Source organism: Vreelandella sp. 162(4c), from assembly GCF_058152265.1.
Genome location: NZ_CM176981.1, coordinates 3,151,644 through 3,209,314 on the forward strand (window position 1 = coordinate 3,151,644; position 57,671 = coordinate 3,209,314).

General features: G+C 54.7%; 50 protein-coding genes (2 of these 50 cut by a window edge). 31 read left to right on the forward strand and 19 right to left on the reverse strand.

Annotated features, from left to right (window positions below):
* From AC4EYZ_RS14545 to AC4EYZ_RS14560, 4 genes are all read left to right on the forward strand, one after another.
* Positions 1–1,979 carry the 3' portion of a sarcosine oxidase subunit alpha family protein gene (locus AC4EYZ_RS14545; protein WP_490203846.1) on the forward strand. It extends 1,072 nt beyond the left edge of the window, so the window shows 1,979 of its 3,051 coding nt (coding positions 1,073–3,051); its start codon lies beyond the left edge, outside the window; it ends in the stop codon at positions 1,977–1,979.
* A complete protein-coding gene (locus tag AC4EYZ_RS14550; RefSeq protein ID WP_474192996.1) occupies positions 1,972–2,604 on the forward strand; it encodes a sarcosine oxidase subunit gamma in 633 nt (210 codons plus the stop codon). The genes AC4EYZ_RS14545 and AC4EYZ_RS14550 overlap by 8 nt, the downstream gene beginning before the upstream one ends.
* A gap of 75 nt (positions 2,605–2,679) precedes the next feature.
* Positions 2,680–3,546 carry a formyltetrahydrofolate deformylase gene (gene purU, locus AC4EYZ_RS14555; protein WP_022521486.1) on the forward strand — a complete coding sequence of 289 codons (867 nt, stop codon included), beginning with the start codon at positions 2,680–2,682 and terminating at the stop codon, positions 3,544–3,546.
* A gap of 295 nt (positions 3,547–3,841) precedes the next feature.
* Positions 3,842–5,224, forward strand: a complete 1,383-nt coding sequence (locus AC4EYZ_RS14560) for an L-serine ammonia-lyase (protein WP_474191217.1) — start codon at positions 3,842–3,844, stop codon at positions 5,222–5,224.
* A 91-nt stretch (positions 5,225–5,315) separates the two neighbouring features.
* On the opposite strand, the gene AC4EYZ_RS14565 is transcribed toward AC4EYZ_RS14560, so the two are convergent.
* The 4 genes from AC4EYZ_RS14565 to mapR all read right to left on the reverse strand — a co-directional run bounded on the left by AC4EYZ_RS14565 (position 5,316) and on the right by mapR (position 9,490).
* A complete protein-coding gene (locus AC4EYZ_RS14565; protein ID WP_082116842.1) occupies positions 5,316–5,438 on the reverse strand; it encodes a DUF2474 family protein in 123 nt (40 codons plus the stop codon).
* 33 nt (positions 5,439–5,471) lie between these two features.
* A complete protein-coding gene (cydB, locus tag AC4EYZ_RS14570) occupies positions 5,472–6,479 on the reverse strand; it encodes a cytochrome d ubiquinol oxidase subunit II (RefSeq protein ID WP_474191218.1) in 1,008 nt (335 codons plus the stop codon).
* Positions 6,480–6,509: 30 nt separating this feature from the next.
* Complete coding sequence (locus AC4EYZ_RS14575) at positions 6,510–7,916, reverse strand: cytochrome ubiquinol oxidase subunit I (RefSeq protein ID WP_474191219.1); 1,407 nt, start codon at positions 7,914–7,916, stop codon at positions 6,510–6,512.
* A 164-nt stretch (positions 7,917–8,080) separates the two neighbouring features.
* Entirely contained in the window at positions 8,081–9,490 is a 1,410-nt protein-coding gene (mapR, locus tag AC4EYZ_RS14580; protein ID WP_474191236.1) for a GntR family transcriptional regulator MpaR, read from the reverse strand.
* 345 nt (positions 9,491–9,835) lie between these two features.
* On the opposite strand from mapR, the gene ccoG reads away from it, so the two are divergent.
* Complete coding sequence (ccoG, locus tag AC4EYZ_RS14585) at positions 9,836–11,284, forward strand: cytochrome c oxidase accessory protein CcoG (RefSeq protein WP_159177555.1); 1,449 nt, start codon at positions 9,836–9,838, stop codon at positions 11,282–11,284.
* Between the two features lie 104 nt (positions 11,285–11,388).
* On the opposite strand, the gene AC4EYZ_RS14590 is transcribed toward ccoG, so the two are convergent.
* Genes AC4EYZ_RS14590 through AC4EYZ_RS14620 form a run of 7 tightly spaced genes read right to left on the reverse strand, consistent with a single transcriptional unit; the run spans position 11,389 to position 17,217 of the window.
* Positions 11,389–12,672, reverse strand: a complete 1,284-nt coding sequence (locus tag AC4EYZ_RS14590) for an MSMEG_0569 family flavin-dependent oxidoreductase (RefSeq protein ID WP_138801203.1) — start codon at positions 12,670–12,672, stop codon at positions 11,389–11,391.
* 41 nt (positions 12,673–12,713) lie between these two features.
* Entirely contained in the window at positions 12,714–12,998 is a 285-nt protein-coding gene (locus AC4EYZ_RS14595; protein WP_474191220.1) for an MSMEG_0570 family nitrogen starvation response protein, read from the reverse strand.
* A gap of 2 nt (positions 12,999–13,000) precedes the next feature.
* On the reverse strand, positions 13,001–14,002 hold the full coding sequence (locus AC4EYZ_RS14600; protein ID WP_474191221.1) for a sll0787 family AIR synthase-like protein: 1,002 nt from the start codon (positions 14,000–14,002) through the stop codon (positions 13,001–13,003).
* Positions 13,999–14,607 (reverse strand): MSMEG_0567/Sll0786 family nitrogen starvation N-acetyltransferase, encoded by a 609-nt coding sequence (locus AC4EYZ_RS14605; RefSeq protein ID WP_022521495.1) that lies wholly within the window; start codon positions 14,605–14,607, stop codon positions 13,999–14,001. The genes AC4EYZ_RS14600 and AC4EYZ_RS14605 overlap by 4 nt, the downstream gene beginning before the upstream one ends.
* A gap of 33 nt (positions 14,608–14,640) precedes the next feature.
* Positions 14,641–15,735, reverse strand: coding sequence for an MSMEG_0568 family radical SAM protein (locus AC4EYZ_RS14610; protein ID WP_035581372.1), 1,095 nt, complete (start codon positions 15,733–15,735; stop codon positions 14,641–14,643).
* Positions 15,728–16,720, reverse strand: coding sequence for a Nit6803 family nitrilase (locus tag AC4EYZ_RS14615; protein WP_474191222.1), 993 nt, complete (start codon positions 16,718–16,720; stop codon positions 15,728–15,730). Before AC4EYZ_RS14615 ends, AC4EYZ_RS14610 begins: the two co-directional genes overlap by 8 nt.
* A 14-nt stretch (positions 16,721–16,734) precedes the next feature.
* Positions 16,735–17,217: an MSMEG_0572/Sll0783 family nitrogen starvation response protein gene (locus AC4EYZ_RS14620; RefSeq protein ID WP_022521498.1), complete on the reverse strand. Its 483-nt coding sequence runs from the start codon at positions 17,215–17,217 to the stop codon at positions 16,735–16,737.
* 359 nt (positions 17,218–17,576) lie between these two features.
* On the opposite strand from AC4EYZ_RS14620, the gene AC4EYZ_RS14625 reads away from it, so the two are divergent.
* Together AC4EYZ_RS14625 and AC4EYZ_RS14630 are read left to right on the forward strand one after the other, a co-directional pair.
* Positions 17,577–18,974 (forward strand): aminotransferase-like domain-containing protein, encoded by a 1,398-nt coding sequence (locus AC4EYZ_RS14625; RefSeq protein WP_474191223.1) that lies wholly within the window; start codon positions 17,577–17,579, stop codon positions 18,972–18,974.
* Between the two features lie 303 nt (positions 18,975–19,277).
* Positions 19,278–19,922 (forward strand): hypothetical protein, encoded by a 645-nt coding sequence (locus tag AC4EYZ_RS14630; protein ID WP_041159030.1) that lies wholly within the window; start codon positions 19,278–19,280, stop codon positions 19,920–19,922.
* Here AC4EYZ_RS14630 and AC4EYZ_RS14635 read toward each other — a convergent pair.
* Positions 19,919–20,920, reverse strand: coding sequence for a zinc ABC transporter substrate-binding protein (locus AC4EYZ_RS14635; protein WP_490203847.1), 1,002 nt, complete (start codon positions 20,918–20,920; stop codon positions 19,919–19,921). The two genes, AC4EYZ_RS14630 and AC4EYZ_RS14635, sit on opposite strands and share 4 nt — an antisense overlap.
* Before the next feature lie 118 nt (positions 20,921–21,038).
* On the opposite strand from AC4EYZ_RS14635, the gene AC4EYZ_RS14640 reads away from it, so the two are divergent.
* From AC4EYZ_RS14640 to folE2, 3 genes are all read left to right on the forward strand, one after another.
* Positions 21,039–21,785 (forward strand): metal ABC transporter ATP-binding protein, encoded by a 747-nt coding sequence (locus tag AC4EYZ_RS14640; protein WP_022521502.1) that lies wholly within the window; start codon positions 21,039–21,041, stop codon positions 21,783–21,785.
* On the forward strand, positions 21,775–22,608 hold the full coding sequence (locus tag AC4EYZ_RS14645) for a metal ABC transporter permease (RefSeq protein WP_474191225.1): 834 nt from the start codon (positions 21,775–21,777) through the stop codon (positions 22,606–22,608). Before AC4EYZ_RS14640 ends, AC4EYZ_RS14645 begins: the two co-directional genes overlap by 11 nt.
* 61 nt (positions 22,609–22,669) lie before the next feature.
* A complete protein-coding gene (folE2, locus tag AC4EYZ_RS14650) occupies positions 22,670–23,572 on the forward strand; it encodes a GTP cyclohydrolase FolE2 (RefSeq protein WP_474191226.1) in 903 nt (300 codons plus the stop codon).
* Between the two features lie 26 nt (positions 23,573–23,598).
* Here folE2 and AC4EYZ_RS14655 read toward each other — a convergent pair whose 3' ends face one another.
* Positions 23,599–24,486: a LysR substrate-binding domain-containing protein gene (locus AC4EYZ_RS14655; protein ID WP_474191227.1), complete on the reverse strand. Its 888-nt coding sequence runs from the start codon at positions 24,484–24,486 to the stop codon at positions 23,599–23,601.
* A 176-nt stretch (positions 24,487–24,662) separates the two neighbouring features.
* Between AC4EYZ_RS14655 and AC4EYZ_RS14660 the strand changes: the two genes are divergently transcribed.
* From AC4EYZ_RS14660 to AC4EYZ_RS14695, 8 genes are all read left to right on the forward strand, one after another.
* Positions 24,663–25,463, forward strand: coding sequence for a citryl-CoA lyase (locus AC4EYZ_RS14660; RefSeq protein ID WP_141440512.1), 801 nt, complete (start codon positions 24,663–24,665; stop codon positions 25,461–25,463).
* 23 nt (positions 25,464–25,486) lie between these two features.
* Positions 25,487–26,629 (forward strand): CaiB/BaiF CoA transferase family protein, encoded by a 1,143-nt coding sequence (locus AC4EYZ_RS14665; RefSeq protein ID WP_474191228.1) that lies wholly within the window; start codon positions 25,487–25,489, stop codon positions 26,627–26,629.
* Positions 26,630–26,722: 93 nt separating this feature from the next.
* A complete protein-coding gene (locus tag AC4EYZ_RS14670; protein WP_474191229.1) occupies positions 26,723–27,664 on the forward strand; it encodes a dioxygenase family protein in 942 nt (313 codons plus the stop codon).
* An 80-nt stretch (positions 27,665–27,744) separates the two neighbouring features.
* Complete coding sequence (locus AC4EYZ_RS14675) at positions 27,745–28,854, forward strand: C4-dicarboxylate TRAP transporter substrate-binding protein (RefSeq protein WP_474191230.1); 1,110 nt, start codon at positions 27,745–27,747, stop codon at positions 28,852–28,854.
* A 97-nt stretch (positions 28,855–28,951) separates the two neighbouring features.
* The gene (locus AC4EYZ_RS14680) at positions 28,952–29,533 is read left to right on the forward strand and encodes a TRAP transporter small permease subunit (RefSeq protein WP_141440516.1); all 582 of its coding nucleotides are present in this window, start codon (positions 28,952–28,954) and stop codon (positions 29,531–29,533) included.
* Complete coding sequence (locus tag AC4EYZ_RS14685) at positions 29,530–30,858, forward strand: TRAP transporter large permease (protein ID WP_474191231.1); 1,329 nt, start codon at positions 29,530–29,532, stop codon at positions 30,856–30,858. The genes AC4EYZ_RS14680 and AC4EYZ_RS14685 overlap by 4 nt, the downstream gene beginning before the upstream one ends.
* 18 nt (positions 30,859–30,876) lie before the next feature.
* On the forward strand, positions 30,877–31,488 hold the full coding sequence (locus AC4EYZ_RS14690; RefSeq protein WP_474191232.1) for a malonic semialdehyde reductase: 612 nt from the start codon (positions 30,877–30,879) through the stop codon (positions 31,486–31,488).
* Positions 31,489–31,740: 252 nt separating this feature from the next.
* Complete coding sequence (locus AC4EYZ_RS14695; RefSeq protein WP_474191233.1) at positions 31,741–33,015, forward strand: O-acetylhomoserine aminocarboxypropyltransferase/cysteine synthase family protein; 1,275 nt, start codon at positions 31,741–31,743, stop codon at positions 33,013–33,015.
* Positions 33,016–33,072: 57 nt separating this feature from the next.
* Here the strand turns inward: AC4EYZ_RS14695 and speB are convergent, their stop codons facing one another.
* Positions 33,073–33,990 (reverse strand): agmatinase, encoded by a 918-nt coding sequence (gene speB, locus AC4EYZ_RS14700; protein WP_474191237.1) that lies wholly within the window; start codon positions 33,988–33,990, stop codon positions 33,073–33,075.
* A gap of 173 nt (positions 33,991–34,163) precedes the next feature.
* Between speB and AC4EYZ_RS14705 the strand changes: the two genes are divergently transcribed.
* The 3 genes from AC4EYZ_RS14705 to AC4EYZ_RS14715 all read left to right on the forward strand — a co-directional run bounded on the left by AC4EYZ_RS14705 (position 34,164) and on the right by AC4EYZ_RS14715 (position 38,308).
* A complete protein-coding gene (locus AC4EYZ_RS14705; RefSeq protein ID WP_474191234.1) occupies positions 34,164–35,087 on the forward strand; it encodes a LysR family transcriptional regulator in 924 nt (307 codons plus the stop codon).
* Positions 35,088–35,277: 190 nt separating this feature from the next.
* Positions 35,278–36,849 carry a Re/Si-specific NAD(P)(+) transhydrogenase subunit alpha gene (locus tag AC4EYZ_RS14710; protein ID WP_022521513.1) on the forward strand — a complete coding sequence of 524 codons (1,572 nt, stop codon included), beginning with the start codon at positions 35,278–35,280 and terminating at the stop codon, positions 36,847–36,849.
* 16 nt (positions 36,850–36,865) lie between these two features.
* Entirely contained in the window at positions 36,866–38,308 is a 1,443-nt protein-coding gene (locus tag AC4EYZ_RS14715) for an NAD(P)(+) transhydrogenase (Re/Si-specific) subunit beta (protein WP_027958301.1), read from the forward strand.
* Between the two features lie 214 nt (positions 38,309–38,522).
* On the opposite strand, the gene AC4EYZ_RS14720 is transcribed toward AC4EYZ_RS14715, so the two are convergent.
* Both AC4EYZ_RS14720 and AC4EYZ_RS14725 read right to left on the reverse strand, forming a co-directional pair.
* The gene (locus AC4EYZ_RS14720) at positions 38,523–40,034 is read right to left on the reverse strand and encodes a sensor histidine kinase (RefSeq protein WP_474191543.1); all 1,512 of its coding nucleotides are present in this window, start codon (positions 40,032–40,034) and stop codon (positions 38,523–38,525) included.
* A complete protein-coding gene (locus AC4EYZ_RS14725; RefSeq protein WP_051051791.1) occupies positions 40,031–40,747 on the reverse strand; it encodes a response regulator transcription factor in 717 nt (238 codons plus the stop codon). The genes AC4EYZ_RS14720 and AC4EYZ_RS14725 overlap by 4 nt, the downstream gene beginning before the upstream one ends.
* A 175-nt stretch (positions 40,748–40,922) precedes the next feature.
* Between AC4EYZ_RS14725 and AC4EYZ_RS14730 the strand changes: the two genes are divergently transcribed.
* From AC4EYZ_RS14730 to katG, 6 genes are all read left to right on the forward strand, one after another.
* A complete protein-coding gene (locus AC4EYZ_RS14730; protein ID WP_474191544.1) occupies positions 40,923–41,189 on the forward strand; it encodes a pentapeptide MXKDX repeat protein in 267 nt (88 codons plus the stop codon).
* A gap of 65 nt (positions 41,190–41,254) precedes the next feature.
* The gene (locus tag AC4EYZ_RS14735; protein ID WP_474191545.1) at positions 41,255–42,136 is read left to right on the forward strand and encodes a cytochrome b/b6 domain-containing protein; all 882 of its coding nucleotides are present in this window, start codon (positions 41,255–41,257) and stop codon (positions 42,134–42,136) included.
* The gene (locus tag AC4EYZ_RS14740) at positions 42,129–42,929 is read left to right on the forward strand and encodes a molybdopterin-binding protein (protein WP_474191546.1); all 801 of its coding nucleotides are present in this window, start codon (positions 42,129–42,131) and stop codon (positions 42,927–42,929) included. The genes AC4EYZ_RS14735 and AC4EYZ_RS14740 overlap by 8 nt, the downstream gene beginning before the upstream one ends.
* A gap of 180 nt (positions 42,930–43,109) precedes the next feature.
* Positions 43,110–44,876, forward strand: a complete 1,767-nt coding sequence (locus tag AC4EYZ_RS14745; RefSeq protein ID WP_041159011.1) for an ABC transporter transmembrane domain-containing protein — start codon at positions 43,110–43,112, stop codon at positions 44,874–44,876.
* Positions 44,877–44,904: 28 nt separating this feature from the next.
* Positions 44,905–45,909: an aldo/keto reductase gene (locus AC4EYZ_RS14750; protein ID WP_041159010.1), complete on the forward strand. Its 1,005-nt coding sequence runs from the start codon at positions 44,905–44,907 to the stop codon at positions 45,907–45,909.
* A 273-nt stretch (positions 45,910–46,182) separates the two neighbouring features.
* Entirely contained in the window at positions 46,183–48,336 is a 2,154-nt protein-coding gene (gene katG / locus AC4EYZ_RS14755; protein ID WP_041159009.1) for a catalase/peroxidase HPI, read from the forward strand.
* A 427-nt stretch (positions 48,337–48,763) separates the two neighbouring features.
* Here the strand turns inward: katG and AC4EYZ_RS14760 are convergent, their stop codons facing one another.
* Positions 48,764–51,214 carry a DUF3604 domain-containing protein gene (locus AC4EYZ_RS14760; RefSeq protein ID WP_474191547.1) on the reverse strand — a complete coding sequence of 817 codons (2,451 nt, stop codon included), beginning with the start codon at positions 51,212–51,214 and terminating at the stop codon, positions 48,764–48,766.
* 119 nt (positions 51,215–51,333) lie between these two features.
* Here AC4EYZ_RS14760 and AC4EYZ_RS14765 point away from each other — a divergent pair, with 119 nt between their 5' ends.
* From AC4EYZ_RS14765 to AC4EYZ_RS14780, 4 genes are read left to right on the forward strand one after another with little or no spacing between them, the layout of a single operon-like run.
* Entirely contained in the window at positions 51,334–52,260 is a 927-nt protein-coding gene (locus AC4EYZ_RS14765; protein WP_041159008.1) for a tripartite tricarboxylate transporter substrate binding protein, read from the forward strand.
* Positions 52,257–52,733 (forward strand): tripartite tricarboxylate transporter TctB family protein, encoded by a 477-nt coding sequence (locus AC4EYZ_RS14770; RefSeq protein WP_039857435.1) that lies wholly within the window; start codon positions 52,257–52,259, stop codon positions 52,731–52,733. The genes AC4EYZ_RS14765 and AC4EYZ_RS14770 overlap by 4 nt, the downstream gene beginning before the upstream one ends.
* An 8-nt stretch (positions 52,734–52,741) precedes the next feature.
* Positions 52,742–54,247 (forward strand): tripartite tricarboxylate transporter permease, encoded by a 1,506-nt coding sequence (locus tag AC4EYZ_RS14775; protein ID WP_035537878.1) that lies wholly within the window; start codon positions 52,742–52,744, stop codon positions 54,245–54,247.
* Complete coding sequence (locus AC4EYZ_RS14780) at positions 54,244–55,011, forward strand: GntR family transcriptional regulator (protein WP_009286024.1); 768 nt, start codon at positions 54,244–54,246, stop codon at positions 55,009–55,011. The genes AC4EYZ_RS14775 and AC4EYZ_RS14780 overlap by 4 nt, the downstream gene beginning before the upstream one ends.
* 319 nt (positions 55,012–55,330) lie before the next feature.
* Here AC4EYZ_RS14780 and htc1 read toward each other — a convergent pair whose 3' ends face one another.
* Complete coding sequence (gene htc1, locus AC4EYZ_RS14785; protein WP_490203848.1) at positions 55,331–57,316, reverse strand: methyl-accepting chemotaxis protein Htc1; 1,986 nt, start codon at positions 57,314–57,316, stop codon at positions 55,331–55,333.
* A 181-nt stretch (positions 57,317–57,497) separates the two neighbouring features.
* A protein-coding gene (locus AC4EYZ_RS14790; RefSeq protein WP_159177545.1) for a nucleotidyltransferase family protein crosses the window boundary here: on the reverse strand, positions 57,498–57,671 show its end. It continues 492 nt past the right edge of the window; only the last 174 of its 666 coding nucleotides appear in the window; the start codon falls outside the window, past its right edge — the gene reads right to left on this strand; it ends in the stop codon at positions 57,498–57,500.

A 57,671-nucleotide genomic window follows, 5' to 3' on the forward strand; every position in this document is an offset into this window, starting at 1 on the left:
AGGTCGTCGCTATCGTGGACGCCCGCGAGGCGCCGGTGGGCGATTGGGTCGATACCGCTCGCGCCCAGGGCATCAAGATTATTACGGGCAGCGCCGTTATCGAGGCGAAGGGCAGCAATAGGGTTACTGCAGCGCGGGTCGCCAAGATTGATATTGACGCTTTCAAAGTGACCGGCCCGGTTCAGGAGTTGGCCTGCGACACCATCGCCAGCTCCGGCGGCTACAGCCCGGTGATTCACTTGGCATCCCACACTGGCGCGCGGCCTACCTGGCGCGACGATATTCTCGGCTTCGTGCCGGGGCTGGTGAAGGGCGTTCAGGCGTGTGGCGGTGCCAACGGCTGCTATGCGCTGGGAGACGTGCTGGCGGAAGGTGTCGAGGCGGGCATCAAGGCAGCGGCCGCCATGGGCCATGCCGTTCAGACGGTCACTCTGCCAAGCGCCGAGCGCCTTCAGCAGGGGCCAGCAGTGGCGCTCTTCCAGGTGCCTCACGAGAAGCCCACGCTGCGCGGCCCCAAGCAGTTCGTCGACCTGCAGAACGACGTTACCGCGGCGGGTATCGAGCTGGCAACCCGGGAAGGCTTCGAGTCCATCGAGCACATCAAGCGCTATACCGCGATGGGCTTCGGTACGGATCAGGGCAAGCTTGGCAACATCAACGGCATGGCAATTGCTGCTCGCTGCCTGGGTCGCTCCATTCCTGAGGTGGGTACCACGGTGTTCCGTCCCAACTATACTCCGGTTACCTTCGGCGCCATCGTTGGTCGCCACTGCCGTGACCTGTTTGACCCCGAACGCTACACCGCGCTGCACCAGTGGCACGTAGAGCGTGGCGCCGAGTTCGAGGATGTAGGTCAGTGGAAGCGTCCCTGGTACTACCCTCAGAAGGTGAATGGCAAGACCGAGACGATGCACGAGGCAGTGGCTCGTGAGTGTCTGGCCGTGCGCGAGAAGGTCGGTATCCTCGATGCCTCGACGCTTGGCAAGATCGATATCCAGGGGCCGGATGCGCGTGAATTCCTGGCGCGGGTCTACACCAACAAGTGGGAGAAGCTGGCGGTTGGTAAATGCCGTTACGGCCTGATGTGTAAAGACGATGGCATGGTCACCGACGATGGTGTGACCAGTTGCCTAGCTGAAAACCACTTTCTGATGACCACCACTACCGGTGGCGCTGCAGCGATTCTGGAGTGGCTGGAGCTATGGCATCAGACTGAGTGGCCGGAACTGGATGTCTACTTCTCTTCGGTGACTGACCACTGGGCCACCATGACCATCACTGGCCCAGAAGCGCGCAAGCTGCTCGCTGAGATCAGTGATATCGATCTTGACCGCGAAAGCTTCAAGTTTATGGATTGGCGATCCGGGAAAGTGGCGGGAGTGCCTGCAAGGGTCTTTCGCATCTCCTTTACCGGCGAGCTGACCTTCGAGATCAACGTGCAAGCCAACTACGCCATGCACGTGTGGCAAACCCTGTTCAAGCATGGCGAGAAGTACGGCTTGACGCCCTATGGCACCGAAACCATGCACGTCCTGCGGGCTGAAAAGGGCTTTATTATCGTGGGCCAGGAAACCGACGGCTCCGTGACACCGGAAGACTTAGGGATGCAGTGGTGCGTAGGCTACGACAAGCCTTACTCGTGGATAGGCAAGCGGGCCCTGACACGCAGCGACACCAAACGTGAAAACCGCAAGCAGTTGGTGGGGCTCAGGCCCAAGGACCCGAAGGTGATCCTCGAAGAGGGCGCTCAGATCGTGCTTGATCCCAAGCATGCGATTCCGATGCCCATGGTGGGACATGTTACCTCCAGCTACTACAGCCCGACTCTGGATTCAGGGTTTGCCTTAGCAGTGGTGAAAGGCGGGCACAATAAAATGGGCGAAACGGTTTACCTGCCTATGGCCGACGGCCAGACCCATGAAGCTGAAATCGTCAGCACTGTTTTCTACGACCCCAAGGGAGAGCGCCAGCATGTCTAACGCGGCTACTTTCGACACCCGTACTGATACCGCGATCCCGGTAGAGTCCCCGCTGGCCTACAGCTACCGTCACAGTGGCGCGCCTCGGGGCAGTGGTTACCGGCTTAAACTACGCGAGCGGGCAATGCAGGGGCATCTGATTCTGCGCGGCGGCGCCATCGTGCTCGACGAGGCGGTGCGCGACGTGCTGGGAATCAGCTTGCCTGGGCAACCCCAGACGTTGGTACAAGATGCCAGCGGTGAACGTTCTATCCAGTGGCTCTCCCCGGACGAGTGGCTGGTCATCGTGCCAGGTGGCGAAGAGTTTCCACTGGAGACCAAGCTGCGCGAGCAATTGGGCAGTGCCCACTTCGCGATTAGCGACGTCAGCGGCGGCCAGACGCTATTAGAGCTTTCCGGCGAAGCAGCCCGAGAGCTATTGATGAAAACGGTGATCTACGATGTTCACCCCAGCAATTTCCCGGTGGGGAAAGGTGTCACTACCGTCTTCGCTAAGGCGACCACTATTCTTCGTCGTCCCAGTGACGAGCGTTGGGAGTTAGTGGTGCGGCGCAGCTTTGCCGACTACTGCTACCGCTGGTTGCTGGATGCCGGGGCAGAATTCGGCATTAACGTACAACAATAAGCGGGCAGGCCGGAGCGCTGTTCCGGCCGCTATGATCTTCCGCAACGGTCTGCCGCTAACTGAGAAGCATGCACTATGAGCCGAATGAGCGATACCTGGATACTTGCCGCCCAATGCCCTAGTCGCTTGGGAACGGTGGACGTCGTCACCCGCTTTCTAAAAGAGCAGCAGTGCTATATCACTGAACTCAACTCTTTCGATGATCGGCTCGGCGGGCGCTTTTTCATTCGCGCCGAGTTTCGCCCAGAGCAAGATGAGTTTCATGAAGAGCGCTTTCACACCGATTTTTCAGCGCGGGCAAGCGAATTCGATATGCAGTTCGAATTGACGGCCCCTGGCAAACGCACCGGCACTGTGATTATGGTCTCCAAGGCCGATCACTGCTTGAATGATCTGCTCTACCGTTATCGGACAGGGCAGCTTCCTCTGGATATCAAAGCGGTGATTTCCAATCATCCTGATCTGGAGCCATTGGCAGCATGGCACGATTTGCCCTACCACTACCTGCCGATCACGCCCGAGACGAAATTGCAGCAGGAAGCCCAGGTACGCGAAATCATCGCGGATACCGACGCTGAATTGGTGGTGCTAGCAAGGTATATGCAGGTGCTTTCCCCCTCTATGTGTGAACTATTAGCCGGACGGGCGATCAATATTCACCACTCGCTGCTGCCCGGTTTTAAAGGCGCCAAGCCTTATCACCAGGCATATGAGAAAGGGGTTAAGCTGGTCGGCGCAACGGCGCACTACATTAATAATGACCTTGATGAAGGGCCGATTATTGCCCAAGGTGTCGAGCCTGTGGATCACACCCATTATCCTGAGGATCTGGTTGCCAAGGGGCGTGATATCGAGTGCCTCACCCTGGCTAGAGCGATTAGCTATCACTTGGAACGCCGCGTGTTCTTTTATTCAGGGCGCACAGTCGTTTTTGGCAACTAGTTTTTTGGTAACCAATGCTTTTGCCTAATGCTGTTGTTAATAAACGCAAACAGTTTGAGCGCGCTTTTATAACTGGGGTGCTGTCGTTGCTAAGCTTTTGCCAGATCGATACGTAACCCCTTGTTATGTTTGAGAAGTTATTTGTGATAAATCGTGCCTAAAAGTATCATTTTATAAATATAAAAATATCATCAATAAAAGATAGATTAGTTTTATTTATCATCACATCAATAACTTATTGAAATTGTCAGGCACCGCCTGATTTTCCCCTGTTTATACGTCAAGAGGTGCTCCAATGCCTATCAGTGTTTTCGACCTTTTTAAGATTGGAGTAGGCCCCTCCAGTTCCCATACCGTCGGGCCCATGCAGGCGGCTTTTAAGTATGTCACAACCCTGCGCGAAAACAGCCAGCTCGATGAGGTAGGACATCTTGAAGTCCATCTTTATGGCTCGTTATCCGCCACGGGTATCGGGCATGCCACCGATAACGCAATTATTATGGGATTGATGGGTGAACGCCCTAGCACAATAGATCCCTCGATTATTGAGCCAGCCATCGAGGCGCTTAAAGAGAGCCAATCATTACAGCTTGGTCGACAAAAAGAAGTTAAATTTGTTTGGGATAGAGACCTCTATTTTCATGAAGAGAGCTTGCCACATCACCCTAATGCCATGAAGCTGGCGGCTTTTACGCATCAGGGCGACTTGGTGTATGAAAATACCTATTACTCGGTGGGCGGCGGCTTCGTGGTTGAACAGGCCCAGGTGGATATGCCACTGGACGATTTGGGTGGCGTTACCATTCCTTACAACTTCGATACGGCAGACGAGCTCTTGGCGCTATGTAAAAAAGAGCAGCTAAGTGTCAGCCGGCTGATGCTGGAAAATGAGAAAGTCTGGCGGACGGAGGAGGAGGTCAGAAACGAACTGTGGCGTATCTGGAAAGTGATGTGTGAATGCATCGACAATGGATTAACCCACGAAGGGGTATTGCCGGGGGGGTTAAACGTTAAGCGCAGGGCTAAGCTGCTTCACCAGCATCTTCAAGCGGCAGAGCAGAACGATTGCCTGATCGCCTCAACGTTCTCAGCGATGGAGTGGGTGAACATTTTTGCCCTCGCCGTTAACGAAGAGAATGCCGCAGGGGGGCGCATGGTCACGGCGCCCACCAATGGCGCTGCGGGCATCATCCCCGCCGTCTTACACTACTATATGAAGTTTCAGCCCAATGCCTGTGAGAAAAACGTGGTGGATTTTTTGCTGGCGGCAGGCGCCATTGGCATTCTGTGTAAGAAAAATGCTTCGATCTCCGGAGCCGAAGTGGGCTGCCAGGGGGAGGTTGGATCAGCTTGTGCCATGGCAGCCGCTGGCTTGGCTGATGTGATGGGGGGCACTCCCGAACAAGTAGAGCATGCGGCCGAAATCGGCTTGGAGCACAATTTAGGATTAACCTGTGACCCCGTTGGAGGGTTGGTTCAAGTCCCTTGTATTGAGCGCAACGCTATCGCCACGGTAAAGGCGATCAATGCCGCTCAGATGGCACTGCGTGGCGATGGCACTCACTTTATATCGCTAGATAAAGTGATTCGTACCATGCGCGATACCGGCAGGGACATGCTGGATAAGTACAAAGAGACATCCAAAGGTGGATTAGCGGTAAATGCCATTGAGTGCTAAACAGCGTCGGCTGAAGTAGATGTAAATGCTGGATCCTTGCTGAGAAAGGGTTCAGCATTCTCTTTTTGAGCTATAGGTGCAAAAGAGGTCGTTAGCTGGTCAATCCCGCCATTCCCATCACAAACTTAAGTCCCAATGAAATCAGCAAGAGAACACCCACACTCGAAAGCCAGATGGTGACTAACCAGCCCAGGCGCTTGGCGAGAGGCTTCATTGTCTTACTCCTCAATACACAGGGGATAGGGGGTTAATGATAAGCATCGCCAGGATTCACCTTGCCGCGAAAGACGTAGTAACTCCAGGCGGTGTACATCAAGATAATCGGCAGAATAAACAGCGTGCCTACTAAGGCAAAGCCTTGGCTTTGGGCGGGGGCGGCGACCTGCCAGATAGACGCATCGGGCGGTATAATCGTTGGCCACAGGCTAATGCCCAGACCGCTGTAGCCTAAAAATACCAGTGCCAAGACCAACACAAAGGGCAGGGCGGTGTCTTGAAAGGCGATAGCACGCCATAGCCACCAACCTACCAGCATGACTAACAGCGGTACCGGTAAAAACCACAGCAGGTTGGGTAGCGAAAACCAGCGGGCGGCAATATTCGGGTAAGCCAGCGGTGTCCATACACTGACCAGGGCGATCATCACCAGCAGCCCGAGCATCAACGGTTTGGTGATCCGGTACATCCGCTGTTGCAGGGCGCCTTCGGTTTTCATTATCAGCCAGGTGCTGCCCAGCAGCGCATAGGCAAATAGTAGACCAACGCCGCAAAGCAGCGAAAAAGGCGTGAGCCAGTCCAGCGACCCACCGCTAAAACGAACGCCATCAAAAGCGATACCCTGAATATAGCCGCCCAAGGCAACGCCCTGTGCAGCAGTCGCCATCAGCGAGCCGCCAATAAAGGCTTTGTCCCACACATGGCGCCGCTCGGGGGATGCTTTGAAGCGAAACTCAAAGGCGACGCCACGAAAAATCAGCCCCAACAGCATCACGATTAGCGGAATGGCCAGCGCTTCCAGCACCACTGCGTAAGCGAGGGGAAAGGCGGCGAATAACCCCGCACCGCCAAGCACCAGCCAGGTTTCGTTGCCGTCCCACACCGGGGCAACAGTATTCATCATAATGTCGCGCTCCTGCTCGTCATGCACGCGCAGAAAAAGCAGGCCAATACCTAAGTCAAAACCATCCATGACTACATACATCATCAAACCAAACAGGATGATAACGGCCCAGGTGAGCGATAGATCGATTCCCATAATGCACCCCTCATAACTATTAGCGAATTGTTAGTGAGCCGTCAGCGTCTCGTTAGCCGCCGAGAGAGGCCGGGCGGGTGTGCGGTGATGGCCTGGGCCACCTAAGGCGGGCGCAGAGGGATCGCCTGGGCCTTTGTTCACCAGGTGCATCATGTAGATAACGCCGGTACCGAAGACCGCCAGATAAACCACCACAAAGGCGGTTAAGCTAATGCTGAGGTGGAGGGCGCTGTGTGCTGAAGCGGCATCGGCGGTTCTTAATAACCCATAAACCACCCAGGGCTGGCGGCCCACTTCGGTGGTAAACCAGCCCGCCAGCAGTGCCACTAGCCCTGCTGGCCCCATGCATAACGTGAAGAGTAGAAAGCGGCGAGACTCAAATAGCCGCCTTTTGACGCGCAGAGTATTGCCCACGATGGCAAGCACAATCATCAACACCCCCAGCCCCACCATCAGCCGGAAGCTCCAGAACACGATGGTCGAGTTGGGGCGATCTTCTGGGGCGAACTCCTTAAGCGCGGGAATTTGTTCGGTCAGGCTGTGCTGTAATAGCAAGCTGCCCAGCACGGGGATTTCCAACTTGAAACGGGTCTCTTCACCCGCCATATCGGGCCAGCCGAATAGAATGAGCGGAGTAGGTTCACCGCTGCTGTTATCCCAATGCCCTTCGATAGCGGCGATCTTGGCAGGCTGGTGCTCCAGGGTGTTAAGGCCGTGCAAGTCACCCACTACGGCCTGCAGTGGAGCAGTGATCGCTAGCATGAGCAATGCCATGGAGAGCATGGTGCGCACTTCAGGCGACGGTCTGCCTCTTAGCAACAGCCAGGCAGCAGAGGCCGCGACAAACAGCGCCGTGCTTAAAAAGGCCGCTAGCGCCATATGGGCCAGGCGATAGGGGAAAGACGGATTGAAGACAATCTTCATCCAATCAACGGGGATCACCACACCGTTGACGATGTCGTGGCCTTGCGGGGTTTGCATCCAGCTATTGGAAGAGAGAATCCAAAACATCGACACGAGGGTGCCGAGTGCGACCATGCAGGTCGCAAAAAAGTGCAGGCCTCGGCCGACCCGCTCCCAGCCAAAGAGCATGACGCCCAGAAAACCGGCTTCCAAAAAGAAGGCCGTGAGCACTTCGTAGGTGAGCAGAGGCCCCGTGACGCTGCCCGCAAAGGCGGAAAAGCCGCTCCAGTGAGTACCGAACTGGTACGCCATCACAATGCCCGAGACCACGCCCATGGCAAAATTGACGGCAAATATTTTTGACCAGAAGTGGTAAAGGTGACGATAGGTATCCCGCTGGGTCTTTAACCATAGCCCTTCCAACACGGCCAGGTAGCTGGCTAAACCGATGGTGATGGCGGGAAAAATAATATGAAAGGAGATGGTAAAGGCAAACTGCACCCTGGCCAGATCAATGGCCGCGATTCCGAACATGGCGCTTCCTCCGCTGACAGCCACTGTCTTAACTAAATAGTGGGCCGGTATAGCCGCTGTGTGGCTTCATCGGAACAGTCTATCTTTCGCTGTGTTTCATAACAGACTCAGTTTTTCACTAAAAAACCGGATCAGTCGAAAGGAGATGGCGTTTGGAGTACCCGCTAAAAGAGGCTTAATAACCTGCCTAGTGTTTCCATGCCGCGCTCACTGCTAGGTGTCCAGGGGTGGCCGTAACTCAGGCGCACGCAGTGGCGAAACTGCTGGGTCGCGGAAAAGATCGGGCCCGGCGCTAAGCTAACGCCATGGTCGAGCGCCGTATTGAATAGCCGCAACGAATCTACCTGCTCGGGAAACTCCACCCATAAAAAGTAGCCGCCCGCCGGACGGGTGATGCGAGTATTGGCAGGAAAGTAGCGATCTGCTGCTGCCAGCATGCTGCCTTGTTGGGCTTCCAGGGCATGGCGGAGCTTGCGCAAATGGCGGTCATAACCGCCATGCTGCAAGTAGTCAGCGATGGCTGCCTGAGCGGGCACGGAAGGCGAAATCGTCGTCATTAGCTTTAGCCGCGAGATGGCCTGAGCATAGCGACCGCCCGCTACCCAGCCTACCCGGTAGCCCGGCGCTAAGCACTTTGAGAAAGAGCTGCAGTGGATGACCAAACCCTCATCATCGAAGGCTTTGACTGGCGCGGGTGGCGTGCTGCCAAAGTACAGCTCGGCATACACATCATCCTCTAGCATCGGAACTTGGTGCTGTTTTAACAGCTGATAAAGCGCTTGTTTGCGCTCTTTACTCAGGCTGGCGCCGATTGGGTTTTGCAGATGGCTCATAAACCAGCAGGCTTTGATGGGCAGCGTCTCCAGTCGCTCTGCCAGTACCTCCAGGTCGATGCCCTCCCGTGGGTGAACGGGTATCTCCACCGCGCGCAGTTTCAAGCGCTCCAACACTTGCAGGCTGGCATAAAACGCTGGGGACTCGATCGCCACCAGGTCGCCCGGCTGGGTAACGCACTGCAGGGCTAGATTAAGACCCTCCATCGCGCCGTTGGTAATTACCAGCTCTTCCATCGGCAGTTGAATGCCGCCCAGCATGTAGCGCAGGGCAATTTGCCGACACAGATCGGTATGCCCGGTGGTCATGTCAGCCACCACCTGCTGGGGCGAAAGCGCCCGCAGCCCCCGGGTCATACTGATACTCAAGCGCGAAAGCGGAAACAGCTCAGGACTAGGAAAGGCCGATCCAAAGGGCACCGTTCGGTCATCCTGAAGCGAGCCAAGCACCGAGAACACCAACTCGCTGACTTCTACTTCTGCTGGGTCGGTGGGCTGCAGCGTTACACGCGGTTCGTCCAGCAGACGCCGGGCGTGTTCACGCACAAAATACCCCGAGCGTGCCCTTGCGGTGATAAGCCCACGGTTCTCAAGTAAATAGTAAGCCTGGAACACCGTAGAAGGGCTAATGCCGTGATGGCGGCTAGCCTGGCGCACCGAGGGAATTCGTTCCCCTGGGCCAAGCACACCTTGGCGAATCAGCGTCGCTATCTCATCGGCAAACTGTTCGTAGCGTTTCATGGGATAAACCGTCGGTGCATTGAGTAAAACGCCCGAATGCTCCATCACAGTGTTAGCTGGCACAGCGCGCCTCTCTGCTGATAGAAAGCACCACTGTGCCGCATGTGCGAAGCGTAAAACAGGCTCAAATATAGTAATAAACAGCATATCAGAAAGCAGCTGTATGAGAGGCTAGTGCTAACTGATACGCCTTATTTCTCTAAAACTGCATCTGTTTGTGCCATCCCTGTATGAGCATAGTAGCGGCTAACTTAAAAGTCGCGCCTTCTAACAAATGCTTAATCATCTACCTCGCGACGCCCCTCGACCGCATAAACCTCCATTCTCTCTTTTTTGGATATCGGTATGACGCAACGCATTCCACTGCAAGACCTGACTACCGAGGCGGCGGTTGAACACCATACGCCTCCGTCTAAGTCGCCCAACTCTCGTCCTCCCAGTAGCAAGCCACCGAAGCTCGGGCATATTTATGTGCGAGAAATAAGCGGCTTTTTTCAGCGTATCCGGCGCTTTTCTAACTGGCTGTTGATGGCGCTCTATTTCGGCTTACCGTGGATCAATTGGGGTGATCGGCCGCTAGTGTGGTTTGACCTCTCAGCCCAGGAATTTCACCTGTTTGCGGCGACGTTTTACCCACAGGACTTTATCTTGCTCACCTGGATTCTGGTGCTGTGCGCCTTTGGTCTGTTTTTGATCACGGTGGTGGCTGGGCGAGTGTGGTGTGGCTACAGCTGCCCGCAAAGCGTGTGGACGTTTCTGTTTATCTGGTTCGAGCATCGCCTGGAGGGGCCACGGCACCGGCGCATTCGGCTTGATAAAGCACCGCGTAGTTTGGATACGCTATGGCGAAAAACCGCCAAACATGCGGCTTGGCTGCTGATTGCGTTGGCAACGGGAATAGCCTTCGTTGGTTACTTCACGCCGATAAGAGCGTTAGTGGTGGATATGTTTACCCTGGACATGCACCCTTTAGAGCTGTTCTGGATCGGTTTCTTTACCCTGTTTACCTACTTGAATGCCGGTTGGCTCCGCCATCAGGTATGCCTGCATATGTGTCCCTATGCGCGCTTTCAGTCAGCGATGTTCGATGCTAATACGCTGATTGTTTCCTACGACGCTGCCCGTGGTGAGCCGCGCCGTCACCATTCTCAAAAGGGTGTTGAGGCAACTCGAATCGGTGACTGTATCGACTGTGAACTCTGCGTTCAGGTATGCCCCACCGGTATCGATATTCGTGACGGGCTGCAATACGAGTGTATTGGCTGTGCGGCGTGTATCGATGCCTGCGACAGCGTTATGGCGCGGATTGATAAACCGCTGGGCCTGATTCGTTACACCACCGAGCGTGTTCTGGAAGGTAAAGCGACCCGTTTTTGGCGCCCCCAGCTGTTGGCTTATACGGCGGCGTTATTCTCCATGGTGGTACTGTTAGTCGGTTTCTTGAACGCCCGGGTGCCCATTGATGTAGAGATTGCCCGCGACCGTCAGGCATTGTTTGAAAGCACGGTAGAGGGTCGCATTATCAATTACTACAACGTGACGCTGCGCAATCAAGATGGCCAAACCCATCATTACGCGGTATCAGCCTCGGGGTTGCCAGGGCTTCGTCTGCAGGGAGTGGATACCTTAGAGGTGGCGGCGTTTGAAACACGCAGCCTGCGTCTAGCACTCACCGCCGATGCGGACAATCTTTCACAACCTAGCCATCCCATCGAACTGCGCTTTATCGCATTAGATAACCCTTCCATCACGAAGGTCAGTGAAACACGTTTCCTGGGGCCTTCAGGGGAGTAGTGGGTACGGGTAGCCACGATCTAAAAAGCGAAAAAACCTGCGATCAAAGCGAGTAACGATGCAGTAACACTCTGATAGCAGCCCAATGGCTAGTGTGAACCGCGTCAGGCTGACGCTTGCTCCGAGAGCGGTTGTAACGCCGCATCCTGTTGTCGCTGATAAGCTTTGATGCGTTCAACCAAGTATTCAGCGTCAGCCGCCACCCCAGAGAACCTCCCAGAGCCCCAGGTATGCAGCCATGGCAGGCCAATAAAGTAGAGGCCGGGCTGTTGGGTGACACCGCGTTTGTGTATGGGATGGCCCTGACCATTGAATACCGAAGCATCAAGCCAGTGAAAGTCAGGGCGAAAGCCGATGCACCAGATAACGGCGCTAATCCCTGCGTCGACCAGATTTAGCTCGGAACGCTCTTGGTTCGGTTCCCAGCATGGCGTGTACTCGGACGCTGGTGGGGCCTCGATACCCTGGGAGGCGATATAGGCATCAATTCGCTGGTTTATGTTGCAGTAAACACTGTCGGCATGATCGAGGTTGGCTTGCAAATTATCGCGAAAGATAAAGTCCCCATTGCGGTACTCTTCTAATAGCCCGAATAGCTCCATACCTTCGAGAGCGAACTTGCGCAGGTCGATCTCCCGGCCCCCGTCACGTCCTGTGACATAGTGGTTGGTGTTATCTCTTACTCCCTCACGTAATGGGTGCTGATCGACCGACATCTCGTAGTAGCCCATTTCATCAAGCCATTCGACAACATCTTTGCCGCGATATTGACGCGCCACGCGCGGGGCATCACCAGTGGCGAGGAAGACTTTTCGCCCAGCAATGTGCAGGTCTTCGGCAATCTGGGCGCCAGATTGGCCGGAGCCCACCACCAACACCGCCCCCTCGGGTAACTGTTCAGGGCTTCGGTATTCCGCGGAATGTAGCTGGAACAACCGATCGGGCAATCGCTCTGCCATACGTGGAATGATAGGGAGATGATAACCGCCGGAGGCCACCACGATCTGATCCGCGCTAAACTCACCCGCGGAACTCTTCACTGCGTACTTCCCGTTGCTATTCAGACTGACGCGATTAACGGCAACGCCTTCGAGGGCGGGAGGCTGAACCTTGGTGGCAAAGCGGTCAAGGTAAGCGACGACGTCGTCTCGTTTCATAAAGCCTTTAGGATCATCCCCGTCGTAGGGATGATCGGGTAGCTGGCACTGCCAATTCGGCGTCACTAAGGTGAATGAATCCCAACGCGCTGTCTGCCAGCTATGCATTAAGCTGTGTTTCTCTATAACGAGATGGCCGATTGCCTGTTGTTGAAGGTAGTGGCTGACGGATAGCCCCGCCTGACCGCCACCGATGATAATGGCAGAATAGTGCTTACGTAGGTCTTTCATATCGCTCTCTCTTTGCAACGATTGATGAGATGTTTGATGGGCTAGTCGATGCGGATAATTTCGACCATGTCCTGCGGATTATTGCCAAACTGCTGGGCTTTGGCCTTGATGACCGTCGACTGATCAATGGCACTGGAGCAGAAGAAGCCGAATTTTTGTTCGATGCGCTGGCTGGCCGCCTCTAAGGCTGTGTCGGCGCGCTCCACAAAAGCATCGACGCTGAGACGCTCGCCGACCTGGAAGTACTCCTTTACGACGGTAGAGGGTGAGTAACACTGGTCTTCGCTGCCATCTGGCCAGCGAACGTGGAAGTGTATGGCTGGCATGCTCAAAGCTCCTGTTGGGGAATGGGCATTTGGGGGCGACTCAGTCCGGTTAATGGAGTCGTTGCAAGGTCATGGAACAACTGGCGATCATTGTCGGTTTCTACCCAGAGCTGAGGTGAGGAAACGATCTCGCCGATCTGCGCGGCGGCGATGCCACGGGCACGGAAGCGCTCTAGCAGCATGGGAAGGTGCTCATTATCCGTGGTGAGCAGGTAACCGAAGCTAGGGAAGGTGCATAACCAGTCTTCCCAAGTGACTTTCTCGGGTTTCGGGATGGCGTCAAGGTTAATGCTCACACCTACATCAGCGCTCTCCATGAGCATTAAGGTGGTACCGAGGAGACCGGCCTGGCTGATATCTTTGGCTGCGATAGCCAAGCCCGCTTCAGCAATACAGGGAAGCAGTTCGATGTCGTCACGCAAACGCTCAGCGGGCGCCGTTGTGGCCGCGTTCCAATTCAGATAGGGCGCTTGATAGGCGCCGCGCAGGTCGATAGCCGCCACTAATAGCTGCCCAGGCCGCGCCGCAAAACTGCTCAGCAGGCATTGGGCTCGACCCAGGATGCCGACCGCCAATTGCGGCTGATTGGAGCGAAGGTTGGTGTGGCCACCGACGATGGGAATGCGGAAGGTGTCGGCGGCCTCACGCATGCCTTTGGCAATTAGTTCAGCGCTTTCTGGGTCATGGCTCCATAGAGCATTGACGATTGCCTGGGGCCGCCCGCCCATTGCGGCGATATCACTGACGTTAACCATCACCGAACACCAGCCAGCAAACCAAGGATCCTCGGCGACGAAGGCGGTAAGTAGCCCTTCCATCGCCAACAGTGTGTAGCCTTCGCCGCTGGGAATGGCCGCGGTATCGTCGCCGTTGGGATGCCAGCCATCGGGCAGTGCTGTCAGGTTGGGAGCGATCCGCGCGATATCGGCCTTATGGGCAAGACCACTATAATCGTGCACTTTCTGGAGCAGTTCTGTTAGGTCGAATCGTTGCTTTTGGCTCATGATGCTTGTCTCAGTGCGGGGGCTGAAAGGATCTTAAGCAGCCCAGGCGCCAGCTCAGCGAGAGGTTGGCGTTGACGCCCAGGCACAACAAAGCCGCTAAGAGGAGAGTGGCAAGGGGGGTAGTGGGTAAGGTCGGCCTCCATGACGACATGAGGTCGATCAAGGATTAACTCCTCTCCAATGCTTCGCCAGTGCAACTGTTGGAAAAGAGCCTCATTCTGGGCCTGTACCCGGGCCAAAAAGCGTTGGCAGCCCAATGCATGAGCGCTGGAGACGGCCAGCCGAATCAGCGTGGAGCCTAGGCGGCCTTGGGCGCGGAAGGCTGGGTCAACAGCAAGACGCGAACCATGCCAGAGTCCAGGTTCTGATTCGTGAATACGCACTGTCCCCACCACTTGCTCATACCATCCTCCTGTGCACCCTAAAGCGACGAGTAGGTGGGCTGATTCATCGATGGCATCTCGGTCGTCCTGATCAAATATTGCCTGCTCATCGCAGAAAACGCGCCGCCGCAATGCCATTGCTTCATCGGTTTCCCAAGGCAGGCTTGCCCACTTGATCCGGTAGTTGGAATAGGCCGAATAGGCGTCGGATGTTGACATCATCGGGCACTCCTCTATTAAGCGTTTCGCGTGCTGTTAGCGCTCGTACTCAGACAACGTTGAACAGGCACCGCAACGCCCGCAGCCCGCTTTGATATCGCTAGAGCGCAACGCTGCGAGCTTGAGACGTCTGCCCAACGGCGCCAGGATCGACTCCATAAAGTCGGCGCTGGGCGGCTTATGATCTTCTAATGGCGTGCCGTTAATCGGCACGAACGGCACTACAAAGGGATAAACGCCGATTTCGATTAGGTGTTGGCAGGTTTCCAGAATGGCCTCGCGGGTATCCCCGAGCCCGGCAAGAATATAAGTGCTGACTTGCCCGCGGCCAAAGACGTCAACAGCATCGCGAAACGCCTGCATATACTCTTCGATGCCAACCTCTGCCTTGCCTGGCATTAGCGTTTTTCTTAGCGAAGGTGTGACCACTTCGAGATGCATGCCCAGGCTGTCAATGCCAGCTTCCTTCATGCGGGCATACCAAACGGGATCCTTCGGTGGTTCGCACTGCCCTTGCAGCGGAAGATCCACGGCCGCTTTGATGGCCCTGGCACTTTCGCAAAGGACGCTGGCTCCTCGGTCAGACGTGGCTGGCGTTCCGGTAGTCATGACCATATGTTTGACACCGTCGAGCTCGACAGCGGCCTTAGCCACCTCGGCCAGTTGGTCTGGGGACTTATGCGCAATGGTGCGCCCGGCTTGGAGTGATTGACCAATCGAGCAGAATTTGCAGGCTTTGCGCCTGCTCTCATAGCGGATGCATGTTTGCAGTACCGTCGTGGCCAGTACATCGCGGCTATGCAAGGTGGCGATATGCGTGTAGGGGACGCCGTCAGCGGTTTGCAGGTCGTAGAAGTGGGGCGTATCTGCAAAGGTAATATCGGCCATAGGAATCGTGTTTTCAGTCAGCCTATGCCCTTCATCACCTGACACTACGCTAAACGGTGAACGCCATGCCGACTGGGTATAGACGGGCACCATCATAGTGATTCCATCGATAGTTATTGCCTGATGGTCAGAAGGGCCAGCGCCGCCCCGTCGGCTGACATGCTCTTGTGATGCATCCTGCAGGCGTACGCCATGGGTTTGAAGTTCGGTGAACAAGCGTGAGCGATCGGCGAGCTTACTCATCTTCATCTCCTTGGGCATTATGGCCCTGAGCGGAAGTGGCCAGTGGCTGGCAGCAGTGGGCGGGCATATCGTTAATGGCTAAGCTCAACAGTTCAGGGCGCGCATAGTGGCCCACCGAATCCATCATTCGCTTACGCTTGGTAATCAGGGCGAAATCCAGGTCGGCAATAACGATGCCTTCTCCTTTGCGCAGCGGCTCGGCCAAGTGCTTACCTTCTGGCGAGATAATGGCGGTGTTACAGCCATCACGCAGAGCACGTTGTAGCGTGGTGTCGGGGGTAATGGATTCGATTTGGGAGTCGGTTAGCCAGCCGGTGGCGTTAACCACGAAACAGCCCGCTTCAAGGGCGTGATGACGGATGGTTACTTCAATTTGATCCGCAAAGACTGGGCCGACCAGCGAGCCAGGAAACTGGCTGCAGTGGATCTGCTCGTGCTGGGTCATCAGGGCATAACGTGCCAACGGATTGTAGTGCTCCCAGCAGGCCAGGGCGCCAACACGGCCCACGGCGCTATCCACCACCTTCAAGCCCGAGGCATCGCCCTGGCCCCAAATCATGCGTTCGTGGTAGGTCGGCGTGAGCTTTCGGCGTTTCAGCAACAGACGCCCGTCGCTATCAAAGATCAGTTGAGTATTGTAGAGGGTGCCATGATCACGCTCATTAACGCCAAGCACGACGACGATGCTCAGGGTGCGAGCGCGCTCAGCGACAGCATCAGTGATCGGGCCTGGTACCACCACGGCCTGTTCATACAGCCGGAAGTGCTCGGCGCCACAGGCCACGGCGGGGTAGACAAATGAAAAGTACGGATAGTAGGGAACGAAGGTTTCGGGGAACACGATCAGCTCAGCCCCCTTGCTGGCCGCTTCGTCGATTGCATCCAGTACCTTGACCAGCGTGCCGCCAACACTCTCAAGATCGGGAGAAAGCTGAGCGGCAGCGGCCCGCACTATGGTCGTTCCTGTCATGTTTGCTTGTGCCATGACCGCTGCTCCCCTTAGACCGTCCAGGTATCGATGATCAGTGCATCGTCGCGCACGTGAAGCAGCTTGAGGTCAAGCACATCCAGTGGATTGATCGCGCGGATGCCCTCAATGAGTGACGGTTCGCCATGACCATAGAGTGCTTGAAGAGCAAAGCGGCAGGCGTAGACCTTGCCTCCCTCGGCCATAAACTTGGTCAACTGATTGTTGAAATTCATGTGGCCGGGAAACGCTTCATCGCCCAGGGTCGGGAAGCCACGCTGGACACCCAAAGTGACGCCAGGGCCATACAGTAAGATGGAGGTTTCAAAGCCTTTACGCAGCAAACGCGTTGCCTGCAGCATATTCACGAAGCCGATCGACCCCTCAAAGGCAACCGTATGAAAAGTTACCAGGGCTTTTTCGCCTGGTTTCGCTTTTACGTCTTCAAAAACCTTCTCTTCGTAGTCGACCAGAAAATCGCCTTTCTTGTTGAGTGGTTGCGTCACTGTAGGCATGTCTAAGCTCCGTTTATTGCGAGTGGGAGAGTCGTTAACCGCCGTGCTTACACAAGCGGTACGATCAATACGGAGCAATCGACGTGCCAATTGATATGCTTATTGATCCAATCAATTGTCGATCATGTAGGTCGCTCTAAGCCTAAAAATTGACCAAATTTTTAGGCTAAAAAAATAATAAAAGGCTAATGTTTCAAAAAAACTGTGTTTTTCACCTTATTTGTGCAATAAAAGTGTGTTTTGCACCATTAAGTACATATGCAATCAATTTTTTATTTGTGCAATCTTTAGCCCATCAGTGATAAGTTTTGGTCGATAAGAAGAGTAGGTAACAATGTTTATTTAACGACGGGGAAGATATGCATACATCTGAGCTGGAACGCTGGCGAAAACGTTTAGACAAGGAGGTCAGCCAGCCAGCTTATCGTCTGGTCGCTGAATTGATTGCTGAAGATATCGGTAGTGGTCGGCTGCAGCCCCGCGAGCGACTGCCCCCGCTGAGAGAACTGGCGGGGGCTTTGAGTATCAATTACACGACGGCGGCGCGTGCCTATAACGAAGCTAAGCTGCGAGGCTTGATTGACTCGCATCCGGGCTCGGGCACTTTTATTAAAGGTAAGGCAGTGTCAGTGAAGCCGAGCAGTGGTTATGAGATGACCATGAACCTAATGATTGAGCCCGCGATACCGACGTTGATTGAACGAGTACGCGATAGCGCTATCTCGGTGTTGGCCCAGCGTGATCTTTACTCACTGCTGCGTTATCAAACCTTTGGTGGCAGCCATCATGACCGTGTGGCTGCGCTCCAATGGCTGGATCGGCGGCTGGACAACACGACACTGGAACAGGTCTTGATATGCCCAGGTATTCACAGCAGCCTGGTTGGGCTACTGATGCAGTTGGTAGCCCCAGGTCAGCTAATCTGTGTCGAAAGCCTGGTCTACCCCGGCCTAAAGGCTATCGCGGCTCAGCTCGGGCTGACCCTGCATTCATTGGAGCGTGACTCCGATGGCCCCCTTGTTCGCTCCTTCGAGGATATCTGTAAGCAGGGTCAAGTGGCCGTTTTGTATATTAATCCCACCATCCAAAACCCCACGACGACGACTATTCCCTTGGGGCGTCGTGAAGCGTTGGCCGATGTTGCCTTGCGCTATAGCATCCCGATTATTGAAGATGATGCTTACACCATGCTCAGCGAAGAGAAGATCGTCCCTATTGCTAACTTGGCCCCTGAGCTCACTTACTATCTGACGGGGACTGCCAAGTGTTTCGGTCCCGGTTTGCGATCAGGATTCCTACACGCCCCCACCAAGCGACAGGCGCAGAGAACCGCTGGCGCGCTTCGAGCCACCTCGGTGATGTCCAGCCCGCTGATTGATGCCCTGGTCACCGAGTGGATAACCGATGGGACGGCGGATGCCATGCTTAAAGCGATCCGTATCGAGGCCATTGCCCGCCTTGAAATAGCCGAGAAGATTCTGGGACGTCAGCGCATCGTGTCTGCCAAAGGTGCTTTCCACCTATGGCTTAAGCTGCCCAAGCACTCTGGCTGGAACCCTTCAGAGCTGGCGGTGCAATTACGTTCACATGGCGTTAGTGCGGTTGCCAGCGCTGCTTTTAGTACCGACAACCATCCCCCTGAAGCTCTGCGCTTGTGCTTCGGTGGTCAACTGACAAGAGAGGACTGGGAGGAAAGGCTGCATTATGTGGCGGATATCATCGACCAACCTGCCTATCTGTCATCTCTGACGATGTAACCTTGGTCAACTGTCCTAGTGACGGTTTGGTATTGATTAGCCAGACGAATAGCAAAAGTGGTTTAACGCCCATTATCTTCGGCGATGAATGACAGGAGTCCTCATCTCCCTGGTTTAATGCACGCTGTGGGGCACTACCACGGTGTGGGAATTTGCGATCCGTAGTCTGATCCGGCTTTTTTGAGGCTTTCTGAGCCTGTACTTGTCAGCTGTGCGCAGGCATAGTCTTTAAGTTAGTTTGAACGCTAACAAAGCTGTTTTTCGCCTAGCAGGTTCGGTTTTGTTTAGGAGGTGTCTGTTAATATGTTGATATACATTGTCTTTTTTATGATTTTTGTGGGTGTGACCGTTGCTTTATATCAGGTATACGAAATTCATTACAATATAAACGTCGGCAATGATAAGAAGTTGTCGAAGGCCGATAAAAACCGCTTAAAAACGCTTTCTGACCAAGCTAAAACCGCTCAACAAAACCATGCGTGGGCAGATTTCGATCAAGTGGCGGCCAATGCCTTGGGTGCTGAATTCAATCGGGATATCGCCTTGGCAGCGTTTTCTGAAGAGGAGGCAGGCAGCTATGCAATCCCCTTACTGCGGCGTAAAAAAAGATTGAGCTTTAACGGCGTTAGAGAAGGTGCAGAGCGACAGCGCATAGAAGTACGCCATTTACCGTTTTGGAAAACAACGCTGCCACATATCAATATACGAGCAGCGTTGATTGCCCTGGTGATTGTTAATTGTTTCCTGGTTCAGCTATTAGCGGCCATGACTGTCTACACGATTAGCTATCCGATATCGACTCCTTTTCTGGCCTGGCTTAACGACCCCCTGATCATCATGCTGGTTATTTATGCCTTTATCTTTATGTCGCTGCTTGTTTCAAAGTTTGATAGGTATATGCACGACCTTTATCAACTTGGAAAGCTGTTTAAGAAAAAAGCTGTTTAGGCATCGGTGCAGCGCGCAATCTCATTAGCCAGCTGTTCCAGTAGCGCATCGTAAAGACCAGCATCCAGCGTCAGACCCACGCCCAAGGGATCCATGACGCCGATATAAGCCGACGTATCCCCAAACACGTTATGGACCATCTGCGGATTGAACTGAGGTTCACTGAAAACGCACTGGATATTTTCGTCATTCACCAGCGTTTGCAGTTCCTCAATACGTGCCGGGCTGGGTGACGATGCGTCGCCGATGGAAATAGCCCCGGCCGCTTGGACGTTAAAGGCCTCCTCGAAATACTGGTAAGCATCATGGAAAACAATAAAGCGGGTGTCGGCGCTGTTGGCCAAACGATCCTGAATATGTTCCTGAAGGCTGGTTAAGTCCTCTTTCCCTTGGGCGGCGTTGTCGCGATAGTACGCTGCGTTATCAGGGTCGATCTCACTTAACTGCTCGGCGATGGCATCCAGCCAACGGCGGGCATTGACAGGATCCAGCCAGGCATGGGGGTTCATGCCGGTATGGCTGTGATTATGACCGTGGTGTTCATGATCGCCATGATCATGCTCATGATGGTCGTGGTCGTGGTCGTGGTCATGATCATGGTGCCCGTGACCGTGTTCATCCCCATCGTTGAGCGCAAAGGTCGCGCCTTCGCGGTATTCCAATGTGGTGATGCCAGGCACATCCATTAGCTCAAGGTGGCGTGCATCACCCGCCAGGCTGTCGATGGCGCCGGATAGCCAGGGCGTCAGCGCGTCGCTTACCCATACCACCAGGTCCGCATCATCGAGGGATTGTGCTTCAGAAGGGCGTAGCGAATAACCATGCGGCGAAGCACCGGGCTGAATAAACAGCTCAGGATCGCCGCGCTCCCCCATCACCTTAGCGACAAGCGAATACACCGGCGGAATATCCACCGCCACATGCGGCACTTCTGCGGCGGCAACCAGCGGGAAAGCCGCTAATAGCGGCCAAGACAAACGAGCTAAACGGTTATTCATCAGGGTTCTCCTCATCATCAACTATGGCTTTTCTGGGTTCGAACATAGGCATCGACACTCGCCTATGCGATATAGACATGTTATAACATAACAAATACAGAAAAGACGACCTTCAATTATGCGGCTTGCTCAGCCTCCTGATCACGATGCGATTCTGAACGTTCGCCAACTGAACGTTCGTTTCGGCGGACAGCATATCCTCGAGAACATCAATCTCGATTTATATCGGCAACAGGTGGTGACCCTGATTGGCCCTAATGGCTCGGGGAAATCCACACTAGTGAAAACGCTGATCGGTGCGGTAACGCCCACCACCGGCCAGGTGACCATCGCCCCGCAGCAGCGCATCGGTTATGTGCCCCAGCGGCTTCACCTGGATCCTACCTTGCCCATGACGGTCAAGCGTTTTATCAACTTGCCCCGTCGCCACCCCCATCGCAGTGTGCAAAAGGCGCTGGAAGATGCCGGCGCCGAGGCATTGATCAAGGCGGCAATGAGCGAGCTATCGGGCGGCCAGTTCCAACGCGTGCTGTTAGCCCGGGCGCTGCTGGCAAAACCCGATATTCTGATTCTCGATGAAGCGACACAAGGGCTTGATCACCGAGGTACCGCTGAGTTCTACCAGCATATCGAAAGCGTGCGCCGCAGCTACGGCTGCGCTGTACTGATGGTCAGTCACGACCTCCACGTCGTGATGCGTACCGCCGATCATGTGCTGTGCCTGAATCGTGTTATCTGTTGCGAGGGCAAGCCCGAGCAGGTGGCCTCATCGCCGGACTATCAGGCGCTGTTTGGCGATCAGACCGCCCAGACCTTAGCCTTCTACCGCCACCATCAGCATGAGGAGGCCGCCAATGCTGGATGATTTTATGTGGCGGGCGATGATCGCCGGTGTATTAGTGGCCATGGCCGCCGCCCCGTTGGGGTGTTTCGTGGTGTGGCGGCGTATGGCCTACTTCGGCGATGCGACCGCCCACGCCGCCATTCTGGGCGTGGCGTTAGCGCTGTTATTGGACGTCTCCATCTTCTTAGGCGTACTGACGGTCGCCCTTGTGATGGCAAGCTGTGTGTCAATGCTCAGTGGGCGTGGCTATGCCATGGATACCTTGCTCGGGGTAATGGCGCACTCGGCTCTGGCCATCGGCCTGGTCGCCGTGTCGTTTCTGGCCGGCGTACGCATCGACCTGAGTGCCTATCTGTTTGGCGATATTCTGGCCGTTGGGAAAACGGATATCTGGATTATCGGCGGCGGAGTGGCGCTGGTGCTGACGCTGCTTTTCTGGCGCTGGTCATCGTTATTGACCGCCACGTTGAGCGACGAGCTGGCCTATGCCAGTGGCATCCAGCCCCGGCGCGAACAGTTAGTGCTCACTTTGGCACTCGCGGTGGTCGTCGCCGTGGCGCTGAAAGTGGTGGGCGTGCTGCTGATAGCTGCCTTGTTGATCATCCCGGCGGCCACCGCCCGGCCATTTTGCCGCACGCCAGAAGTCATGGCATTGGTAGCCGCCGGGGTCGCCATGCTGGCGGTGACAGCAGGGCTGAGAACTGCATATGTGATGGATACCCCGACCGGCCCAACGATAGTCACGCTCGCCGCTGTGCTGTTTACCCTGGCGACGGTTGTGACCCAAGGCTGGCGCTTATTGCGTCAGCGCCTCCAGCCCGCGTCCTTTCATTCAGGTAAATAGCGCGGTGGTTGCAAGGGCTGCGTTCGCTCACCGCTTCACATCTATTCCAAGAGGTAACGAAATGACTGTTTTAACCCTGCCTGATGTAGCCAGCCAAACCGCCCGCTCTCCGACCGCTTTGACCTGGGTGGGCATGGAGGGCATCGCACTCCCCATCCGACTAGGCAGCCGCAGTGTGACGGGCAAGCTCAATGTAGGGGTTAGCCTGGATGACGCTGATGCACGGGGAATCCATATGTCCCGGCTGTATTTGGCGCTGGCACCGCTTGAAGAAGCACCGCTGACACTTCCAGTGGTTAAGGACGTATTGAACGCATTTTTAACCAGCCAAGATGGCTTATCGCAGCATGCTTATCTAAGCGTCGAAGGCGAGCTTCCGCTTAAGCGGCAAGCCTTGATCAGCCCTTTAGCCGGGTGGAAAAGTTACCCCTTCGCCTTGCGCTACCAAATCACGCCCGCTGGCTTTCAGGCTGAACTCGACCTTACAGTGGGCTATTCGTCCACCTGCCCTTGCTCGGCGGCGCTGGCAAGGCAGCTGATTCAGCAGGCCTTTGAGGAAGATTTTGCGGAAATCCCGTTAACCAAATCTGCGGTATCTGCGTGGCTAGGCAGCGAAGAAGGGATACTCGCAACGCCCCATAGTCAGCGCAGCAGTGTCGAATGCAGTTTGCGTTTATCTGAAAGCGAAAACGGAGAATTGCCCCTCGCGGATTCTATTGAAAACTCGATTGACCGTATCGAGCGAGCACTCGGTACCGCGCTGCAAACCGCGGTAAAACGTATCGATGAACAGGCCTTTGCCCTCGCCAATGGACAAAACCTGATGTTCTGTGAAGACGCGGCAAGGCGGCTGGATAAAGCACTACGGCAAGCGCCGGGGGTGTCAGGGTTTCAGCTCAAGGTTGTGCATGCTGAAAGCCTGCACGCCCATGACGCGGTGGCGCGCAGTGAGTGGAATTGGTGAGCTAATAAAGAAACCTGGAGCTAATTTTACGCGCTTCCTTGTCTAACAATGTCGCGAATTATTTCAGCCATAAAGCGGCTAGCAGCGGGACGCTCAGACTGCGGCGGCCATAACAAACCGGGGGTACGTACTGGCGTTGGGCTTTCGAGCGGAATTGCCTTAACGCCTGGTTCGTTTGCTAAGGCATTTTCTGACACGATACTGCACAGATCCGTGCGCCTGACGAGCTCAATCATAGGTGAGATAGCGTTAAGTTCGGCAACAATTTGGGGTCGAGCTCCAGCCGCTTCGAAACACTCGTCCAGCATTTGACGCGTTGAGAAATGCGGCGACAATAACGTCATGCGTTGGCCATTGAGCTCGACCATGCGCAGCCTCTTACGCTTTGCAAGCGGGTGATTGCTAGCCACAATAAGTTTGAGCTCCTCATTGTAAAGCGGTTCAAAGCGTAAACCACGGGGTATTGCCGGACGATAGGAAATACCCATGTCTAAATCGCCACTCATTAAACGCTCACTGATTTGATCTCCAGCGAGCTCTTCCACAGCCACTTTTAAATTTGGCAGCCGTTGTAAAAATATTGAGAGGCACAGCGGGATAAGCTGAACATTAAAGCTATGGGTCGCCGCAATATGCAGTTCTCCATATAAATCATCCGGTGTTGCCTTCATTGCCCCAATGGCTTGATCAACCTGCCTAAGAATGGGTACTACGTGCTCAAGTAAGCTCCGTCCAGCTTCGGTGAGTATCACTTTTTTGCCCACTCGTTCAAATAGCCGCTGGCCTAACTCCTCTTCTAATTGGCGAATTTGATGCGATAGCGTCGATTGGGTGACGTGTACGCGCTGGGCGGCGCGGGTGAAGTTAAGCGTTTCAACAATGGCGACAAAGTAGCGCATATGGCGCAGTTCCATGGCATGACCTCCCTGCAAAATGGCTATTGCGATCGATATCATCGATTGTTTTTATGTGAATTAATCATTTTTATTCATCATTTATCGCTTCTATATTCATTTGCAGCAAGTAATTTTCCCGATGAGTGTGACCGTCACCCTGACGTTCTCCTCTCTCCTGACTAGCGGAGCGGCATATGAAGATAGGGCGCGAAACAATACCAAAAACAGCCATCAGCACGTCGGATGCCGACGCTATCGTGGTGAGAGGCAAGGATCTTTGCCAGGATCTGATTGGGCAAACCTCCTTCTCCGACTACTTTTTGCTGCTACTTACCGGTCAACCTGCCAATGAGACCCGCCGCAGGGTGTTGGACGCCACTCTGGTAGCCATTGCTGAGCACGGTTTAGTACCTAGCGTGCAGGCATCGCGTATGACCTACGCTGCTGCCCCTGAAGCCCTGCAAGGTGCAGTGGCGGCAGGCATCTTAGGGTGTGGCTCGGTCATCTTGGGGGCGTCTCAAAACGCCGGGGTGTTATTTGATGATATTGCTCGTCAGGTCGATGAAGGCAAGTCCGTCAAGCAGGCCGCTTTTGATGCAGTTACGGCAATGCGTCATGAGCGCAAGCCGATTCCAGGGTACGGCCATCCGTTGCACAAAGCGCGTGACCCGCGCGTCGAAGCGCTGTTCAGGGTTGCACGTGAAGCCGGTGCCGATCTGCGCTTCGTGGAAATTGCCGATGCGGTTGAAGCCGTCATTCCCGAGATCATCGGTAAAGACCTGAAACTCAATGTGTCTGCCGCCATCCCCGCGGTATTGCTTGGTGCAGGGTTCCCGTTAAATGCGCTGAGGGGCATACCAATTCTGGCGCGTACGGCCAGCCTGATCGCACACATGCTTGAAGAGTCCGAACAGCCTTGCGGATTTGCTCTCTCTTACCAAGCCACACAGCACCTGGAATACACCGGCGACTTTCCGCCCGGTTACAAGCGTTAAGTCAGCGATCAGAGGCAACGACAATGATAAAGGTTTTGGAAGGTATTACGGTGATCGAGCAGGGCACCTTCATCACGGGCCCGGCAGCTGGCATGATGCTGGCCGACCTGGGAGCTAACGTGATTAAGGTGGAGCTGCCGGGTAAAGGCGATCCGTTCCGCGCCTTCAAGGGCGGACTTTATAGCCCGCATTATCAAACCTATAACCGCAACAAACGCAGCATTGCGCTGAATACTAAAGAAGCCAATGATCGAGCGATCTTTCATGACTTGATCAGCGATGCTGACGTATACATTCAAAACTTCCGCCCTGGTACGGCGGAGCGCTTGGGGGCGGGCGAGGAAGAGCTTCGTGCTATCAACCCCCAGCTGATTTATTGCGCTATAAGCGGCTTTGGCAACGACGGTCCATACGCTAATCGTCCCAGCTATGACACGGTCGCTCAAGCCGCAAGCGGCTTTCTTAAGCTATTGATCAATCCAGAAAACCCGCGTGTGGTAGGCCCGGCCATGGCCGACGCTCTGTCAGGTTTTTATGCTGCCTACGGCATTTTAGGCGCGCTTTACGAGCGTAGCCATACCGGTAAAGGGCGTCGTGTGGATGTGTCGATGATGGAAGCCATGTGCCACTTCAATCTGGACGCCTTCACGCATTATCTCTCGGAAGGCGAAATCATGGGCCCCTACAGTCGGCCGCAGGTATCTCAGTCATACGTGATGGAATGCGCTGATGGGCACTGGGTGGCGCTACATATGTCGTCCCCAGAAAAGTTCTGGCAGGGACTGGCGAATGCTATCGACTACCCGGAACTACTTCAGGATGCACGGTTCTCGACCCGTGAAGGCCGCATCGATAATCAGGAAGCCATGATTGGCGTGCTGCGTAAGGTGTTCGTCCGAGAGCCTCGCACGCACTGGCTAGCGCGACTTGAGGCTGAAGACGTGCCGCATGCGCCCATGTACGACGCTAGCGAGGTACTGGAAGACCCACAGGCCAAGCATTTGCAGCTACGAATCAGCACTCAGCATCCGCAAGTCGGTAAGTGGGAAACGGTGCGTTCACCTGTGTCTTTCGATGGCGTTAAGCCACTAGAGGTGAGCGCACCACCGATATTGAACGAGCATCATGATGAGATCATTGAGGAGTTGAAGCAGCGCCAGCGCTGAATGATCCCAATTGTACGATGCAAGACATCATTAATAACAAGTAATAACGGGTGGCGTGTCCGGTGGACACAATACTCCCTAGGAGCGTGAATCATGTTTGAGTTGCCCCGAAAGGAAGATATCGTCAATCACGGCATCCCCTCAACGCCGGACGATATTACCGATATTGTGATCAAGGCGTTCAGCCATACTCAGGATGATCGCTTGAGGGAAATACTCACCGGTCTGGTCAAGCATCTACATGCCTTTGGTCGTGAAGTAAAACTGAGCGAGGAGGAGTTTACCGCGGCGATCAATGCCGTGACGCAGTTAGGTCATCTAACCAAGGATCGCCATAACGAGACCATGGTGATGTCGGATGCCCTGGGCTTCTCCACGCTAGTCATGATCATGAACCAGGATCGCACCGACGAGCAAATTTCGCCGGCCTTGCTGGGCCCGTTTTATACGCGCAAAGATCCGGAATATCCACCGGGAACCAACATTGCCCGTAACGAACCTCATGACGGTGATATTCCGCTATTCGTCTCCGGACAGGTCAAGAGCCGCGCCGGTCAGCCGTTGGCTAATGCGCTGGTGGAAGTGTGGCAGGCGTCACCCGAAGGGCTGTACGAAAACCAGGATGAACGCCAGCCGCACATGAACTTGCGCGGCAAGTTTCGTACCGATGAAAACGGTCGCTACCGATTCCGTACGCTGCGACCTGCCAGCTATCCCATCCCGACCCATGGTTTGGTCGGTGACATGCTGCGAGCACAGGGGCGCCACCCGTTCCGTGCTGCACATATCCATTTCTGTATTTCCGCACCGGGCCACCAGACGCTAGTCACCCAGATTTTTCCGCAAGATGACCTGTTCATCGAATCTGACTGTGTGTTTGGGGTAACCAGTGCCGACTTGGCCATGGAATTCCCTCTGCATAACGATGGTAATGCGCCCGACCCTGACGTCACCGGGGAGTACAGCACCGTCGCTATCGATTTTGATCTCTCGCCAGGGGAGTCACGCTTGCCTGAATCACCTATTGGTTCCTGAAGCAGCGCCATGTTGGGTCGACAACATGGGCACAAAACCAAATAGGTTTACAACAATAACGTCAATTTACGAGCCATCACATGAAAATAAACAATGGTATTGCCAAGCCTCGCCCAATAGTGACATTAACCGCGCTAGCCTTAGCCGTGACTGTCGCTCCTTCGCCCGCGAATGCCCAGGAAGTGATTAACCTGACGGTCGGCTCAAGCCATCCCACGACAATTCCCTGGGTTGGCATGATCCCTGATGTGTTCATCACCACCGTCAATGAGATTCTAGCTGAAGAAGGTGAGTACGAAATCAACTGGACAGAAGCCTATGCTGGCCAGCTTTACGGCGCCAACGCGACTCTCACATCTGTCCGGGACGGTATTGCCGATATTGGCTGGGTGTTCAGCTACCTTGAACCATCGCGTATGCCGCTGGCGCAAATGAGTGCCTACACGCCCTTCACCACCAGTGACCCTGAACTGATGCTCGACGTCTGGAACGATATGATTCGCAATGTTCCTGAGTTCAAGGCCGAATGGGAGGAGCATGACCTGGTATTCCTGGGCGCAACGGCCTCCGATAGTTACGACATTTACTCGGATTTTCCAGTGGATACGCTTGAGGATCTGGACGGTGCGCGGCTCTCTGCGCCGGGCGTGCTGGGGGTATGGCTGGATCCAGTAGGCGCCGTTCCGGTCGATGGCACTCTCGCTAGCTACTACACCGATATTCAGACCGGGGTATCCCAGGGTGTTGTCGGCCTGGCGACCGGCAACCTGCCAGCGCGTATCTACGAGGTCGCGCCCTACATTACCCAAGTCAACATGGGGGTGGTCTTCTCCGGCGGGTTAGCCATCAACCAGTGGAGTTGGGATGGCCTGCCTGAGCCCGTGCAGGAGGCCCTGATGACGGCCGGTGAAACCTACTCCGAAGCCCATGGCAAGGATCTCGCTGAACGCTATGAAACGTCAATTGAGCGCATGATCGAGCTAGGCGAGAGCCAGAATCCGCCGGTTCAGGTCAGCCAACTGTCTGAAGAAGACCGACAGGCCTGGATCGATGGCATGCCGGATCTCGCCCGCCAGTGGGTGGAGCGCAATGAAGAGCGCGGTTATCCAGCACAGGCACTGTTGAATAGCTACATGAATGCCATGCGCGAGCGCGGCCACGAGCCGGAGCGTGCCTGGGATCAGGAGTGATCTGATCGCCTGACTGACCGATATCCAGCTTTTGATTTCCCTCAGCGTTACGATTCTGTCCGCCACCTGGCGGACAGGACTCCAGGAGTAGCGGGCAATGTCTTTTTCTTTAAAGACCCTGATTTTGGGGCGCAGGTTGGGCAATGCACAGCACAACAGCCTGTTTGGCTATCTGGTTGATGGCCTGAATGCAATCGGTTCCCTGCTCATTTTTATCATCATGGCGATGATCGTCATAGACGTACTGTCGCGCAACCTGTTCAACCAGCCGATTGCCGGGGTAGCGGAGCTAGTAGCGGCGTCTATCGTCATGATTGTCTTTCTGCAGTTGCCGGGCACGTTGCGACACAACCGCATGGCCCAGGCCGATATTTTTATTGTCGGTTTTACCGATAAGCATCCACGTCTGGGTAACCTTTTGATGTGTATGTTCTTTCTGGCAGGTGCTTATATGCTCTATATCGTTTATACCGGTACGCTGCCAACCTTTATACGTGCCTGGGAGCGTCAACAGTTTATGGGGGTGGAAGGGGTGTTTACCTTCCCCGTATGGCCTATCCGTTTCATCGTTATTAGCTGTGCGGCTATCACTGTTGTGCAATATCTGCTGCTGGCGATTCAGTCCTTGTGGCTGGCTTGGCATGGCCAGGTATGCCTGACTGAGGAGGCCGAACAATGACAGGTCTTGAAATCGGTACTATCGCCGTTGTGCTCATGCTAGTGCTGATCTATCTAGGCATGCACATCAGCATCGCCTTGATGCTGGTCTCGCTGATCTCTATAGCCACACTGCGCAATTCGGAACTAGCCACTCGTATGGTCGCTGCTGCCGCGAACGATTCGCTGAGCAGCTATCTTTATGGGGTGGTGCCGCTGTTCGTGCTGATGGGGTTATTGGTGGTGGTCTCTGGCGTGGGGCGAGATACCTTCGATGTGTTTCAGTGGCTGCTACGCAAAATACGCGGTGGGCTGGGCATTGCTACCGTAGGAGCCAACGGCATTTTTGCCTCTATCACGGGCATTAGCGTGGCGTCAGCGGCGGTATTCACCAAAGTGGCCGTGCCTGAAATGCGGCGCCATGGGTACACAGCCAAGTTTTCCGTGGGCGTGGTGGCGAGCAGTTCGGTTCTGGGTATGCTAATACCGCCGTCTCTGCTGATGATTGTTTATGGCGTATTGGCGGAACAGTCAGTCGGGCGCATGTTCATCGCTGGGATTATCCCAGGAATTATTTTGGCCTTAGCTTTCTGTGTTGTCATTATGCTGCTTGCTTGGCTGCGTCCCGGTTTCATGATGCAAAGCCAAACCGATACGGGCGAGGCACTTGAGGATCCGATTGAGGAAACGCCGCTAACACTGGTGTCTAAGCTAATCCCTATTCTGCTGCTGATGATGCTGGTGCTGGGTGGTCTTTACAGCGGCTTTTTCACACCAACTGAGGCAGGCGGAGTGGGAGCCTTCGGGGCGCTGCTGTTGGCGCTCGCTAAGCAACGGCTGACGCCAGGGAAGTTCTACGAAGTATTGGGAGAAACCGGGTATGTCGCGGTTTCCATCCTTTTTTTGATCCTGGCCGCTTCACTCTATAGCCGCATGCTGGCATTGACGGGCTTACCGATGTCGATTGCCCAGGCAGTTACGACGATGGATCTGACTATCTATCATTTCCTGGCTCTGTATCTGGTCATCATTATCTTGATGGGCTGCATCATCGATTCAGTCTCCATCATGCTGATTGTGCTGCCCATTGTGCTCCCTATCGCGCAGCATTTTGGCATGGATCTGATTTGGTTCGGGGTAATTACCGTTGTTGCGGTTGAAATCGGGCTAATTACGCCGCCCTTTGGTATATCGGTTTACACGGTCAAAGCAGCGCTGAACGACAAAACGGTGCCCGTCAAAGAAATCTTCAAGGGAGTAGTGCCGTTTTTCATCACCATGGTGGTGGTGCTGGTTATCTTAAGTGCATTTCCTATTTTATCTACCTACTTGGCCTATCGCTATTAACGTTAAAGAGGGTAATTCATGAGCTTAATACTTCCTCAGGGGGCTTTACCCAACGATGCACTGGGGCAACTGTTTAGTGAAGCACGCACCTATGCCTATTGGCAGGACAAACCGGTTGAAGATGAAACATTGCGCAATCTGTACGAGCTGATGAAATTTGCGCCTACCAGCGTTAGCTGCAGTCCGCTACGCATTAAGTTTTTGCGCACTGACGATGCAAAGGCAAAGCTCGATCCTGCCTTGAGCGAAGGCAATCGACATAAAGTTCATGCCGCACCGGTAACCGCTATCCTTGCGTACGATCGAGGCTTTCATCGTCACTTGCCGGAGCTGTTCCCACATGCCGATGCGAAGTCGTGGTTTGTGGGTGACGAGCCCTACCGGGAAGAAACAGCTTTTCGTAACAGTAGCCTACAAGGTGGCTATTTTATCCTCGCCGCGCGGGCCCTGGGTTTGGATGCCGGGCCGCTGTCGGGATTTGATAACGACATGGTGGACGGGCTCTTCTTTGCTGAGGGAGACCCTGATTACCGCAGCAATTTTTTGTGCAACCTGGGTTACGGCGACAGCAGCAAGCTCTACCCTCGCAGCCCTAGGCTGGCGTTTGAGCAGGTATGCGAGTTTTTATAAATAAGTATGTTAGCTTCCTGATTTCAATCAGTAAGTGCAGCACCTGCGGTTGTTAGCGTTAATGTGCTTGTAGCCTCTTAAAATCAGTGGACGTTCAGCACTTGGTTGATCTGCTATTTTGGATGTAGCTGCACTGCGAAAGGTGACCTTGGTGACCTTAGCGCAGCGGAGGACGAACGATTGTTGGCCTTCCATGCAGCGCTTGTTTAGGATCAATAGCGGATCTCAACAAAAAAATAGCGAGCCGTTCTCATGAAGCCAGAAACCATTGCTCTTCACCATGGCTATTCGCCTGACTCACAAAACGCCGTGGCTGTGCCGATTCACCAAACCACGTCGTTTTCATTCGATAACGCGCAGCACGCAGCGGATCTGTTTGACCTGAAAGTCGAAGGAAACATTTACTCGCGCATTATGAACCCGACCTGCGCCGTGTTGGAGCAGCGGGTAGCCGCGTTGGAAGGCGGTATCGCTGGGCTAGCGGTGGCATCGGGAATGGCAGCGATCACCTATGCGATTCAGACCATTGCTGAAGCGGGCGATAACATTGTCTCGATCAGCGAGCTGTATGGCGGTACCTACAACCTGTTTGCCCACACCTTGCCGCGCCAAGGCATTCAGGTGCGTTTTGCCGACAAAGACGATATTGATGGCATCGAAGCGCTGATCGATGAGCGTACCAAAGCGGTTTTCTGCGAAAGCATTGGTAACCCCTCGGGTGGCGTGGTCGACCTAGCAAAGCTTGCTGAGGCGGCGCATCGTCATGGGGTGCCGGTAATAGTCGATAACACCACGGCGACGCCGTTCTTATGTCGGCCGATTGAGCACGGGGCGGATATTGTCGTCCACTCGGCGACCAAATATATCGGCGGCCACGGCACCACGGTGGGCGGAGTGATTGTTGATTCGGGCACCTTTCCCTGGGCCGAGAATGCCAGCCGTTTTCCGCTGCTCAATGAGCCTGATGTCTCCTATCACGGTGTGAGCTATACCCGTGATGTGGGCGATGCGGCCTTTATTGCCCGCGCCCGGGTGGTACCGCTACGTAATATGGGGGCGGCGCTTTCTGCTCAGGCGGCCTGGAACCTGCTTCAGGGGTTGGAAACATTGTCACTGAGGATCGAGCGTATCTGTGCCAATGCCTTAGCGGTTGCCAAGCATCTGGAAAGCCATCCGTTGGTCACCTGGGTGCATTACGCTGGCTTGGAAAACCATCCGGATAATGCGCTGGCCCAGCGGTATATGAATGGCCATGCTTCGGGGATTCTTAGTTTTGGCATTGAAGGCGGGCAGGCCGCTGGAGAGCGCTTCTACGATGCGCTGGCGCTGATTCTCCGCTTGGTGAATATCGGCGATGCTAAAAGCTGCTCTTCCATTCCCGCCTCTACCACGCACCGCCAACTCAACGAGCAGGAGCTAAAAGCCGCTGGCGTCACGCCGGATATGGTGCGGCTGTCGATCGGCATTGAGCATATTGATGATCTGCTGGCGGATATTGATCAAGCGCTGGCGGCCTCTCAAAGATAGTCTATTCCGCCCCCGCCATCTCAATACCATCAGCCTAGAGATGGCGGAGGCTAACTGTTAAACACCCTTAGATGCCGCCAGGGTATACAAAAACTCAAGCCCCAGCGTCGCGGCGGCAAGCGAGGTAATGTCGCCGTGATCGTAGGCGGGGTTCACTTCCACCACATCCATACCGACCAGCTCCATGCCTACCATGCCACGGATCACTTTCAGCATCAGGTCGGTGGACATGCCGCCGCAGACCGGCGTGCCTGTGCCGGGGGCGTAGGCGGGGTCGAGGCCGTCGATGTCCAAGGTAACGTAAGCCGGGTGATAACCCACGCGGGCACGAATGCGCTCAAGCACAGCCGCTGCACCGTGGTCATTGACCCAGTCCGCATCCAATACCTCGTAAGGGTGGTTGTGGCGGTCGTAGCTTGTGCGAATACCTATTTGCAGCGAGTGTTCAGGCACCACCAAGCCTTCTTTTAAAGCGTGGTGAAAAATAGTGCCGTGGTCAAAGCGCGTGCCTTGCTCGTAGGTGTCTGTGTGGGCGTCAAAATGGATCAGCGCCAGCGGGCCGTGCTCTCGGGCGTGGGCGCGCAGCAGCGGCAGGCTGATGTAGTGGTCGCCGCCCAGAGTGAGCATCTTTTTACCCGCGCTTAACCAACGGTTGGCGTGAGTTTCCAGGTTATCCACCAGGCTTTCGGGCTCGCCATATGCGTAATCAACGTTGCCCGCATCGCACACCTTGAGGCGCTCTTCCAATGCGAAGTCCCATGGCCAGCGCTTGCCTTCCCAAATCAAATTAGCGGTACTTTGACGAATAGCATTTGGCCCCATACGGGTGCCCGCACGGCCAGAACAAGCAAGGTCAAAGGGAACGCCACTCACCACAACGTCGGCGTCGGTTGCCTTAGGATCCGATGCTTTTGCTACGCCCATAAAGGTAGAAATCACATCGCCATAAAGGCTGGGCATGGTTTGTGCGGACATAGCTTGTGCAGACATAGCTTGTGGGTGGGTCACCGGTGTGCCTCTCCTTGAGTGCTGGATTATCGCTGATAGTCGCTGGTGGGCGAATGAGAGGCAGACAATAAGCAATTCCTGGTGATAAATTAAATGAATGTTTAGAATTTAATCATTCGTGATATGAATAATGAGAAGCTATGCGCTCGCTACGCCATTTCGACCTGAACTTGCTGCTGGTATTTGAGGCGCTGATGCGCGAGCGTCACGTCACTCGCGCAGCAGAAATGCTGCATTTAAGCCAACCGGCCTTGAGCCATGCCTTAAAACGGCTGCGTGAATCGCTGGATGATCCGCTGCTAGTGCGCACCGAAAACGGTATGCAGCCGACACCCCGGGCACTCGCGCTGCTACCCGTGGTGCAACAGGCGCTAGCGATGCTTCGACAAGGTCTTGCGCCCCCCGCGATGTTTACGCCTGCCAACAGCACGCGACGCTTTACGCTCGCCACCACGGATTACTTTGAAGAGGTCATGTACCCGCTCTTTTTAAGTCAGCTGCTGGCCTATGCACCGGGCATTAGCTTTTCCATTGAGCTGATTACCCCAGATGTGCTGAGTGAGGGGCTGGAACAGCGCCAAATTGATATGGTGGTAGGGCTGGATAGCCAAAGCGCGCTGCCCAGCGGCGTGATTCAGACTCCCTGGATGGATGAGGAACTTGTCTGTCTGGCTGCTACCCATAATGTTCGCGTGGGCGATGTACTGAATATTGGTCAGTTTGCGGATGCGCTCCATGTGGAGCTGGCGGATATTAGCGGTCTGCGCCCCAGTAATATCGACAGCTGTCTTGTTCAACACGGCTTAACCCGCCGGGTCATCTCTAAAAACCTCAACTATATCGCCGCGGCACGGGTGGTGGCGCTGACGGAAGCGATCATGACGCTCCCACGTCAAATGGCTGAACGGTTCGTTGCTATGCTGCCGGTGCGTTTGGTGGAGCCGCCTAAAGAGCTCCCCGCACTAAAAATGACGTTGATTCAGCATGGGCTCTATGCCAATGATCCTGCTAACAGGTGGCTCTACCAGGTGCTTACTGAGTTTGCTAACGACTTTAGACGTTAAGGGAACCATCATGCACACTAGTGGATGTTGTAATTAAACAACCCTGTTGTATCAAAGGTTGAATAGTATCTGGCAGCCACCCCGTTAGATCCTAGACTGCTATTAAGGCGTTATCACGGACGCCGTTAAAGGTGCAGGGCCCATTGAGCAACTGCGGCACTGCAATAAGGTTAAGCAAGGGAGAACAAGAGTGAAAATAGGCGCACCGAAAGAGAGTGCCCGGGGGGAAGCGCGCGTCGCGCTGACCCCTGAGAGCGCGAAGCAGATCCAAAAACTGGGCCACGAGTGCTTGGTAGAAACCGGCGCTGGCTTGGCAGCGGGCTTTAATGACGACACTTATCGTGATGCAGGCGTTACCGTCGTGGACGGGGCTGATGCGCTCTGGAACGACGCTGAGGTGGTCATTAAAGTTCGAGAGCCCTCTGATGAAGAGGCCGAGCGGCTGCGGGAAGGCCAAACCTTGATTGCCTTCTTCTGGCCAGCGCAAAACGAAGCGCTGCTCGAGAAGTGCAAGTCCCAGGGCGCCACCGTTATTGCTATGGATATGGTGCCGCGTATTTCACGGGCGCAGAAAATGGACGCGCTCTCCTCCATGGCCAATATCGCCGGCTACCGGGCGGTGATAGAGGCAGGCAACAACTTTGGCCGCTTCTTCACTGGCCAGGTAACGGCGGCAGGTAAAGTGCCCCCGGCCAAGGTGTTGGTCATTGGCGCTGGCGTGGCGGGATTGGCGGCGATCGGCACGGCCACCAGCCTGGGCGCCGTAGTGCGCGCCTTTGACGTACGCCCCGAGGTCTCTGAACAAATCGAATCCATGGGCGCGGAGTTTCTGTTCCTTGATTTCGAAGATAGCCAGGACGGTTCCGAAAGCGGTGGCTACGCCTCGCCCTCAAGCCCGGAGTTCCGCGAAAAGCAGCTTGAGTGTTTCCGCGAGCAGGCGGCCGATGTGGACATCGTGATTACCACCGCGCTGATTCCCGGCAAGCCCGCACCTAAGCTGTGGTTGGAAGATATGGTCGAGGCCATGAAGCCGGGCTCGGTGGTGATCGACTTAGCGGCTGAGAAAGGCGGCAATTGCGATCTCACTAAGCCAGACGAGCGGGTGGTGTCGGATAATGGCGTGGTGGTGATCGGCTACACCGACTTCCCCTCGCGCATGGCAACGCAATCATCGCTTCTCTACGCCACCAATATCCGCCATATGTTGACCGATCTGACGCCAGAGAAAGACGGCGTGATCAATCATAATATGGAAGATGACGTGATTCGTGGCGCCACCGTGACGCACCAGGGTGAGGTCACCTTCCCACCGCCGCCGCCCAAGGTGAAAGCGATTGGCGCGGCCAAGCCGAAGAAGAAAGAAAAAGAGCCCACGCCGGAAGAGAAAAAAGCCGCCGAACATGCGGCGTTCAAGGCGCAAACCAAGCGTCAAATCGGATTGCTGGCTGTCGGCGGTGCGCTCATGCTGCTGCTTGGCCAGGTGGCGCCGACCTCATTTATGCAGCACTTTATTGTCTTTGTGCTGGCCTGCTTTATCGGCTTCCAGGTGATTTGGAACGTGAGTCATTCGCTGCATACGCCTTTAATGGCGGTGACTAACGCGATCTCGGGCATCATTATTCTCGGTGCTATTTTGCAGATTGGCACGAGTAGCGTGATCGTGGGCATATTAGCGGCGATTTCGGTGCTGATCGCGTCAATCAATATTGTGGGTGGCTTCCTGGTGACACGCCGGATGCTGGCCATGTTCCAAAAATCTTAAGCGGCGGAGAGACGATATGTTAGGACAAGGATTCGTATCTGCCGCGGCAATCGCGGCGAGTGTGCTGTTTATTCTGTCGCTGGGCGGCCTGAGTAACCAAGAAAAAGCCAAACGAGCCGTGTGGTACGGCATTGTGGGCATGGCGGTGGCGGTGTTCTTTACCGCTTTAGGCCCGGGTATTGGCGGCTACTGGTGGCTGATTCCGATGATGGTGATTGGGGCAGGCATCGGCGTGTACGTAGCGGGCAAGGTCGAGATGACCGAAATGCCCCAGCTAGTGGCGGCGCTGCACAGCTTTGTCGGTTTAGCCGCGGTGTTTGTGGCCTGGAGTGCGGACTTAGAGCGCCGCCGGGTCATGGCGGCGCAGGCAGTGGATGGTGCCGCACAGGAGTTTTCCGCTTTTGCCGCGCTGGTGGCCACCAAGGCCCCAGACGAACTCACCTTTCTGCAAATTGAGGTGGTTTTCGCCATCTTTATCGGCGCGGTGACCTTCACCGGCTCGGTAATAGCGTTTGGCAAGCTGGCAGGTAAAGTCGACGGTAAACCACGCCAACTGCCTGGCGGCCATTTGCTCAACGCCGGGGCGGCCGTGCTATCACTGCTATTGGCGATTTTGTACCTCAACGGCGCAGGCTTCTGGACGCTGCTAGTGCTCGCAGCGCTGGCGTTCTTTATTGGCTATCATCTGATTATGGGTATTGGCGGGGCCGATATGCCGGTGGTGGTCTCAATGCTTAACAGCTACTCCGGCTGGGCGGCGGCGGCGGTCGGCTTTACGCTCTCCAACGACCTGCTGATTGTCACCGGTGCGCTGGTGGGCTCCTCCGGTGCGATTCTTTCTTACATTATGTGTAAGGCGATGAACCGCAACTTCGTCAATGTGATCCTAGGCGGCTTTGGCGGAAGCACTGGGCCAGCGGCGGAGATCGAAGGCGAGCAGGTGGCGATTGACGCTGGTGGTGTAGCTAGCGCCCTGAACGATGCCGATAGCGTGATTATCGTGCCGGGCTACGGCATGGCAGTGGCCCAGGCGCAAAGCGCAGTGAGCGACCTAGTGCGTAAGCTGCGTGCAGCGGGCAAGACCGTGCGCTTCGGTATCCACCCGGTCGCGGGTCGCTTGCCAGGGCATATGAACGTACTGCTGGCAGAAGCCAAGGTGCCTTACGATATCGTGTTGGAAATGGATGAAATCAACGACGATTTCGCCACCACCGACGTGGTGATCGTGATTGGCTCCAACGACATTGTGAACCCTGCGGCCGAGGAAGACCCCAATAGCCCCATCGCTGGTATGCCGGTATTGAAGGTATGGGAAGCCAAGCAGGTGTTTGTCAGTAAACGCGGCCAGGGCACCGGCTACTCCGGTATCGAAAACCCGCTGTTCTTCAAAGAGAACACGCGGATGTTTTATGGCGATGCCCGGGATAGCCTGAATACACTGCTGCCGTTGATTGATTAGGCCTTTGCAACTTTTAGCTACCCATGCAACTTGGCTACCCATGCAACTTAGCTAGACGCTAGGTTACTAAGAGCCATTAAGTACTGAGCCCGCGAGCAATCGCGGGCTTTTTAGTTGCGCGACTGCCCATGGATCGATGCCGATCAGTTCGGCGTCCATGTCGCGTTTCCTCCAGCGTATTAACCGCATAGCGGGCGAGACGAGTGCCTACTCGTCAGCCCAGGCGGCGAGGGCGGATTGCTCTCTCATCGAGTATCGTCTTCGGAAGCGTGAACCAGATACAGATGCCTTTTCCCGGCTTGCTCTCGATGACGAGTTGGGACTCGTGGCGCTTCAGCACTTCGGAGACGATAGCGAGTCCCAGCCCGGTGCCTTCACCCCGCTCACGTCCAATCGTGGTGCGATAGAAGCGCTGTGAGATAAGGGGGATTTCTTTTTCGGGGATGCCGACACCGGTATCTCTGACTCCGATCTTGAGTCGGGTTTCGTCGAACTCGAGAATCCGGATCGAGACCGTGCCGCCGGTGTTGGTGGCGGTGATGGCATTGTCGACCATATTGGTCAGCGCGTGATCGATCAGTTCGATGTCGGCGGAGACCTCGGCTATCGCCGCCTGGTTCTCCACACGAAGCTCGATGCCTTTCTCCAGCGCGCGAGGGTGAAATTTACCTAGAATGTCGTTGGCCAATTCGGCGAAGGAGAACGTGCTTGGGCATAGCGGTCGGCCAGCGATATTGGCGCGAGACATCTGAGAGAGCTGGTCGGCCAGCTGGGCCAGTCGTTCCACGTTGGCGCGAATGGCATCCAGACCGCTGCGTGTTTCATCGTCGAGAGGCCTGCGATCCAACTGCTTGGCATAGCCTAACAGGGAGGTCATCGGCGTGCGGAATTCGTGGGACAGGTTGGCGATGAGTTCCCGACGCTGGCGGTCGGTATCGTGCAGCGCCTCGACCTGGGCTTCGATGGTGGCCGCCATGTCGTTGAAGGCACGCCCGACCCGGCCGATTTCGTCGTCGATCGACTCGGGACTGCGCTGCCGGTAATCGCCCTCGGCAAAGTGTTGGACGGTGCGGGTCAGACGGGAAAAGCGTCGCGTCAGAAAAGCGAAGAGGGCGAGACCCACCGCCAGCGTCAATGCCAACGCCACGCAGCCTGCGATGAGCAGCGTGCGCGAGATGCTGCTCGTCTGCCAGATGTTGGCCATCGAGACGTCTGTGTTGGCCTCCAGTTGCACCATCAGATAGCCCGATTGCTGCTGCGGGCCGTAGGTGATCGGGGCAACCGAAAAAACGCCCTCGTCGCCCCGGCAGGGCATGTCTGCATAGACCGGCAGCATGGGCATGTCCGAAAGCAGTTCGTCGATAGCACCCCGGTCGATTCGCCGGCCGAGTCCACAGCGGTCGGGGCCGTAAGCGCCAACCACCGTGCCGTCGATGTCGAGCGCGTAGAGCGAGAGCGCCGGATTGATGGTCATGACCTGCTCTACGGCCGCTCGAGTCGAGGGGACGTCGACGCCGTCGTCGAGCGAATCCTGCAGTACGCGGGTCAGATGATGGGCCATGTCGATCTCATTGCGTTGCAGCCATTCGCGTCCCAACTGATTGAACTGATCGACCGCCACCAGCGTGGTCGTGGTGGAGAGTGCGATCATGCTCACCAGATAGACGAACACGATGCGCGCGAACAGGCTGCGGTAGGTTCTGCGCAACGATTGGCCGAGGCTCATGGGGCGTTCTCGTCGGAGGCTGATGCCGGGGCGTCGGTGAACCGGTAACCGGTGCCCCATACGGTGAGAATGTACTCGGGCCGCGCCGGGTCTGGCTCTATCTTGCTGCGCAACCGATTGATGTGCGTATTGACGGTGTGATCAAAGCCGTCGAATTCCGGGCCCCATACGGCATCGAGCAACTCGCTGCGGGAAAATCCCTTACCAGGGTGGCGGGCAAAGAACACCAGTAGGGCGAACTCCCGGGTCGTGAGCTGAATCATGTTTCCGTCGAATTTGACGCTGTAGCCGTCGATGTCGATCTCCAGCGCCTTTATCTTCATAAGCGTCGACGACGTACGCGCCTCCATCGCCTTTCGACGACGCAGAAGCGCTTGGATTCTCGCCAATAGGATGTCGGTGTCGAATGGCTTGGTGATGTAGTCGTCGGCACCGATTTCCAGACCGACGACCACGTCCCGCGTTCCGGCGAGCGCCGTCAGCATGATGATCGGAATGGTGGCGTCGTGAGTGCGAATGTCTCGACACACGGCGAGACCGTCGATGCCCGGTAGCATCAGATCAAGAACGACGAGCGAGGCATTCCGCCATCGATGCAAGGCTTCTTCCCCGGTCGAAACCCAGGTCGGCTGATGGCCCGCCTGTACGAGAATGCTCGTTAATAGCCGACCGATATCGGGATCGTCCTCGACGCAAAGTATCGGGCACGACATATCGGTTCTCCTCTAAGTGAGCTGTGAATCCTAGCCCAATGTATCTCGTCAATCATCACGGAAACGTTATCACCGAACGTTATGATTCCGTGATGATTGAGCTGAATTTCCTGTTTATCTTGGGCAAGCCGTGTCGGATCGGACACGGTTTGCCTAGATAAATCAGGAGAGCATCATGACCCGCACGACACCCAAATATCTACTCGCCTTGAGTGCTGTACTGCTGAGTGGCGGCCTTGCCTTCACCACGCTCGCCAGTGCCCAGACCGACAATATGTCCCAGGACTCGATGAGTCAGGACGGCATGAGCCACGACGATGGCATGAGCCATGACGACGGTATGAGCCACGACGACGGTATGAGCCACGACGACGGCATGAGCCACGACGATAGCATGAGCCATGACGAAATGAGCAGCGACTCCATGGAGCATGCCAACTAAAAGTTGCGGTCCGGCAACCAGGCGCTGTCTGGTTTGCCGGACGCCTTCGTTTCGAGGTCAATATCATGTCTGAGTCTGTCAAAGCTACGATCGATAGTGACTCGACCGGTAATGTGCCCGGTGCGCCGGTCACACGAGTGATCAAACGACATACGTTGGCGACTCGTCTGTGGCATTGGACGAATCTCGTCTGCCTAGTCGTGTTGCTGATGAGCGGTTTGCAGATATTCAATGCACACCCCGCGCTTTATTGGGGGGAGCAATCCGATTTCGCCAACCCTTTCATCGCGATACATGCGCGCACCGCCGAAGATGGCGAGCGCATGGGCGTGGTTCGCATCGCTGGGCAGGCGTTTGACACCACCGGTGTACTGGGGCTTTCCGATGACAACGGCCAGCTACGCGAACGGGCCTTCCCCCGCTGGGCGACGCTGCCGGGGGACAAGTGGCTGACGATGGGGCGCAACTGGCATTTTCTGGCTGCGTGGATCTTTGTGCCGCTGGTTGTCGCGTATCTGCTCTATATCCTGCTGGTGCCCCAACGACGACGGGCGCTGTTTCCAACGTGGGTGCAGTTGAAGAACATTCCGCGGACGCTACTTGATCATGCGCGGCTGCGTTTTCATCACGAAGCTGACTACAACGGTATCCAGAAGCTGACCTATCTTCTGGTGCTGTTCGGGTTGCTGCCAGTAATGATTCTGTCGGGGCTGACTATGGCACCCAGTGTCAACGCCGCCTGGCCGTGGCTCACCGAACTTTTCGGTGGACGACAGAGTGCACGCACCTTTCATTTTCTCTGTGCAACGGCCCTCATTGGCTTTTTCGTCGTGCACATCGCGCTGGTGCTGGTATCCGGCGTTTTCAACAACCTGCGCTCGATGGTAAGCGGTCGCTACCGCATCCAGGTAGAAGCGCATGACGGATCGGAGCCGAGGCATGACTGACTCGAACACCAGACTCTCGACATCATCACCGCCTGACCGCGCTCGACGGCGACTACTGGGTGGCCTGTGCGCGTTGGGGGCTGGCACCTTCCTCACCGGTTGCGATCGACTGTCGGAAAGCGCGCCCGTGCGCGCGGCGCTGAGTAACGTCGAGCAACTCTCTTACAAGGCCCAGCGTCTGATCGCCTCGCGCCAGGCACTCGCCAAGGAGTTCGACGAGAGTCAGATCGCGCCGGTGTTTCGTCCCAATGGCACCACCAACCCGCAGGAGGATTACTATCGTGCCTGGGTCGAGAATGGATTCGCCGACTGGCGTCTGACCATCGACGGTCTGGTCGAAGAGCCGATGACGCTGTCATTGCTGGCGCTTCGGGAAATGGCCTCACGAACCCAGATCACTCGTCACGATTGCGTCGAGGGTTGGAGCTGTATCGGGCAGTGGACCGGCGTTCCTCTGGCGGATCTGCTTGATCGGGTGCGTCCGGCAGATACCGCGCGCTTCGTGGTTTTTCACTGTGCAGATCACACCTACGGTGGGTCGGATCTGTATTACGAGAGCCTCGACATGATCGAGGCGTATCATCCGCAGACGCTGCTTGCCTACGATCTCAACGGCGAACCGCTACCGGTGGCCAATGGGGCGCCGATCCGTCTGCGCGCCGAGCGTCAGTTGGGTTACAAGCAGGCCAAGTACGTGATGCGCGTCGAACTGGTGGAAAGCTTCAAACAGCTCCACGGCGGCAAGGGAGGATATTGGGAGGATAGGGGGTATGACTGGTGGGCGGGCATCTAGGCGATGACCGCCGAGCGCTTGAGGGCTTCACTTTAGGCTCGTCGTACAATCTTTAACATGCTATCTGTTGCCTGAGGTCCCGATACTTCCGCTCGACGGCTGGGCCGACTAGATTCTGTGCAGGGTACTGCTACTCCTGCTATGGTCGAATACCCCCTTATGTATTGAGCAATCGCTACTATGAATCAACGCCCCAATCCCCGAGTGCTGCTGCGTTTGTTGGGTCTACTGCGCCCCTACCGCACGCGGTTGGCTCTGGCTGGCCTAGCGCTACTCATGGCATCGGGAAGCGTGCTACTGCTGGGTAATGGGCTGCGCTTAATCATCGACCGCGGTTTTCTGGACGCGGATGCGCAGGCGCTAGCGCAAACACTGGCTCTGATGCTGGTGGTAGTGGCCGTGCTGGCGTTTGCCTCCGCACTGCGCTACTACCAAGTGACCTGGATTGGCGAGCGCCTGGCTGCCGACCTTCGCCAGCGAGTGTTTGATCATTTACTCACCTTAGAACCCAGCTTTTTCGAGAGCGCAAGCGACGGCCGTGCCGCCGGAGAGATTGCCTCACGATTAACCGCCGATACCAGTGTGCTACAGAGCCTGTTTGGCTCTTCAGTCTCGCTGGCGCTGCGTAATCTGGTCATGCTGGTGGGCGCCGTGGTGCTAATGCTGGTCACTCAACCGTGGCTCTCGGCAATGGTGCTGATAGGTATCCCCGCCACTCTGCTGCCCATCGTGTGGTACGGCCGCCGGGTGCGGCGGCTTTCGCGCACCAGTCAGGATCGCGTGGCCGAACTAGGTCGCTATGCTGAGGAGGCGCTGAGCGGTATTAAAACGCTTCAGGCATTTACCCACGAGGCGATGGATAAAAGCCACTACGGCCAGCGGGTTGAACAGGCCTTTGGCAGCGCTGTAGAGCGCACCCAGCAGCGCGCCTGGTTAACCGGTATCGCCATGCTGGTGGTGTTTACCGCGGTTGGCTTAATGCTCTGGCAGGGCGGTCAGGCGGTGCTAAACGGAACCATGAGTGCGGGCGAGCTATCGGCGTTTATCTTTTACGCCGTGCTGGCAGCAGGGGCCATTGCCACCCTGGCCGAGGTGGCAGGGGATGTACAGCGTGCGGCAGGCGCTGCCGAGCGCTTATTGGAGCTGCTCGATACCCAGCCCGCTATCCAGTCGCCGGTAAATCCGCAGAGCCTGCCAAGCCCTTCGCGTGGTGAGATTACCCTGGAGAACGTCACCTTTACCTACCCTGGTCGGGAAACCCCAGCGCTGAACGGGTTTGATCTACATATCAAGCCGGGAGAACGAGTAGCGGTGGTGGGGCCTTCCGGGGCAGGTAAAAGCACGCTGTTGGCGCTGCTGCTACGCTTTTATGACCCCAGCCAGGGGCGCATTACCTTGGATGATAGGGATGTCCGTACGCTAGATCTTGCCGCCTTACGCAGTGCCATGGGGTTAGTGGCGCAGGAGCCGGTGCTGTTTAGCGGCTCTGTGGCCGAGAATCTTCGCTATGGTGATCCTGAGGCTGATATCGATAGATTACGCATTGCCGCTCAGGATGCCAGCGCCCTCGACTTTATCGATGCGCTGCCCCAAGGCTTTGACACGCCCCTAGGCCCCGGTGGTGTGCAGCTCTCCGGAGGCCAGCGTCAGCGGCTCGCTATTGCTCGGGCGCTGCTCAAAAATCCTGCGGTACTGCTGTTGGATGAAGCCACCAGCGCCTTGGATGCGGAGAGTGAGCGGCTGGTGCAGCACGCGCTGGATCGGCTGATGGTCGGGCGCACCAGCATCGTGATCGCCCATCGGCTGGCGACTGTCATCGCCGCTGACCGCTTACTGGTGCTTGATGGTGGGAAACTGGTAGCGGCGGGCACTCACGCGGAATTGCTCACCACCAGCGCGCTCTATCGTCATTTAGCCGCGTTGCAGTTTGGCGGTGAAACGTTATAAAACGATTCTTTTAATGATGGGAATACCGATGTCGAGCTTCTTTCAGCGCCTTAATGCCGTAAATGCCCCTTCGATTGGTCTGGGCTGTATGAATCTCTCCCACGGTTACGGCAGCATCGTGCCGGAAAGCGCAGCCCTACGGGCGCTGGATGAGGCCTTCGATATGGGCTATCGCCACTTCGATACCGCCACGCTGTATGGCGCCACGGCCAATGAGAAAGTGGTCGGGCGCGCCCTGGAGGGCAAGCGGCACCAACTCTTTCTGGCCAGTAAATGCGGCATGGCGATGGACCCTGAGTCAGGCAAGCGGGTCATTGATGGCCGCCCGGAAACCCTGCGAAAACAGTGCGAAGCGAGCCTTGCGCGCCTGCGTACCGACCATTTAGATCTCTACTACCTGCACCGCTTGGATCGCCAAGTCCCCATTGAAGAGAGCGTGGGTGCGCTGGGGCGCCTGGTGGAAGAAGGCAAGATTGGTGGCGTGGGGTTATCTGAAGTCTCTGCGCTAACGTTGCGGGGCGCGGTCACCGAATATCCCATTGCCGCGGTACAGTCGGAATACTCGCTGTGGACGCGCAACCCGGAAATCGCCCTGATCGATGCGTGCCGCGAGGTGGGAGCAGCCCTGGTCGCGTTTAGCCCTCTGGGACGAGGCTTCTTAACCGGTGCCATTCAAGATCCCTCGCGTCTCGAAGAGGGCGATATGCGCCGTAATATGCCGCGCTTCAGCGCCGAAAACTACCCGCATAATCTAAAACTATTTGAACGCCTTGCGTCGCTGGCGCAGGCCTTAAGCGTCACGCCGGGGCAGCTGGCACTGGCGTGGCTGAAAGCCAAAGGCGGCGATATTATCCCCATTCCCGGCACTCGCTCCGCTGACCACATGCGCGAAAATTTAGCCGCGGAAACGCTGCACCTCGATGTCACCACAGTGCAGCAGTTGGATGCCATGATGACGCCAGAGCAGGTCGCAGGGGCTCGCTACAGCGAGGTGCAGCAAGCGGATATCGACACCGAAGAGTTCACCCGTTAGCAGAGTTAAGCAGCGGGTACAAACAGCAGTGATGGATAAAAACTATTAGAGTAGTCACAAAAAGCAAATTGTGCCTATGAGGGATCTGCTTTAAAACAGTACCAAGTGAGTGAAGCGTCCTTATACTGCGCTACGAGCAGAGCGTTAGCACTATCGTAAGCGTTAGGGGGCTCACCGTCAGTCGACTTGGTAGCCGCTCTTTTCAACATACCCAAGACGAACGCAACCAAGACAAAAGCTGTTAAGACACAATGAAGTTAGAGGGAGAGAGCTATGAGTGGTAAATGTCCTGTAATGCATGGTGGTAATACCTCCACGGGCACGTCTAACAAAGACTGGTGGCCGGAAGGAATTAACCTGGATATCTTGCACCAGCATGACCGCAAAACGAACCCGATGGATGCTGATTTTGACTATCGGGAAGAGGTTAGAAAGCTCGATTTTGACGCGCTCAAGCAAGATGTTCACGCGCTGATGACCGACAGCCAAGCCTGGTGGCCTGCCGATTGGGGCCACTACGGCGGTCTAATGATCCGAATGGCGTGGCACTCTGCGGGTACTTATCGTCTGGCCGACGGCCGCGGTGGCGGCGGTACCGGTAGTCAGCGTTTTGCACCACTCAACTCCTGGCCGGATAACGTTAGTCTTGATAAAGCGCGCCGTCTGCTGTGGCCGATCAAGAAAAAGTATGGCAACAAGATCAGCTGGGCCGACCTGATGATTCTAGCCGGTACTGTTGCCTACGAATCAATGGGACTGCCTGCCTACGGCTTCTCGTTTGGTCGCGAGGATATCTGGCACCCGGAAAAAGATATCTACTGGGGCGATGAGAAAGAGTGGCTGGCACCTTCCGACGAGCGCTACGCGGACGTTGAAAAGCCGGAAACCATGGAAAATCCGCTAGCTGCGGTTCAGATGGGTCTTATTTACGTTAACCCTGAAGGTGTTAATGGTGTGCCCGACCCGCTGAAGACCGGCCAGCAGATACGCGAAACCTTCGCTCGTATGGCGATGAACGACGAAGAGACCGCAGCGCTTACCGCCGGTGGCCACACCGTGGGTAAGTGTCACGGTAACGGTGACGCGGCAGCACTGAGTGCTGAGCCCGAAGCGTCGGACGTTGAAAATCAGGGTTTGGGCTGGGGCAACCCAACCATGGGTGGCAAAGCGAGTAATGCCGTGACATCTGGCATTGAAGGCGCCTGGACAACCAATCCAACGCAGTTCGACATGGGCTATTTCGATCTGCTGTTCGGCTACGAGTGGGAGCTGCGTAAGAGCCCCGCAGGCGCTCACCAGTGGGAGCCGGTAAACATTAAGGAAGAGGACAAGCCGGTTGACGCCAGCGACCCCTCTATCCGTCACAATCCGATCATGACCGATGCGGATATGGCCATGAAAATGGATCCGACCTACCGCGCCATTTGTGAAAAATTCATGGCGGATCCGGAGTACTTCAAGCAAACGTTCGCTAAAGCATGGTTCAAACTGACCCACCGTGACCTAGGCCCGAAATCGCGCTACATCGGCCCGGAAGTGCCCGCTGAAGACTTGATCTGGCAGGATCCTATTCCGGCTGGTAGCACCGACTACAGCGAAGAAGTGGTTAAGCAGAAAATCGCCGAAGCCGGCCTGAGCATCAGTGACATGGTCAGCACCGCCTGGGACAGTGCTCGCACTTACCGCGGCTCTGACATGCGTGGCGGCGCCAACGGTGCCCGCATTCGTTTAGCGCCTCAGAAAGACTGGGAAGGCAACGAGCCTGCGCGTCTCGCCAGCGTATTAGCAGTTTACGAGAAGATTTCTGCCGACACCGGCGCAAGCCTTGCCGACGTGATCGTTCTGGCCGGTAGTTTCGCCATTGAGAAAGCCGCCAAAGCCGCAGGCTACGACGTTCGCGTACCCTTCCTGAAAGGGCGTGGCGATGCTTCTGCCGAGATGACCGACGGTGAATCGTTTGAGCCGCTAGAGCCGCTGGCTGACGGTTTCCGCAACTGGCAGAAGAAAGACTATGTAGTGAAGCCGGAAGAGCTGTTGCTGGATCGCGCTCAGCTGATGGGGCTGACAGGGCCGGAAATGGTCGTGCTACTTGGCGGTATGCGTGTACTCGGCACCAACTATGGTGGCACCAAGCACGGCGTATTCACCGACCGTGAAGGCCAGTTGACCAACGACTTCTTCGTCAACCTGACCGACATGGGCAACACTTGGAAGCCGGTGGGCAAAAATGCCTATGAGATCCGCGACCGTCAAACAGATGCTGTGAAGTGGACGGCTACCCGCGTTGACCTGGTGTTCGGTTCTAACTCGCTGCTGCGCTCCTACGCGGAAGTCTACGCCCAGGATGATAACGACGAGAAGTTTGTCAAAGACTTCGTCGCCGCCTGGACGAAAGTGATGAACGCGGATCGCTTTGACATCGCTTAAATATATCGAAATTTATTGAAAGCAAGCGAACCCCGCATCCTCGGATGCGGGGTTTTTTTGCGAATAATAGTGGTGTTTTGAATTAACAATAGCCCTTTTATGCCGGGTTTAAGCTAACTCAGAATTTCTGATGCAACAAAAAGGAAAAGGCGTTTTTACAAACAAAGTAGCCAGGGTAATTCCCCATTTTTAGAGGGCAAACATCGTTACGTGATCATAGCCTTACCGATAACGGGCCGGATTCTATGCGCTTCCATCTCACGTGGCATGCCTGTGTAAAACTCCATTATGCTGACCTTGGTTGCCATTTTTTAGCTAAGCCCGCTGATACAACTTCTCCTACCATCCCTCAGGATAGCCGCCTACAGAGGGGGAGATGCTGACATAAATGCATAAGCCGCGCCTGGTTTCGACGCAGCCATGGCAATTATTTTTGGAACAAATATATAGGGGAAGTCCAAGCCTGGTTACCGTCCTCCAAGTTAACGCAAAGCCAAACTGGGGTATCACCGTCTTCTTCGATCTCTATTTCTTTTTGAAAGTGCGCTGAAGTAGCTAATCCGCCTGCAGGTAGCCGCTGGGCTATTAATTTCCGCTCAAGCCCTCCTGCACTCATTATTACCGGTTTGCCATCCATCTCTTTAAGTGTAAGTGAAAGCGCACCATGATTGGTTGTCACCTCAACTTCAGAGCTCTCTTCTTCAAGCCAAATATCACATCCCATCCGATTGCCAGTGGTAATCGTATTGAAAATCACACTTTTTGACCCGACTTGTTCTAAGGTTTGCTCAGGGTTTAAGCGATTTACTGGTGAAAACCTTTCTATACAACCACCATTGATTAATATTCGCCCCTGCCAGCGAGTATTACGGCCACGGCCACGATATTCTGCGCCTGACCACATGAGACGCAAACGATTACCAAGGTTTTTGTCTTCGTAACCACGCCATAGGGCAACCGTGCTTGTGCCTCGACGCAATTCAATGCTTTCAATACCGACGGGGGCGTCCACTGATACTGAAACTTTCACCTTTTTGTCCGTTATTTGCACAATATCACCCATAGTGCAGACAAAGACTTTTTCGGTTGCACAATCAGGCTCAGCGATAGGGTTGCGGTGAAACAGTGTTCCACCAGCGGTCAGCTCTGCCTTAATGTCTATGGCTACACGCGGGCCCGAGGTGCCGTAGGTATGGCGACGGCGAATCGCTTCAAAGACAGCATCACGTGTATTTTCTTTCATCAGAAAGCAAGTCAAGCCGCCATAGGCACCGAAAAATGAAGCGCCTGGATAAGAGGCACCGGGGCGACCTTTATGTCCATCAGAATTCGCAACGACCCCAACTCGACGACGCATAGGGAAGCCATCGGTTAATATCCATTCGAAACTACCCCACGCAGAGTGTACCTCCACCGCTGCTTCTAACCGGGGATCGTGATCGAAATGAATATTGGCATAGCGGCCTCCAACATGGGCATACATGACGGAGTCCACTGGCTCGTCATGAAGCCTGTTATAAAGGTCAGTCAGTGTATGTGCATCAGTGTCAAGGTCATCATGCTCCGCAACCAATGCGTGAGAACAGCGATATATTCTCGCCCCTTCCTTTCTAAAAAAGACGTTATGATCGCCACCCACTGCTGTATTGCCAGACCACTCGTAACCTGGTAACACAGTAAAAACACCGGGTTCATTCAATGTTTCTGTCAAATGATTGAGCTTTTTCCAGAAAGCCGGTTTAATTTGGAAATCATTAGCCTGGTGGGCTGTCACGTCCAGAAACGACTTGTTTCGAGCGAAATCAAAATAGTGCTCTATGGAGTTGGTGCCGACGGTCTCACCGGTCTGCCCGTGTAGATCCCCCCAGAAATGTGCTGGCCCATCAGTAAGAACTTGCATCGGCCCAGCTTCTACAACGGTTCCGTCTTCAGCAGTAAGCCAAATCCTCAATATCCCCTCTTCTGCGGCTACTCGCAGAGGTTCAATGCGCATCGCTCCACTGGCTGAAGCGAAATCAATGACACTCGGAAGGCCTTCGACGGGTAACGAGCTTTCAATAGCAAAGCGTGTACTGCCTTTTGATGTCGGGTTGCCCCAAAGGTCCTCGGCTTTTAATCCAAGGCAGAAGATGTCGTTTAAGCGTCGGCGCGTCGGCAAAATTGCTAAATACCGATGCGCTGGTCCTGCTCCAACCGTGAACGCCAAATGAGTATCAGGCAACGGAATAAAATTGCCCGTAGCCTGCACGTCTGCCATTACGCGGATAACCCTTGCGCCTTCATAGAAGGTCGACATTAAGAGACCAGGAGAACCTTCAGTCGTGTCGCCCAGCACAATCTCAATCGTCTCACCAGGTTTGAGGTAGCCGCCTCGCTGGTAAATCGTAAGGGTTTCATTCCATGGACGCTGTCCCCCGTTACGGTCATATTTTAGAAACAGCTGTCCATCACCGGATGAGCGCGCCGTAACGTAATTTGGAGCGGTTGGGTCGGTCGTCTGTAGTGACCCAGCGTCTGAGATTAACCTAAGGGCCAAGCGTATCGCGCCTGTATCGTCCAGGCCCAGCTTGCCAGTCGTGTATTGAATACGAAAAGTTTGGTAGCTACGCACTTCAACATGTTCAGGCCCACTCATCACCGCGGTGCCAAACAAGGCAGGATCAGTGCCCGGTGTCGTTAGGAGCTTAGATTCACCTATCATTTCAGGGTCTATATCGAGTCTTCTTGGCATGGGGAACCTTTGATGAGTTGTTTTGAGTCCAATTAAAACTACATAGTAATATAGGGATAAAAAAGTCAGAATAGCAAATTTTTGTTGACATATGCCCGCAAAGCCTTCTATTACTGTGAAGTAATAACAATAAGTCAGCACACTCACGCCAACTCCGCGTAGCAAAAAATGCCCATTCGGCGTCAATTTATGCTTCACCGGCTATGAGGTTGGTTAAAATTCGCACAAAACTTCATAGTAATAACACGATAAACAGGAGTACTGAGATGCGTAAGCTTGTTAAAACAATTTTCATTCTCACTATGATGTCTCTGCCCTTTGCTGCTCTGGCCGACTATCCAGAAAAACCGATCACGCTCATTGTTCCCTATCAGGCAGGGGGATCTATGGAGACCATGGCGCGTGTTTTTGCCGAAGAACTGGGTAATGAATTGAATATAAATGTGCTTGTCAGAACCCAGCCTGGCGCAGGCGGAAAGATCGGCACGACCGCTGCATCTCGTGCTATAGCGGATGGCTATACATTATTATTTGCGCCAGAGTCTACCGTCCTGTGGCCCCCTATTGCTGAAAACGTGAACTATTCGCTGAGTAGTTTTGACCCCATAATTAGGGTTACAGACCTTCCCCAGGCAATCGTTACGTCTAAGAGCTCAGGCATTGAAACGTTCGAAGACTTGCTTGCACTCTCTGCTGCACAAAGCATGAGTTATGCTGATCAGAACTCAATCTCGCGCGCCTTTGTTGATTACATTGCCATGCGTGAACAGGTTGTTTGGGTAGCAGTGCCAACTAAAGGCGGCGGTGAAATGGTTCCCTTTTTGTTAGGGAATAAGGTGAATTTTGCATGGTCTGGCGGGGCCCATAACCGTTACTTAGATCAAATGAATGTTGTTCTCTCCATGACAGCAGCCCCTCAGGAAACGATGCCCGAAGTGCCAACCATGCAAGAAAGATATGGTGTTTCCATGCCTGGAGGCGCGACTATATGGGCTCCAGCCGGATTGTCAGAAGAATTGCGCGCCAAGTTAACAGAGGCTGCTATTACCGCCGCTCATTCCGAAGCCTTCAATGACTTAATGATGAACACGCTCGGTTTTCCTTTAGCGGATCTAACTGGAAGCCAATTAACGGCAGAACTAATGACCATTAATGAAGATTTGGCAGCCATTTATGAGGAGACTGCGCCATGATAGATCAGAAAACTTGTACACAAGATGCTTCTGATCGTTTCGATTTTTTAATAGGTGCAATTACCGTCAGCTTCGCGCTGTTTGTTATTTTCTTGCTGATTCCAGTCGGTGTGGAAACGACCACGTATCACAGCCAGCTTTCTCCTGGTTTTTTTCCTAAACTGGCTTGCATTTTCATTGGGCTATTTGGCGCGATGCTAATGTTTAAGAATCGCCACTGGGCGCTCCGACGAATTCCTCATAACGGCTCCCGTATATTGCTAGAAACTCTCGCTTGGCTTGCGTGGGCCATTGCCACAATGTTGTTACTCATGTATGTAGGATTCGTCGTCACCGCCGCCGTATCATGTTTTACGGGCATCGTATTAGCTGGCCAGCGCCGCTATTTAATCCGATGCGCACTAGGCTCAATATTACTGCCGCTGGCCCTTCAGCAACTCGCATGGCATGCCTTTTATATTCAACTGCCCTGAGGTCATCCATGTTAGATATTATCTTACAGGCATTCGCAGCAGCGTTAGAGCCGATGAATTTACTGTTCATCGCTTTAGGAATTGCCTTAGGCATTGTGATTGGTGTTTTGCCTGGACTCGGCAGCGTAACCGCCATGGCGGTACTGATACCGATAACCTTTTACATGTCCCCGTTAGCTGCCATTGCTTTCCTAGTAGGAGTCAATAAAGGAGGGACATCCGGTGGGGCCATTCCGGCTATTCTGTTAAATTCTCCCGGCTCACCCGAGGCAGCAGCAACGGCCTGGGATGGCTACCCTATGGCTAAGCGCGGAGAAGCTTTTCGTGCAATGAAATTCTCGCTTTTTTCATCGGTTACCGGCGATACGATTTCTGATTTACTACTCATCGTCCTTGTTGTGCCTTTTGCCGCCTTCGCATTGCAGTTTGGGCCAGTAGAATATACAGCTGTATTGTTATTCTCATTTGCATTAATTGCTGGAATTGCAGGAGATTCACCCTTAAAAAGTGGAATAGGTATCTTCTTTGGTATTCTACTCTCAACGATAGGCCTTGACCCCGTTGCCTCCACTTCTCGCTTCACATTTGGTCAACTTAAATTAGAAGATGGCCTCTCACTGTCAGCTTTGGCAATCGGCGCGCTTGCACTCTCATCTGTGGTTATTCAGCTTTCTGATCTCATCACCCGGCGTGAAAAAGATGACTTCGCCTCGAATCAAGCTGATACGAAAGCAGGCCGATCTGTTTCTGCACGTGAATTTTTCTCTTACTGGCGCACGCTAATCCGAGGGGCATTGACTGGCTCTCTTGTTGGGATGCTACCAGGGCTAGGCGTAACCTTAGCCTCTTTTCTATCTTACTCAGCCGCTAAACGTGCTTCCAAAAACGGCGATAACTTTGGTAAAGGAGAGCCCGAGGGTATCATTGCTACAGAAAGCGCCAATAGCGCTGTGGTTGGTTCTAACCTGATTCCAACAATCGCACTTGGCATTCCTGGCAATATCGCGGCAGCATTACTTGTTGGCGCCCTAGTTATGCATGGTGTTGTACCGGGGCCTTTCATGCTGAGCATGCATGGGGAGCTTATTTATGGACTCTTCGCCTCCATGATTTTGGCGAATATTTTCCACCTTATAATTGGCCGGGCGGGTTTATCACTATGGGTGCAGTTTGCTCGTTATCCACGTCGCCTGATTTTGCCGCCAGTGCTCATGTTTTGTATCTTTGGTATTTACCTTCCGACCCAATCGCTTTGGGACGTCGGTGTAATGTTAGCTTTTGCGGGTCTAGGTATTCTTTTTACTCGTGCGCGAATTTCAATTGTGTGCACTGTCATCGGTTTTCTATTAGGAGGAATGTTTGAAACTTCTTTACGCCAAGCTCTCTTGCTTCATCAAGTAGAAGGGATCTCAATTCTGGCGAGCCCATTAGCACTAGTATTCTTGCTACTTACAATCGCCGTTCTTTCACGTGCAATATGGCGAAGCCAAAAGGAGAGTAACAAATCGGCATGACTAAAAAAAATCAGGATGCTGCCCTGTGCTCTTTATTAATACAGAAACTAAAAGAAGAGCGTCACCGCAATCCACAAGAAACCAAGCGTACTGCACTGCGGCTAGCTTTGATGGCAGCTATACGGGAAGGAAAGGTCAAGCCTGGAGAACGGTTACCATCAGAAAGCGAGCTGGCGAGAAGCCTTGAGCTTTCACTCGGCACAGTGCAAAGCGCACTGGGTCAGTTGCAGGATCTGGGGTTAATCGTGCGTCGACGCGGAGACGGCACTCGCATAGCGGATGCAGAACCGCTAGGCCCTAATATTTGGCATTTCCGCTTCCGTGTTGCCGCCACAAATCGTCCACTACGCCTGACACAGGTCAAGGTCGAGGTACTCCGCACCAATGAACGTGGCCCCTGGAGCGAACACTTGGGCCCCGGGCCTTACGTTGTCATTCGTCGACGTCTCACTGGTGATAACATCAACCTTGGTGCAGAAATGTACTTACCGCAGAGACTGATAAATATAGATGATATTGAATTGAGTGAATTAGAAGGCGTCAATCTTCGCATCTGCCTTGAAGCATTTTTGGGGCAACGCTCTCATCAAGCAAATACGCTCATTGCAATAAACCACCTCTCTCTCCGTCATGCTGCTTTGTTTGAAATGCGGCCTGATAACGCGACATTCTGTGTAACAGCCTGTACATCACTAGGCGATGGTAGCCCGTTCTACTATCAGGATATCTATGCACCTTCTGACTTGTTAATATTAGAAATTTAAAAGCACTGAATAGCCCCAACTTGATGGGCGCCACACTTAAGAGTTCAATCATGCTCACAAAGGGGTTGAACATAATGAACAGGCTTTTCAGCGAAGAGCAGATCATAGGTTTCTTGGGCGAAACAGAGCAGGGGCTTCATTAAGGAGCTATGGCATGAGCAGCGTGATCTTTTACAGGGAGGTGAACTAAGTTCGGCGGTATGAATGCTATGCCAGTGAAACTCTCTATATACTTTTGCATATTGGTCACGTAAGTTTACGAACTTTAAGCTAAAAGGCACCCAAGCGGGTGCCTTTTAGCCTTATTAATGATGAGAAATTAGAACTCTTCCCACTCCGCTACTTCATGCTTCTGCTGAGTGGCCTGGGGAGGGCGGCTAGGTGCTTGAGGTAGTGCAGTGCCTGTCCGCGCTTTATGTGCTGCCGTATAGGGTAGCGCAGAGTGCTCAGCGCCGCCTTCGCTGAGCACAAACTCGCTCATCAGTTGATCCAGCCGTCGCGCATTGTCGCGCATATTGGTGGCAAGCGTGGCGCTCTGGCTGACCATGGCAGCATTCTGCTGGGTCATCATATCCATCTCTGCTACAGCGGTATTGACCTGCTGGATGCCCGCGGTTTGTTCCCGGGCGCCAGCGGCAATCTCGGCGATCACATCCGATACCTGGGTAACACTGTGGCGGATTTCCTTCATGCGATCAGCCGCCGCCTTAACGATATCACCGCCCTCTTTTGAATGACTCACGGACATATCAATCAGTGCACGAATATCATGTGCCGCAGAAGCCGAGCGACTGGCGAGTGTGCGGACTTCGCTCGCTACAACAGCAAAACCACGGCCCTGTTCGCCGGCGCGGGCAGCCTCCACCGATGCGTTGAGTGCCAATATATTGGTTTGAAACGCGATCGAGTCAATCAAGCCAATGATGTCGCTTATTTTATTGGCCGAATCACTAATCGCGGCCATCTTGGCTTCCATTTGATTCATCGAATCGGTGCCTCGCTCTGAGGCATTGGCTGCTTCTAACGCGAGGCTATTCGCCTGCTCGGAGGCTTGGGAAGTATGCGTTACCGTTGAGTGAATTTGCTCCATTGAGGCGGACGTTTCCTGAAGATTAGCCGCCGCTTGTTCGGTACGTGACGAAAGCTCCTGAGTGCCATCCGCCATATCGCTGGCATCGGATAGTACCGTGCGGGCGTTTTGGCGCACTTCATGAAGGGTAGACTGCATACGCTCCACAAAGGCGTTAAAGCCGTGGGCGAGATCGCCGATTTCATCCTGGGTTTTGGCTTCTAAACGGCGCGTTAAATCACCTTTTCCTTTGGCAATATCCGCCATGGCACTGGCGGTATGCTTGATGGGGGCAAGTGAGCGCCGCGCCGCATAGGCAACCACCACCAACAGCAATGCCAAGAGCAGTCCACCCGCCAGCAGCAGCGACTGCAGCAGGCTGTTAGTCACGGTCGTAAAGGCGGTGATGGGCACGGTGACCCCGACCACCCAGGAAGTGCCTTCCACTGGGCTCCACATAAGCACGGTCTGCTCACCGCTGGGCATGGTTATTTCACCGGAGCCCGCCGTGCCGCTGAGTATTTGCTGACTCAATGCATCCAGCCCTTGGTAGCCCTGCTGGTCGGCATCGGTGTAATTGAGCGACATGCGATACTCTTCAACCGGGTGAGCAATGACTTGCCCTTGGCTGTCGATTAACCAGCCGTAGCTGCCATCGCCAACATTAATATCGGAGGTAATATCAGATACGGCGGCCATGGAGACAGTCATACCCAGCAGTCCCGCTCGATTGCCACGTTCATCGAATACAGTATCAGCGACAATAGCCGTTGGCAGGCCACTCACCATGGAGATAACCGGATCGCTGAGCAGACTATCCTGGGTGCCGTCAGTCACTAAGGATTTGAAATAAGGACGTTCTGCTATCTCCAAGTTGACGCCTGCGTGAGTTAGGGTCGCTCCGGATGCGTCAGCAAAGAACAGAGACTCGATGGTGCCCCCCGGCGGATAGCGCTTTTCGAGCCAAGCGCGGTGAGACGCAAGCGGCACGTCTTCCACCAAACGCTCATCCTGAGCAAGTACGGAGATCCAATTACGGTACCCGGTAATCCAGCGGCTGATTTCATCTGCCCGCGCTTCTACCTGCCGCTTACCGGCATTATCAATTAACGCTGGAATGGCCTGATTAAGCTGTTGATTGACGACAAAGCCTAAAATAACGGCTACCACTAAGAGAGGTATAGCGACAGCGACCAGCAGTTTCTGCGTCAGTGAAAGACGAGAAATTTTTTTCATTTGTTGCCTCGATATGTTGGCCAGAAGCAAAGCACGAGGATGTTGATGAGTGCCATGCTTTGACTGTTTAATGGTTCCCTGGGTGTTATTCTTACTACCGCTAATCATTAACGGCCGATCCTGCACTTGCTTAAATATTTGAGTTTTTTAATATCTTTTTGGCTTACATAGTAATGTTAAACTAAAAGTCTGTTTTGGCTTTTAATGTAACTTTTGTTGTATTTTTGTATGGCGCTTGCGCGCTTCTTGTATTTTTTAGTGATTTTGTTAAATCATCGGGGTAGTCGACATCAGTGCACACGCCTGGGTCGTTGAGAAAGACATGAATAACACGTTTGCTATGCTTTTTGATGAC

Bases quoted from the DNA above. Each gene is read 5' to 3' on its own strand.
- AC4EYZ_RS14550 (WP_474192996.1), top strand. From the start codon at position 1,972: ATGTCTAACGCGGCTACTTTCGACACCCGTACTGATACCGCGATCCCG.
- purU (WP_022521486.1), top strand. From the start codon at position 2,680: ATGAGCCGAATGAGCGATACCTGGATACTTGCCGCCCAATGCCCTAGT.
- AC4EYZ_RS14560 (WP_474191217.1), top strand. From the start codon at position 3,842: ATGCCTATCAGTGTTTTCGACCTTTTTAAGATTGGAGTAGGCCCCTCC.
- AC4EYZ_RS14565 (WP_082116842.1), bottom strand. From the start codon at position 5,438: ATGAAGCCTCTCGCCAAGCGCCTGGGCTGGTTAGTCACCATCTGGCTT.
- cydB (WP_474191218.1), bottom strand. From the start codon at position 6,479: ATGGGAATCGATCTATCGCTCACCTGGGCCGTTATCATCCTGTTTGGT.
- AC4EYZ_RS14575 (WP_474191219.1), bottom strand. From the start codon at position 7,916: ATGTTCGGAATCGCGGCCATTGATCTGGCCAGGGTGCAGTTTGCCTTT.
- mapR (WP_474191236.1), bottom strand. From the start codon at position 9,490: ATGAAACGCTACGAACAGTTTGCCGATGAGATAGCGACGCTGATTCGC.
- ccoG (WP_159177555.1), top strand. From the start codon at position 9,836: ATGACGCAACGCATTCCACTGCAAGACCTGACTACCGAGGCGGCGGTT.
- AC4EYZ_RS14590 (WP_138801203.1), bottom strand. From the start codon at position 12,672: ATGAAAGACCTACGTAAGCACTATTCTGCCATTATCATCGGTGGCGGT.
- AC4EYZ_RS14595 (WP_474191220.1), bottom strand. From the start codon at position 12,998: ATGCCAGCCATACACTTCCACGTTCGCTGGCCAGATGGCAGCGAAGAC.
- AC4EYZ_RS14600 (WP_474191221.1), bottom strand. From the start codon at position 14,002: ATGAGCCAAAAGCAACGATTCGACCTAACAGAACTGCTCCAGAAAGTG.
- AC4EYZ_RS14605 (WP_022521495.1), bottom strand. From the start codon at position 14,607: ATGATGTCAACATCCGACGCCTATTCGGCCTATTCCAACTACCGGATC.
- AC4EYZ_RS14610 (WP_035581372.1), bottom strand. From the start codon at position 15,735: ATGAGTAAGCTCGCCGATCGCTCACGCTTGTTCACCGAACTTCAAACC.
- AC4EYZ_RS14615 (WP_474191222.1), bottom strand. From the start codon at position 16,720: ATGGCACAAGCAAACATGACAGGAACGACCATAGTGCGGGCCGCTGCC.
- AC4EYZ_RS14620 (WP_022521498.1), bottom strand. From the start codon at position 17,217: ATGCCTACAGTGACGCAACCACTCAACAAGAAAGGCGATTTTCTGGTC.
- AC4EYZ_RS14625 (WP_474191223.1), top strand. From the start codon at position 17,577: ATGCATACATCTGAGCTGGAACGCTGGCGAAAACGTTTAGACAAGGAG.
- AC4EYZ_RS14630 (WP_041159030.1), top strand. From the start codon at position 19,278: ATGTTGATATACATTGTCTTTTTTATGATTTTTGTGGGTGTGACCGTT.
- AC4EYZ_RS14635 (WP_490203847.1), bottom strand. From the start codon at position 20,920: ATGAATAACCGTTTAGCTCGTTTGTCTTGGCCGCTATTAGCGGCTTTC.
- AC4EYZ_RS14640 (WP_022521502.1), top strand. From the start codon at position 21,039: ATGCGGCTTGCTCAGCCTCCTGATCACGATGCGATTCTGAACGTTCGC.
- AC4EYZ_RS14645 (WP_474191225.1), top strand. From the start codon at position 21,775: ATGCTGGATGATTTTATGTGGCGGGCGATGATCGCCGGTGTATTAGTG.
- folE2 (WP_474191226.1), top strand. From the start codon at position 22,670: ATGACTGTTTTAACCCTGCCTGATGTAGCCAGCCAAACCGCCCGCTCT.
- AC4EYZ_RS14655 (WP_474191227.1), bottom strand. From the start codon at position 24,486: ATGGAACTGCGCCATATGCGCTACTTTGTCGCCATTGTTGAAACGCTT.
- AC4EYZ_RS14660 (WP_141440512.1), top strand. From the start codon at position 24,663: ATGAAGATAGGGCGCGAAACAATACCAAAAACAGCCATCAGCACGTCG.
- AC4EYZ_RS14665 (WP_474191228.1), top strand. From the start codon at position 25,487: ATGATAAAGGTTTTGGAAGGTATTACGGTGATCGAGCAGGGCACCTTC.
- AC4EYZ_RS14670 (WP_474191229.1), top strand. From the start codon at position 26,723: ATGTTTGAGTTGCCCCGAAAGGAAGATATCGTCAATCACGGCATCCCC.
- AC4EYZ_RS14675 (WP_474191230.1), top strand. From the start codon at position 27,745: ATGAAAATAAACAATGGTATTGCCAAGCCTCGCCCAATAGTGACATTA.
- AC4EYZ_RS14680 (WP_141440516.1), top strand. From the start codon at position 28,952: ATGTCTTTTTCTTTAAAGACCCTGATTTTGGGGCGCAGGTTGGGCAAT.
- AC4EYZ_RS14685 (WP_474191231.1), top strand. From the start codon at position 29,530: ATGACAGGTCTTGAAATCGGTACTATCGCCGTTGTGCTCATGCTAGTG.
- AC4EYZ_RS14690 (WP_474191232.1), top strand. From the start codon at position 30,877: ATGAGCTTAATACTTCCTCAGGGGGCTTTACCCAACGATGCACTGGGG.
- AC4EYZ_RS14695 (WP_474191233.1), top strand. From the start codon at position 31,741: ATGAAGCCAGAAACCATTGCTCTTCACCATGGCTATTCGCCTGACTCA.
- speB (WP_474191237.1), bottom strand. From the start codon at position 33,990: ATGTCCGCACAAACCATGCCCAGCCTTTATGGCGATGTGATTTCTACC.
- AC4EYZ_RS14705 (WP_474191234.1), top strand. From the start codon at position 34,164: ATGCGCTCGCTACGCCATTTCGACCTGAACTTGCTGCTGGTATTTGAG.
- AC4EYZ_RS14715 (WP_027958301.1), top strand. From the start codon at position 36,866: ATGTTAGGACAAGGATTCGTATCTGCCGCGGCAATCGCGGCGAGTGTG.
- AC4EYZ_RS14720 (WP_474191543.1), bottom strand. From the start codon at position 40,034: ATGAGCCTCGGCCAATCGTTGCGCAGAACCTACCGCAGCCTGTTCGCG.
- AC4EYZ_RS14725 (WP_051051791.1), bottom strand. From the start codon at position 40,747: ATGTCGTGCCCGATACTTTGCGTCGAGGACGATCCCGATATCGGTCGG.
- AC4EYZ_RS14730 (WP_474191544.1), top strand. From the start codon at position 40,923: ATGACCCGCACGACACCCAAATATCTACTCGCCTTGAGTGCTGTACTG.
- AC4EYZ_RS14735 (WP_474191545.1), top strand. From the start codon at position 41,255: ATGTCTGAGTCTGTCAAAGCTACGATCGATAGTGACTCGACCGGTAAT.
- AC4EYZ_RS14740 (WP_474191546.1), top strand. From the start codon at position 42,129: ATGACTGACTCGAACACCAGACTCTCGACATCATCACCGCCTGACCGC.
- AC4EYZ_RS14745 (WP_041159011.1), top strand. From the start codon at position 43,110: ATGAATCAACGCCCCAATCCCCGAGTGCTGCTGCGTTTGTTGGGTCTA.
- AC4EYZ_RS14750 (WP_041159010.1), top strand. From the start codon at position 44,905: ATGTCGAGCTTCTTTCAGCGCCTTAATGCCGTAAATGCCCCTTCGATT.
- katG (WP_041159009.1), top strand. From the start codon at position 46,183: ATGAGTGGTAAATGTCCTGTAATGCATGGTGGTAATACCTCCACGGGC.
- AC4EYZ_RS14765 (WP_041159008.1), top strand. From the start codon at position 51,334: ATGCGTAAGCTTGTTAAAACAATTTTCATTCTCACTATGATGTCTCTG.
- AC4EYZ_RS14770 (WP_039857435.1), top strand. From the start codon at position 52,257: ATGATAGATCAGAAAACTTGTACACAAGATGCTTCTGATCGTTTCGAT.
- AC4EYZ_RS14775 (WP_035537878.1), top strand. From the start codon at position 52,742: ATGTTAGATATTATCTTACAGGCATTCGCAGCAGCGTTAGAGCCGATG.
- AC4EYZ_RS14780 (WP_009286024.1), top strand. From the start codon at position 54,244: ATGACTAAAAAAAATCAGGATGCTGCCCTGTGCTCTTTATTAATACAG.
- htc1 (WP_490203848.1), bottom strand. From the start codon at position 57,316: ATGAAAAAAATTTCTCGTCTTTCACTGACGCAGAAACTGCTGGTCGCT.